This window comes from Devosia chinhatensis (assembly GCF_000969445.1).
In the GTDB taxonomy this organism is placed as follows: domain Bacteria; phylum Pseudomonadota; class Alphaproteobacteria; order Rhizobiales; family Devosiaceae; genus Devosia; species Devosia chinhatensis.
The window spans coordinates 682,338-740,008 of record NZ_JZEY01000054.1 but is presented as its reverse complement, the minus strand read 5'-3'; the positions used below and the strand labels follow the sequence as shown (position 1 = coordinate 740,008).

Annotated in this window: 50 protein-coding genes (2 of these 50 cut by a window edge); 27 read left to right on the top strand and 23 right to left on the bottom strand. The window is 63.1% G+C overall.

The window, feature by feature from the left end:
• Positions 1-181 carry the start of an extracellular solute-binding protein gene (locus tag VE26_RS03615; RefSeq protein WP_046103795.1) on the bottom strand. It extends 1,076 nt beyond the left edge of the window, so the window shows 181 of its 1,257 coding nt (coding positions 1-181); the start codon lies at positions 179-181; its stop codon lies off the left edge, out of view.
• Positions 182-491: 310 nt separating this feature from the next.
• On the opposite strand from VE26_RS03615, the gene VE26_RS03610 reads away from it, so the two are divergent.
• The 11 genes from VE26_RS03610 to VE26_RS03560 all read left to right on the top strand — a co-directional run bounded on the left by VE26_RS03610 (position 492) and on the right by VE26_RS03560 (position 13,272).
• Positions 492-1,709 (top strand): ROK family transcriptional regulator, encoded by a 1,218-nt coding sequence (locus VE26_RS03610; RefSeq protein WP_046103794.1) that lies wholly within the window; start codon positions 492-494, stop codon positions 1,707-1,709.
• Positions 1,710-1,721: 12 nt separating this feature from the next.
• Positions 1,722-2,363: a ThuA domain-containing protein gene (locus VE26_RS03605; protein WP_046103793.1), complete on the top strand. Its 642-nt coding sequence runs from the start codon at positions 1,722-1,724 to the stop codon at positions 2,361-2,363.
• Positions 2,364-2,390: 27 nt separating this feature from the next.
• On the top strand, positions 2,391-3,479 hold the full coding sequence (locus VE26_RS03600) for an ABC transporter ATP-binding protein (protein WP_046103792.1): 1,089 nt from the start codon (positions 2,391-2,393) through the stop codon (positions 3,477-3,479).
• 90 nt (positions 3,480-3,569) lie between these two features.
• Positions 3,570-4,499 (top strand): ArsR/SmtB family transcription factor, encoded by a 930-nt coding sequence (locus VE26_RS03595; RefSeq protein WP_046103791.1) that lies wholly within the window; start codon positions 3,570-3,572, stop codon positions 4,497-4,499.
• A gap of 117 nt (positions 4,500-4,616) precedes the next feature.
• Positions 4,617-6,128, top strand: a complete 1,512-nt coding sequence (gene arfA, locus VE26_RS03590; protein ID WP_046104978.1) for an arabinosylfuranosidase ArfA — start codon at positions 4,617-4,619, stop codon at positions 6,126-6,128.
• Between the two features lie 279 nt (positions 6,129-6,407).
• On the top strand, positions 6,408-8,279 hold the full coding sequence (locus VE26_RS03585) for an ABC transporter substrate-binding protein (RefSeq protein WP_052715816.1): 1,872 nt from the start codon (positions 6,408-6,410) through the stop codon (positions 8,277-8,279).
• A gap of 213 nt (positions 8,280-8,492) precedes the next feature.
• Positions 8,493-9,497 (top strand): ABC transporter permease, encoded by a 1,005-nt coding sequence (locus VE26_RS03580; RefSeq protein WP_046103790.1) that lies wholly within the window; start codon positions 8,493-8,495, stop codon positions 9,495-9,497.
• 3 nt (positions 9,498-9,500) lie between these two features.
• Complete coding sequence (locus tag VE26_RS03575) at positions 9,501-10,358, top strand: ABC transporter permease (protein WP_046103789.1); 858 nt, start codon at positions 9,501-9,503, stop codon at positions 10,356-10,358.
• 3 nt (positions 10,359-10,361) lie between these two features.
• A complete protein-coding gene (locus VE26_RS03570; RefSeq protein ID WP_046103788.1) occupies positions 10,362-11,417 on the top strand; it encodes an ABC transporter ATP-binding protein in 1,056 nt (351 codons plus the stop codon).
• The gene (locus VE26_RS03565; RefSeq protein ID WP_046103787.1) at positions 11,414-12,334 is read left to right on the top strand and encodes an ABC transporter ATP-binding protein; all 921 of its coding nucleotides are present in this window, start codon (positions 11,414-11,416) and stop codon (positions 12,332-12,334) included. Before VE26_RS03570 ends, VE26_RS03565 begins: the two co-directional genes overlap by 4 nt.
• Positions 12,331-13,272, top strand: a complete 942-nt coding sequence (locus VE26_RS03560; protein ID WP_046103786.1) for a family 43 glycosylhydrolase — start codon at positions 12,331-12,333, stop codon at positions 13,270-13,272. The genes VE26_RS03565 and VE26_RS03560 overlap by 4 nt, the downstream gene beginning before the upstream one ends.
• 10 nt (positions 13,273-13,282) lie before the next feature.
• On the opposite strand, the gene VE26_RS16985 is transcribed toward VE26_RS03560, so the two are convergent.
• On the bottom strand, positions 13,283-14,608 hold the full coding sequence (locus tag VE26_RS16985) for a sensor histidine kinase (RefSeq protein WP_342018403.1): 1,326 nt from the start codon (positions 14,606-14,608) through the stop codon (positions 13,283-13,285).
• Between VE26_RS16985 and VE26_RS18680 the strand changes: the two genes are divergently transcribed.
• The gene (locus VE26_RS18680; protein WP_280136884.1) at positions 14,567-14,695 is read left to right on the top strand and encodes a hypothetical protein; all 129 of its coding nucleotides are present in this window, start codon (positions 14,567-14,569) and stop codon (positions 14,693-14,695) included. The genes VE26_RS16985 and VE26_RS18680 overlap by 42 nt on opposite strands.
• A gap of 222 nt (positions 14,696-14,917) precedes the next feature.
• Here the strand turns inward: VE26_RS18680 and VE26_RS03550 are convergent, their stop codons facing one another.
• The gene (locus VE26_RS03550; protein ID WP_244465618.1) at positions 14,918-15,406 is read right to left on the bottom strand and encodes a group III truncated hemoglobin; all 489 of its coding nucleotides are present in this window, start codon (positions 15,404-15,406) and stop codon (positions 14,918-14,920) included.
• The gene (locus VE26_RS03545; protein ID WP_244465617.1) at positions 15,393-16,004 is read right to left on the bottom strand and encodes a helix-turn-helix transcriptional regulator; all 612 of its coding nucleotides are present in this window, start codon (positions 16,002-16,004) and stop codon (positions 15,393-15,395) included. The genes VE26_RS03550 and VE26_RS03545 overlap by 14 nt, the downstream gene beginning before the upstream one ends.
• Before the next feature lie 150 nt (positions 16,005-16,154).
• Here VE26_RS03545 and VE26_RS03540 point away from each other — a divergent pair, with 150 nt between their 5' ends.
• The 12 genes from VE26_RS03540 (at position 16,155) to VE26_RS03485 (ending at position 33,212) form a co-directional block, all read left to right on the top strand.
• Entirely contained in the window at positions 16,155-16,757 is a 603-nt protein-coding gene (locus VE26_RS03540; RefSeq protein WP_046103784.1) for a superoxide dismutase, read from the top strand.
• Between the two features lie 116 nt (positions 16,758-16,873).
• A complete protein-coding gene (locus VE26_RS03535) occupies positions 16,874-17,413 on the top strand; it encodes a flavin reductase family protein (RefSeq protein WP_046103783.1) in 540 nt (179 codons plus the stop codon).
• Between the two features lie 85 nt (positions 17,414-17,498).
• Positions 17,499-17,777, top strand: coding sequence for a DUF6894 family protein (locus VE26_RS03530; protein ID WP_052715642.1), 279 nt, complete (start codon positions 17,499-17,501; stop codon positions 17,775-17,777).
• A gap of 337 nt (positions 17,778-18,114) precedes the next feature.
• Positions 18,115-22,788 (top strand): NAD-glutamate dehydrogenase, encoded by a 4,674-nt coding sequence (locus VE26_RS03525; RefSeq protein ID WP_046103782.1) that lies wholly within the window; start codon positions 18,115-18,117, stop codon positions 22,786-22,788.
• Between the two features lie 98 nt (positions 22,789-22,886).
• Positions 22,887-23,834, top strand: coding sequence for a class 1 fructose-bisphosphatase (locus tag VE26_RS03520; protein WP_046103781.1), 948 nt, complete (start codon positions 22,887-22,889; stop codon positions 23,832-23,834).
• Between the two features lie 103 nt (positions 23,835-23,937).
• The gene (locus tag VE26_RS03515; protein WP_046104973.1) at positions 23,938-25,206 is read left to right on the top strand and encodes an AGE family epimerase/isomerase; all 1,269 of its coding nucleotides are present in this window, start codon (positions 23,938-23,940) and stop codon (positions 25,204-25,206) included.
• Between the two features lie 59 nt (positions 25,207-25,265).
• Positions 25,266-26,051 (top strand): SDR family oxidoreductase, encoded by a 786-nt coding sequence (locus VE26_RS03510; RefSeq protein ID WP_046103780.1) that lies wholly within the window; start codon positions 25,266-25,268, stop codon positions 26,049-26,051.
• 97 nt (positions 26,052-26,148) lie between these two features.
• Positions 26,149-27,018, top strand: a complete 870-nt coding sequence (gene nadC / locus VE26_RS03505) for a carboxylating nicotinate-nucleotide diphosphorylase (protein ID WP_046103779.1) — start codon at positions 26,149-26,151, stop codon at positions 27,016-27,018.
• Positions 27,015-27,845: a 3'(2'),5'-bisphosphate nucleotidase CysQ gene (gene cysQ / locus VE26_RS03500; protein WP_046103778.1), complete on the top strand. Its 831-nt coding sequence runs from the start codon at positions 27,015-27,017 to the stop codon at positions 27,843-27,845. Before nadC ends, cysQ begins: the two co-directional genes overlap by 4 nt.
• A 185-nt stretch (positions 27,846-28,030) precedes the next feature.
• A complete protein-coding gene (locus tag VE26_RS03495; protein WP_046103777.1) occupies positions 28,031-28,579 on the top strand; it encodes a PadR family transcriptional regulator in 549 nt (182 codons plus the stop codon).
• A 13-nt stretch (positions 28,580-28,592) separates the two neighbouring features.
• Positions 28,593-29,855, top strand: a complete 1,263-nt coding sequence (locus tag VE26_RS03490) for an efflux RND transporter periplasmic adaptor subunit (RefSeq protein ID WP_052715641.1) — start codon at positions 28,593-28,595, stop codon at positions 29,853-29,855.
• Positions 29,856-29,867: 12 nt separating this feature from the next.
• Entirely contained in the window at positions 29,868-33,212 is a 3,345-nt protein-coding gene (locus VE26_RS03485; protein ID WP_052715640.1) for an efflux RND transporter permease subunit, read from the top strand.
• A gap of 68 nt (positions 33,213-33,280) precedes the next feature.
• Here the strand turns inward: VE26_RS03485 and VE26_RS03480 are convergent, their stop codons facing one another.
• Positions 33,281-33,829, bottom strand: coding sequence for a methyltransferase family protein (locus VE26_RS03480; protein WP_052715639.1), 549 nt, complete (start codon positions 33,827-33,829; stop codon positions 33,281-33,283).
• Positions 33,830-33,948: 119 nt separating this feature from the next.
• Between VE26_RS03480 and VE26_RS03475 the strand changes: the two genes are divergently transcribed.
• Positions 33,949-34,869, top strand: coding sequence for an alpha/beta fold hydrolase (locus VE26_RS03475; protein ID WP_084619917.1), 921 nt, complete (start codon positions 33,949-33,951; stop codon positions 34,867-34,869).
• Here VE26_RS03475 and VE26_RS03470 read toward each other — a convergent pair.
• From VE26_RS03470 to VE26_RS03420, 11 genes are all read right to left on the bottom strand, one after another.
• Entirely contained in the window at positions 34,808-36,184 is a 1,377-nt protein-coding gene (locus tag VE26_RS03470; RefSeq protein WP_052715637.1) for a cytochrome P450, read from the bottom strand. The genes VE26_RS03475 and VE26_RS03470 overlap by 62 nt on opposite strands.
• Positions 36,185-36,235: 51 nt before the next feature.
• Entirely contained in the window at positions 36,236-36,730 is a 495-nt protein-coding gene (locus tag VE26_RS03465) for a GNAT family N-acetyltransferase (RefSeq protein ID WP_052715636.1), read from the bottom strand.
• Positions 36,731-36,767: 37 nt separating this feature from the next.
• A complete protein-coding gene (locus VE26_RS03460) occupies positions 36,768-38,663 on the bottom strand; it encodes an ABCB family ABC transporter ATP-binding protein/permease (RefSeq protein ID WP_046103776.1) in 1,896 nt (631 codons plus the stop codon).
• The gene (locus tag VE26_RS03455) at positions 38,663-38,980 is read right to left on the bottom strand and encodes an ArsR/SmtB family transcription factor (RefSeq protein WP_046103775.1); all 318 of its coding nucleotides are present in this window, start codon (positions 38,978-38,980) and stop codon (positions 38,663-38,665) included. The genes VE26_RS03460 and VE26_RS03455 overlap by 1 nt, the downstream gene beginning before the upstream one ends.
• Before the next feature lie 139 nt (positions 38,981-39,119).
• Positions 39,120-40,889: a LysM peptidoglycan-binding domain-containing protein gene (locus tag VE26_RS16980; RefSeq protein WP_052715635.1), complete on the bottom strand. Its 1,770-nt coding sequence runs from the start codon at positions 40,887-40,889 to the stop codon at positions 39,120-39,122.
• Between the two features lie 98 nt (positions 40,890-40,987).
• Positions 40,988-42,580, bottom strand: coding sequence for a citramalate synthase (gene cimA, locus VE26_RS03445; RefSeq protein ID WP_046103774.1), 1,593 nt, complete (start codon positions 42,578-42,580; stop codon positions 40,988-40,990).
• Positions 42,581-42,609: 29 nt separating this feature from the next.
• Complete coding sequence (locus VE26_RS03440) at positions 42,610-43,101, bottom strand: GFA family protein (RefSeq protein WP_046103773.1); 492 nt, start codon at positions 43,099-43,101, stop codon at positions 42,610-42,612.
• Positions 43,101-43,571 carry a GFA family protein gene (locus tag VE26_RS03435; protein ID WP_046103772.1) on the bottom strand — a complete coding sequence of 157 codons (471 nt, stop codon included), beginning with the start codon at positions 43,569-43,571 and terminating at the stop codon, positions 43,101-43,103. Before VE26_RS03435 ends, VE26_RS03440 begins: the two co-directional genes overlap by 1 nt.
• Positions 43,568-45,028 carry a cysteine--tRNA ligase gene (gene cysS, locus VE26_RS03430; RefSeq protein ID WP_046103771.1) on the bottom strand — a complete coding sequence of 487 codons (1,461 nt, stop codon included), beginning with the start codon at positions 45,026-45,028 and terminating at the stop codon, positions 43,568-43,570. Before cysS ends, VE26_RS03435 begins: the two co-directional genes overlap by 4 nt.
• A 304-nt stretch (positions 45,029-45,332) precedes the next feature.
• The gene (locus tag VE26_RS16975; protein WP_052715634.1) at positions 45,333-45,776 is read right to left on the bottom strand and encodes a c-type cytochrome; all 444 of its coding nucleotides are present in this window, start codon (positions 45,774-45,776) and stop codon (positions 45,333-45,335) included.
• 109 nt (positions 45,777-45,885) lie between these two features.
• Entirely contained in the window at positions 45,886-46,893 is a 1,008-nt protein-coding gene (locus VE26_RS03420) for a fumarylacetoacetate hydrolase family protein (protein ID WP_046103770.1), read from the bottom strand.
• A gap of 141 nt (positions 46,894-47,034) precedes the next feature.
• Here VE26_RS03420 and VE26_RS16970 point away from each other — a divergent pair, with 141 nt between their 5' ends.
• The gene (locus VE26_RS16970; protein ID WP_052715633.1) at positions 47,035-48,180 is read left to right on the top strand and encodes a DUF2865 domain-containing protein; all 1,146 of its coding nucleotides are present in this window, start codon (positions 47,035-47,037) and stop codon (positions 48,178-48,180) included.
• Here the strand turns inward: VE26_RS16970 and gltX are convergent.
• Entirely contained in the window at positions 48,125-49,453 is a 1,329-nt protein-coding gene (gene gltX, locus VE26_RS03410) for a glutamate--tRNA ligase (protein ID WP_046103769.1), read from the bottom strand. The two genes, VE26_RS16970 and gltX, sit on opposite strands and share 56 nt — an antisense overlap.
• On the bottom strand, positions 49,450-51,117 hold the full coding sequence (locus tag VE26_RS03405) for an NAD+ synthase (RefSeq protein ID WP_046104964.1): 1,668 nt from the start codon (positions 51,115-51,117) through the stop codon (positions 49,450-49,452). Before VE26_RS03405 ends, gltX begins: the two co-directional genes overlap by 4 nt.
• Before the next feature lie 227 nt (positions 51,118-51,344).
• On the opposite strand from VE26_RS03405, the gene VE26_RS03400 reads away from it, so the two are divergent.
• Entirely contained in the window at positions 51,345-51,767 is a 423-nt protein-coding gene (locus tag VE26_RS03400; protein ID WP_046103768.1) for a response regulator, read from the top strand.
• Between the two features lie 3 nt (positions 51,768-51,770).
• Here VE26_RS03400 and VE26_RS16965 read toward each other — a convergent pair whose 3' ends face one another.
• The 5 genes from VE26_RS16965 to rpiA form a co-directional block, all read right to left on the bottom strand.
• On the bottom strand, positions 51,771-53,684 hold the full coding sequence (locus tag VE26_RS16965) for a PAS domain-containing protein (RefSeq protein WP_052715632.1): 1,914 nt from the start codon (positions 53,682-53,684) through the stop codon (positions 51,771-51,773).
• A gap of 107 nt (positions 53,685-53,791) precedes the next feature.
• The gene (locus VE26_RS03390; RefSeq protein WP_046103767.1) at positions 53,792-55,168 is read right to left on the bottom strand and encodes a class II 3-deoxy-7-phosphoheptulonate synthase; all 1,377 of its coding nucleotides are present in this window, start codon (positions 55,166-55,168) and stop codon (positions 53,792-53,794) included.
• 96 nt (positions 55,169-55,264) lie between these two features.
• The gene (gene gor, locus VE26_RS03385) at positions 55,265-56,644 is read right to left on the bottom strand and encodes a glutathione-disulfide reductase (protein ID WP_046103766.1); all 1,380 of its coding nucleotides are present in this window, start codon (positions 56,642-56,644) and stop codon (positions 55,265-55,267) included.
• Between the two features lie 106 nt (positions 56,645-56,750).
• Positions 56,751-57,278 carry a DUF2059 domain-containing protein gene (locus tag VE26_RS03380; protein WP_152658698.1) on the bottom strand — a complete coding sequence of 176 codons (528 nt, stop codon included), beginning with the start codon at positions 57,276-57,278 and terminating at the stop codon, positions 56,751-56,753.
• 22 nt (positions 57,279-57,300) lie between these two features.
• Positions 57,301-57,671, bottom strand: partial view of a ribose-5-phosphate isomerase RpiA gene (gene rpiA, locus VE26_RS03375; RefSeq protein ID WP_084619913.1) — the 3' portion only. The gene runs 331 nt beyond the window's last position; the window shows 371 of its 702 coding nt (coding positions 332-702); its start codon lies off the right edge, out of view; the stop codon is at positions 57,301-57,303.

Here is a 57,671-nt window from a genome sequence, read left to right as displayed (position 1 = left end):
CAAGGAAGGGCAGCTCGACCACGATGTCGGGGTTTTGCGCCATAAAGTCGGCGGCGATGGAATTCATCAATTCCACTTCTGCCGGGATGGACGTGATGTGCAGATGCCTGACCACAGTCTGCGCCTGCGCGGGCAAAAGCGCAGCCAGACTGAGCGTTGCGGCAAGCGCAATTCGCTTCATTTAATCCTCCTGTCCTCATGCGGCCCACAACCACCGGATCGCGGGGTCCTCCCAGGCCGCAGCGGCGCATCGTTTTCCGACCGTCACCACTTGCTACTTTTTACGCATCCCGTATTAAATAAGCAAGAGTGACGTACCTCACTTTTTGAAATGCAAAATGCCTGGCCTATTCTGGATTTTATATATCTGAAATTATTGATTTTATTTTTTGTGGCCGACATCGCATCAGGCAATTTGACGAAGAAGCGCTGGATTTGATCAGGGCACTAAATTAAATAACGGCACAGCCGTTCAAGGAGGAATCGAAGCGTTGGGCGTCAAGGTTGCCGATCCGCTGCTGATGCGGGAAATCAACAAGTACCATGTGCTGGAAACCATCCGGTGCCATGGACAGATTTCGCGCGTCGAGATTTCCGAACGCACCCTGCTTAGCGGCACAACCGTTTCCGCCATTACCGGCGCACTCATCGAAGAGGGGCTGATCCAAGCCATCCACACGCCGATCAACGGTGACAGCTCACGCGGCCGCCCTCGCGTGCTTCTCGGCCTTGTGCAGGACGCCGCCTATGTGCTGGGCGTCAAGATCTCCGAGCTGCTCACCACCGTTACCCTGGTCGACTTCCGCGGCGAGGTCGTATCCTCGTTACAATTGCCGATCCGCATGTCTCGGCAACCTGCGGAAGTCATCGTGGACCTTTTAGAGGATGCGATGGGGGAATGCGTCGCCGGCAGTGGTGTAGATCACAAACGCATCAAAGGCATCGGCATAGGTGTGCCGGGCCTTGTCGATCCTCGCTCGGGCAAAAGCTATTCGAGTTCTGTCTTCGGCGAGCGGGAAATCCCGATCGGCACACTGCTGTCAGAGCGAACGGGACTGCCCGTCAAGCTGGAAAAGCCGGCCAATCTCCTTGCGCTAGCGGAAAGCTGGTTCGGCTATGCACAGAGTGAAAAAACCTTTGCCGTGGTTGCCCTGGACCAGACTGCGAGCCTGGGTCTGTGGCTGGAGGCAGATCTGCATCGCGGCGCGAGCACATTGGGCCCGACTTTTGGTCACGTCAAAGTGGAGATCGAAGGCCTCGCGTGCGATTGCGGGCAGAAGGGGTGCCTCAATGCCTATATCAGCCATTCCGCGCTTCGCACCCAAGCTGCGTCTGCCTTGGGACCTGACTTCCTGACCCAGCCCCTCGCCCGCACGGACATGCCGGCTGCACTGGCTTCAGCGGCGGATGCGGGCGACGAAAACGCCAGGCGCCTCATTGATGAACAAGGCAAGAAGCTCGGTATCGCGATTTCGCACATCATCAATCTGATCAACCCGGAAAAACTCATCATCGCGATGGAATCAGCCCGCTATTGCGAGCTCATTGCGCCAGGCCTCAAGGCCGCGGCCGCCGCACATTCTTTCAGGGCACATTTTGCTAGCACCGAGCTAATCTTCCACACCCTGGACGACCAGCTTTGGGCCCGCGGCGCTGCCGCCCTGATGTTGCGCGACATCTATAGCGCGCCCTGGACACCGGCATATTAGGAGGAATTGCCCATGACCAAGACAGCCCTGATCGTGTGGGGAGGATGGGACGGCCATACGCCCGAACAAAGTGCGCGCATCGTGGCCGACATGCTGGAAAGGCACGACTTTTCGGTCGATATCGAGCCGACCACCGAAGCGTTCGCGGACGAAAAACTTGGCGCCTACGACCTGATCGTACCGGCAATTACCATGTCTCGCATCGAGAAGGAGGAATTGACCAACCTTCTTGCCGCTATTCGGGCAGGCACGGGCCTTGCCGGATTTCACGGCCTCATGTGCGATAGCTTCCGCAACGAACCCGATTACCAGTTCATGACGGGCGGCCAATGGGTCGCGCATCCGGGCAACATCATCGACTACGATGTGAAGATCACCTCGGACGATCCGATCGTCGCCGGAATTGGTGATTTCCCCTATCGCTCTGAGCAGTACTACATGCACTTCGATCCGAGTGTCGACGTGCTGGCGACAACTACGTTCAGCGGCGAATATTTCGACGAGATCGAGGGCGTCGTGATGCCCGTGGTGTGGAAGCGGCGCTTTGGCAAGGGGCGCGTTTTTTACTCGTCTCTCGGTCACGTCGCCGACGAATTCGCGGTGCCGCAAATGCGCACCATATTCGAACGCGGCGCCCTCTGGGCGTCGCGCTGAACGTCAACCATCGGCAAGGAGGAGACGATGGCAGATCTGAAGTTGCGAGGCATCAACAAGAATTTCGGGGCGGTGCAGGTTATCCATGACATTGACCTGGACATCGGCAACGGGGAATTCGTGGTCTTCGTCGGACCGTCCGGCTGCGGAAAGTCCACATTGCTGCGGACGATTTCCGGGCTCGAGGAGCCTAGTTCGGGCCAGGTTCTGATCGGTGGGGAGGACGTGACTGATTACGACCCATCCGAGCGGGGCGTCGCTATGGTGTTTCAGTCCTACGCTCTCTATCCGCATATGAGCGTTGAGCAAAACCTTGGCTTTGGCCTGCGCATGGGCGGCATGCCGCGCGATCAGGTTGCCGCTCGCGTGATGGAGGCGGCGCGCATCCTGGAGCTGACCGAACTGCTCGAGCGCAAGCCCCGGCAGCTCTCCGGCGGACAACGGCAGCGCGTCGCGATCGGCCGTGCCATCGTCCGCCAACCCAAGGCATTCCTTTTCGACGAACCTCTGTCCAACCTTGACGCCGAGTTACGCGTGCAGATGCGCATCGAGATTGCCAAGCTTCATCAACAGCTTGGCGCGACGATGGTGTATGTGACCCATGACCAGGTCGAAGCCATGACGCTGGCCGACCGCATCGTCGTGCTGCGTGCGGGCCGCATCGAGCAACAGGGCAGTCCGATCGAACTCTACGATAATCCGGACAACCTGTTCGTGGCTGGCTTTATCGGTTCTCCCCGGATGAACTTTCTTGCCGGAAAGATCACGGCCATCAACGGGCAGGAGATGACCGTGGCGCTGGATCAGTTCGAGGGTGATGCCCTGTCCGTCACACGTCGCGGTCAGAACGGCGCCGTGGGCCAAAAGGTTAGTGTCGGCATTCGCCCTGAGCATTTTGCCGATGCGACGCTTGGAGGCGCTACCCTCACGGCGAAGGCGCAGGTTGTCGAGCAATTGGGCGGCGTTTCCTTTATCTATGCCACCGGACGAGACGGCGAAAGCAAGGTAACGATCCAGCAAAAGGGGCATTCCCGAATTCCTGATGGCGCGCCAATCACGGTGTCCATCGAACCGGGAATGACGCTGGCCTTCGATGAAAGCGGGCTGAGACTCTAGGGGATTTTATGGCTGAACGGGCCAGGGTTGATTGGTTCAGGTTTCGTGATACACAATCCGGAACCGCTAAATGTCTTTGTGTACCAATCCATGAGCCGTAATTTTCTGGTCATCGACCCCGAGGAGGGGCTCGAGGTCCTCAAGGGCCTTGCGTCTGCCATCCGCGTTAAAATGCTCAAGCTGCTTCATACGGAAGGGCCGCTCAATGGCAATGACATTGCCGAGCGGCTCGGCCTGCCGCAGTCGACCGTGTCTACAAACTTGCAGATCCTTGAAGGCGCGGGCCTGATCCGGACCGAAACCCAGAAGGCGCGCAAGGGCAACCAGAAGATTTGCCACTCCACGTTCGACGAAGTGCTGGTGATGTTCAAGGAAGACATCAAGCCGCTGCGGTCCAACACCATCGAGGTGGCGATGCCCCTGGGGCTTTATACCAGTTGCGAGGTTTCGGCGCCGTGCGGGCTTTGCTCGGTCGACGGGATCATCGGCCTGCTGGATGTGCCCAACACGTTCCTCGACCCCGACCGGATGAAGGCGGGGCTGATCTGGTTCACTCGCGGATTTCTCGAATACCAGTTCCCCAACAATGCCAAGCTGGCGCAGAACACTATAGAGACCATGGAATTCGCGTTGGAACTGAGCTCGGAGGTGCCTGGGACCTCGGCGGATTGGCCCAGCGACATTACGCTTTCGGTCAATGGCACAGAAATCGGCACCTGGATGTCGACTGGCGATTACGGGGACAAGCGCGGCGTCTATACGCCTGATTGGTGGAAGCTCAAGGGCAGCCAGTATGGAAAGCTCAAGAGCTGGCGCGTCACCAATGACGGCACCTATGTGGACGGGATGAAAATCTCGCCAGTTTCGCTGGCTGATCTGGACCTGGCCAACCACCACTCGATCCGCCTGCGGATCGCGGTCAAGGATGACGCCAAGCATCCGGGCGGCATCAATATTTTCGGCCGCGGCTTTGGAAATTACGATCAGGACATCATTCTGCGGCTGGAAACCGCCTCTTGAGGCGATATGGAGCAGCCTGCTCAAAAATCATACAATAAGGCCTTGCGCGTCTCCGAGGGCGCCGCTAAAACACGTTAACTGATACAAATCAGAAAAACGGAATTAGTGGAGGACGCGGTGAAGGCGACCGTTATCGCGAATAAGGACTATACGATTTCCCAAATCGACGACCGTGTCTACGGGGCGTTTCTCGAGCATCTGGGCCGTGCGGTGTATGAGGGCATTTACGAGCCCGATCATCCAAGCGCGGACAAGGACGGAATGCGCGGCGACGTCGTCGAGCTGGTCAAAAAGCTCAATGTACCGGTGGTGCGCTACCCCGGGGGCAATTTCGTTTCGGCCTATAACTGGGAAGACGGCATCGGCCCGCGTGAGGAGCGCCCGACCCGCCTGGATCTTGCCTGGCACACGTCCGAGAGCAATGCCGTGGGCATCCACGAGTTCGCCGATTGGTGCGCCACTGTGGGCACCGAGATGATGCTGGCGGTCAACCTGGGTTCGCGCGGCGTCGACGATGCCCGCAATTTTCTCGAATATGTCAATCATCCGGGCGGCTCCTACTGGAGCGACCTGCGCATCAAGAACGGCCGCAAAGAGCCGTGGAATGTGAAGATGTGGTGCCTGGGCAACGAGATGGACGGCCCCTGGCAGGTTGGCCACAAGGATGCCGACGAATATGGCAAGCTCGCCGCCAACACGGCCCGCGCCATGCGCATGTTCGACAAGTCGCTCGAGCTGATCGTCTGCGGTTCATCACATATGGACATGCCCAGCTTCCCTGACTGGGAACGGATCGTGCTCGAGCATACCTACGAACATGTCGACCACATCAGCCTCCATATGTATTTCGCCAATCGCGACGACAATACACCCAATTACCTGGGCCTCAGCCACAAGCTCGATCGCTACATCGAGACCGTTGCCGCGACGATCAAGCAGGTAAAGGCCAAGAAGAAGTCCAAGAAGGATATCTACATTTCCTTCGACGAATGGAATGTCTGGTACCATTCCAACAAGAAGGATCGCGAGATCCTCGATGGCAATAGTGGCTGGCCGCATGCCCCTGGCCTGCTCGAGGACATCTATAATTTCGAAGACGTGCTGATGGTGGGGCTGATCCTCAACACCTTCATCCGCCGCTCCGACGTGGTGAAGATTGCCTGTATCGCCCAGCTGGTGAACGTCATCGCCCCGATCATGACGGAAAAGGGCGGCCCAGCCTGGGCGCAGACCATCTATTACCCCTACTATTTCGCATCGGTTTTCGGCCGCGGCACGGCCTTGCAGCTGATCACCAGCTCCCCGGGATACGAAACGACTCATGCCGCAGACACCCCGTTCGTCGACGTTTCGGGCGTCCACAACGAAGAGGACGGCACGCTGAGCTTCTTCCTCGTCAATCGCCATACCAGCGAGAGCATCGAGACCGAAGTCAGCCTGCAGGGCTTTGCCGGCGGCACAATCATCGACCACCAGGTCATGACCCATCCGGATCTCAAGGCCGTCAACACGGCCGGCAAGCAGGACGAAGTGGCGCCGCGAAAGGGTGAGGGCGCAAAAATCGCCGAGGGTAAACTCACCGTGACCGCCCCCCCCTATTCCTACCAGATGGTTCGCGTCAAACTGTGACACCGACGTCTCATCAAGGCGCCACACGTTAACAGACTGTTATCGCTGACCTTCGCCTGATGGGCAAAAAGGGCACATCCGCGAGGATGTGCCCTTCTGCATTTCATATCATGTTATTGGATTTACATCATAAAGCACATTGACACCGGGTATTGGGTGGTTAAGTATGACTTATCGCGGGGCATAAGCACCGCAAGATTGAGCGCAGAGCTCATCAATGGGAGGACATCGATGGATAGACGCAGTTTCCTGATTGGCACCAGTGCCGTCGGCGCCATCATGGCAGCCGGCAACGGCCTCGCCATGGCGCAGGACGCCGGAACAGCGCCAGACCTGGCACAGTTTCCGCGTAACGAGACACTCATCATTCACAATCCGGAAGGCGTGATCCGCAATCCGGCCTGGTTCAATAACTGGGTTATCGGCTCGGGCGCCGGCCTGTCGAACGGCCTGCATAACCTGACCACCGATACGTTCTGGTTCATCGATCCCAATGCCGGCATCGAGGGCGCCAGCGAGAACGCCATCTACAATTCTCTCGCCGATGACCTCTGGCAGTATAACGAGGACTTCACGGAAATGACCGTGAAGCTCAAGCAGGGAATCTACTGGAGCGACGGCAACGAGTTCACCGCGGACGACGTGGTCTTCACGGTCGAAAAGCACAAGGCAACGCCGGGTCTCGCTCAGAACGGCGCCTATAATGCCCAGGTCGAAACGGTCGAAGCTGTCGATCCCTACACCGTCCGCTTCACGCTCAAGGGCCCCAATTCCCGCTTCCACACGCTGTTCGCCATCCGCTGGGGCGGCGCCTGGATCATGTCCAAGGCCCATTTCGAGAATGTCGAAGACATCCTGGCTTTCAACAACGACCCCCCGGTCAGCCTTGGGCCCTATACGCTTCACTCCTTCGACCCCAACGGCACCTGGTATATCTGGCAGCGCCGCGAGGACTGGCAGCGCACCGCCCTGGGCATGATCGGCGAACCCAAGCCGAAATTCATCATCTACCGCAACAATATCTCGCCCGATGCGCGCCTCATCGAAATGCGCAACGGCAATCTGGACATGGTGCACGACCTGTCGCCCGAAGCGACATTCTCGGTCCTGCAGCAGGACCCGCAGGTCACCGGCTGGTTCCCGGGCTTCCCCTATGCCCATCCCGATCCGACGCTCGTCATGGCTATCTTCAATCTCAAGAAGCCGCTGTTCGAAGACAAGCGCGTGCGCTGGGCTCTCGCCCTCATGCTCGATGCCCGCGCCATGTCGATGGCGTCCTATCGCGGTGCGGCGACGCTCTCGGCCATCTCGGTTCCGCCCACCGGTACGCATCCGCGCGACTACCATGCGCCGCTGCAGGAATTCCTCACCAATTACGAGATCGACACCGGCTCGCGGACCATCAAGCCATACGATCCCGACGTGGGTATCCAGATCGCGGACATGGTGCGTGGCCAGTTCCCCGATGCGCCGACGGACGAAACCGATATCCGCAACGCCTTCGGCTATGGCTGGTGGAAGCAGGATATCCAGGCGGCGGAAGAACTGCTCACCTCGGCAGGCTTCACCAAGAACGGCAACCAGTGGATGATGCCGGACGGCCAGCCGTTCCGCTTCAGCGTCATGGTGCCCACCGATGGCGTCGTCAACCGCCTGGGCTCGATCATCGCCCAGCTGTGGTCGCAGAACGGCATCGGCGCCGAGCTGGAAGCGGCTTCGGATACCTGGGATCGCCAGCGCGTCGGCAATTACGACGTCAACATCTCCTGGGCCGTGGAATCGTGGGGCGGTCACCCCGACCTCAGCTTCTTCCTCGACAGCTACCATTCGGAATATATCCGGCCGCTGGGCGAGTCCCAGCCGGACCGCAACTGGATGCGCTGGGAAGATCCGCGGCTTGACGAGATCATCGAGAAGGTCCGCGCGAGCGACTTCAACGACCCGGTGGGCATCGAATATGGCCATGAATTCGTGAAGCTGCATCTCGAGGAGATGCCGAACATTCCGATCATGTCCTACAACGTGTTCTCGGTGCAGTCGAACCGCTACTGGACGGGCTGGCCCAGCATCAACAACCCGTATGCGAACCCGGTGACGAACTGGTCGAATGGCCGCTTCATCTTCACCCAGATCACGCCTGTGGAAAGCTAAACCTCTCCTCCCTGGCGGTCCGGCCCACGGGCCGGGCCGCTTGGAGACCATATTCATGCCTGCCCCCCGCCCAAGTCGCGTGCGGAGCTCACGCTCCTCCCGGGGAAGCAGACACAAGGCGGAGCGCGGCCATTCCTGTCGCCGCAGACGCGCCTTGACCGGTTCATTCTCTCGCCGGGCCCCAAACGAGAGAGACGCGCGCTAGGAGCTCTGATGCGGGGTTATCTGTGGTTTGTGGGCAAGCGTTTGCTGCAATTGCTCGCCGTCATCTTTTGCGGGATCTCCGCAACCTTTATCGTGACCCATCTGTCGCCGATCGATCCGGTAGAACAGGTGCTCGGGCGCCTGTCCGGCCGATCGAACCTGCCCCCCGCCGCTATCGAGGCCACGCGACAGGCGCTGACGGAAATGTACGGCACCAATGAGCCGATCCTGCAGCAATATATCAATTTCTGGCTGCGCCTGGTGCGCGGCGACCTGGGCCCGTCGCTGCTGGCCTTCCCGACGCCGGCCATGGAACTGGTATGGCGCGCCATGCCGTGGACGCTGGGCCTTCTGGTCACCTCGACCCTCTTCACCTTCATCATCGGCAATCTCATGGGCGCGCTGGCCGGCTACAATCCGAACAATCGCTTCTTCAAGGCGTTCGGCATCTTCTCCATGAGCATCCAGCCGATCCCCTATTACATCGTCGCCTTCATCCTTCTGATCGTGTTCGCCTATTTCATCCCGATCTTCCCGGCATCGGGCGGGTTTGCCATGGATGTGCGACCGGGCCTCACCTGGCCGTTCATCTCCTCGGTGCTGCAGCATGCCGTGCTGCCGGGCGTGTCGCTGGTGCTGGTCGGGTTCGGCGGCTGGTTCCTGGGCATGCGGGCGCTGGTCAGCAATGTCGTGACCGAGGACTATGTGACCTATGCCGAACTGGCAGGCGTCGACAAAAAGACGATCGTGGGCGGCTATGTGATCCGCAACGCCACCCTGCCCCAGCTGACGGCTCTGGCCATGGCGCTGGGTGGCGTCTTCTCGGGCACCGTGATTACCGAACAGGTCTTCAACTATCCCGGCATCGGCACGCTGCTGATCGACGCGGTGAACTGGGGCGATTATTCGCTGGTGCTGGCGGTCTCCACCGTCTCGATTACGGCCGTGGCCGCCGCGATCTTCATCGTGGACCTGCTCTATCCCCTTCTCGATCCTCGCGTGCGTGCGGAGTAAGCCATGTTTTCCGTCCTGCGCGATCTCATTCGCTACAATATCGAATTCGCCATCGGCCTGGTGCTGGTCACCATCGTCGTCATCTTCGCGGCGCTCAGCCTGTTCTCGCCGGTCGATCCGACGCTGATCTACATGGCGCCACCCGACCAGCCGCCGTCCATGCAATATTGGTTCGGCACCAATTCGCGCGGCCAGGACCTGTTCTGGCAGCTGTCGGCCGCGTTCCGGAACAGCCTGATCTTCGGCATTACCGTGGCCGTCATCAGCCGCGTGATCTCCATCGCCATCGGCCTTGCCTCGGGCTATATCGGGGGCTGGGTCGACCGCGTGCTGATGTTCATCAACGACATCTTCGTGGCGATCCCGATCTTCCCCATCCTGGTGCTGTTCTACTTCGTGCTGCGCAACGATCTCGACAGCTTCCGGCTGGCACTGATCATGGCCTGTTTCGGCTGGCCGTTCGATGCGCGCCTCATCCGCTCGGTGGCGCTTGGGCTCAAGCATCGTGAATTCACCCGCCACGCGGTCTTTGCCGGCATGAGCACCCGCAAGGTGCTGCTCGAAGAACACCTGCCCTATGTCATGCCCATCGTGTTCTCGACCTTCATGAACAACATGCTGTGGTCGATCGGGCTGGAAGTGACGCTGGCGGTGCTGGGCTTCACCAATCTCAACAACCCGACCATCGGCACGGTGCTCTACTGGGCCAATTCACACTCGGCCATGGTGGTGGGCATATGGTGGTGGCTGGCCATACCGGTGGTGCTGATCATCATGACCTTCCTCGGCCTGTTCCTGCTGGCCATTTCGATGAACGAATATATTGACCCGCGCAGCCGCTTGCGCCGCATGGGAGCCTGATCCATGACCCAGGATATCAAGCACGACAACCAGCAGGACGACCTGCTCAGGGTCGAGGGCCTCAAGGCCTATTACCAGATGGCCTATTTCGGCGTGGACCGCGAAGTGCGGGCCGTCGACGGCATCACCATGAGCATCAAGAAGGGCGAGATCTACGGCATTGCCGGGGAGAGCTCGTCGGGCAAGACCAGCTTCATCAAGGTGCTGGCCGCCGCCATGCGGCCACCGCTGCGGATCGTGGACGGTTCGGTGAAGTACAACTTCAAAAACGGGCCGCTCGACATCGCCACGGCCACCGAAAAGCAGATCGAATCGGTCCGCTGGAGCCATCTCAGCTACATCATGCAGGGCTCGATGAGCGTCTTGAACCCGGTGCGCCGGATCGGCAAGACCTTTCACGATTTCGCCTCCAAGCCGATGGGACTGACGGGCAAGGCGTTCGAGGACCGCGTGGTGCAGCATCTGGCGCGGCTGAAACTGCCGGCAGACGTCCTCAAGGCCTATCCGCACGAGCTTTCGGGCGGCATGCGCCAGCGCGTGACCATCGGGCTGGCGACGGTGTGTCACCCCGAATTCGTCATTGCCGACGAGCCGACCACAGCGCTGGACGTCGTGGTGCAGAAGGAAGTTCTGAGCCTCATCCGCGACATCCAGAAGGAAATGAATTCCTCGGTGGTGTTCGTGACCCATGACATGAGCGTGCATGCCAATGTCACCGACCGGGTGGGGATCATCTATGCCGGGCGGCTGGTGGAGGAAGGCCCGACGCGGCAGATGTTTTTCACGCCCAAGCATCCCTATACGGCCCATCTCGTGGCCAGCCTGCCGCGCATCGGGGACACACAGCAGCGCCCTGCCCTCGAGGGACGGCCGCCGAACCTGTCCGATCCGCCGAAAGGGTGCCGGTTCCATCCGCGCTGTCCGCTGGCGGTGGACAAGTGCCGCACGGAGGCGCCGCCCATGGAAGTGGTCGGCCCCGGCCATCGCAGCGCCTGCTGGCGCTGGAAGGACGTTGAGCCCCTGGTCAATTCGGCAGCCCCGGCAGGAGTGATAGCATGAGCACGCTGCTAGACGTTCGCGACGTATCCAAGCGCTTCACCATGGGCGGGCTGTTCGGCCGCAAGGTGGTGGAGGCGGTCTCCAACGCCAGTTTCTCGCTGTCGGCCGAGAAGCCCGAAATCTTCACCATTATCGGGGAATCCGGTTCCGGCAAGACGACGCTGGCGCGGATGATCCTCGGGCTGGAAGATGTGACGGAAGGCGAGATCCTTTTCCGGGGTGAAAAGGTGGATCGCCATGCCGGGCGCGAGGCACGGCTCAAGTTCATGGGCAATGTGCAGCCGGTATTCCAGAACCCGTTCGAAGCCTTCAATCCGCTCAAGAAAATCGAACGCTATCTCGAAAGCACCGCGCGGCGGTTTCTCCATACCAATGACAAGGCCGTCATCGACAAGGCGATGGACGAGGCCCTGCAGAAGGTGGGGCTCAGTCTCAAGGAAGTGCGCGGGCGGTTTCCGCACGAGATGAGCGGCGGGCAATTGCAGCGCTGCGCCATTGCGCGGGCGCTGATCCCCAATCCGCCGCTGCTGATCGCGGACGAGCCGGTATCGATGGTGGATGCGAGCCTGCGCATGAGCATCGTCAATCTGCTCAAGAGCCTGCGCGACGATCTGGGCGTGTCGGTGATCTACATCACCCACGACCTCGCCACGGCCTATTACATCTCCAACCGGCTGATCATCATGCAGCGCGGGCGGATCGTGGAAATGGGCGATGCGCGGACGGTGCTCGACAATCCCGAGCATCCCTATTCGCGCCTGCTCAAGGGCTCGGTCCTGTCCACCGACGATGCCGGCGCGGGCAAGCTGGAAACGCAGCCGGAAATGGTCAAGCTCGCCAACGACATGGTCGGCAAGCCGGGCAAACTCGTTGACCGGCCCGATGGCCGCAGTGTCAGGGTGTATGAAACAGCATGAGCGCGCCGATCTATCGTGATCCCATCCAGGATGGGGCTGCCGATCCCGTGGTCGTCCGCAAGGAAGGCACGGACGAATGGTGGATGTTCTACACCAATCGCCGGGCGCAGATGGACGAGCCGGGCTTTGGCTGGATCCATGGTTCGCCGATCGGGATCGCAGTGTCCAAGGATGGCGGCGGAAGCTGGACCTATCGCGGGACGGTGAAAGGGCTGGATGCACCGGGCGATGAGGGGCTCAACACCCATTGGGCGCCGGAAATCCTCTGGGCGGAGGGGCAATATCACATGTTCCTCAGCTATATCACCGGCACGCCAACCCACTGGAAAGTGGCGCGGACCATCACGCATTTCACCAGTCCAGATCTCGAAAACTGGACGCGCGTCGGCCCGCTCAAGCTTTCGAGCAGCAATTGCATCGACGCTTGCGTGTTCAGAAGCCCGGATGGGACGTGGCGGCTCTGGTACAAGGACGAAGGCCAAGGCTCGAGCACCTGGAGCGCCACCAGCCCCGACATGATGACCTGGACGCTGGAAGGCCTGGTGCTGCCGGGCTCTCCCGATGCGCCGCCGCACGAGGGCCCGAACGTCTTCGAGATGGGCGGCTATTACTGGCTGATCACCGACGAATGGCGCGGCCAGGCGGTCTATCGCTCTGACGACACGATCAACTGGACCCGGCAGGGGCTGGTCGGCGAGGCGCCGGGCAGCGATCCGATGGACAAAAGGTTCGTGCGCCATGCCGACGTCGTGGTCAACGGCGACCATGCCGCGCTGTATTATTTCACCCATTGCGAATGGGACGAACTGGGCCAGCCCGAGGGGCCGCCGGATGTCGCGGCGCGACGGACGGCGATCCACCAGGCGCGGCTGACAGTCGTCGACGGTGTGCTGCTATTCGAGCGCGATGTGCCGGCGGGGCTTGCCCTGCTGAAATGAGCGGGTGACGCTAGGCTTCGGCCGGCAGCTCCTGGGTGCTGTCGGTGCGGGTTTTGCCGCGAAGCTGGTAGCGGACGCCATCGGGGTGATAGTGCGTTTTCCCGGTGCCCTCAAAATATGAAGCGACGATCCTGTCATTCAATTTCGTGCCGAAGCCTGAGGCGGTTGGAAGAGTGACAGGGGGTCCTTTGCTTTCCACCCAGAGAAACTCAAAGCTCTGATCGGGACCGACGCTCCAGCGCAGCGAGATATGGCCATCCCCGGTTTTGAGCGCGCCATATTTCGCCGCGTTGGTCGATAGCTCATAAATGGCCAGAGACAATCCTATTGCCTGCTGAGCAGAGATCGGAATTGTGGGTCCGTCTATGGTCACCCGGCGATCGTCATCGATGTGAGGCGCGATGGCCTCCCGAACCACTTCCGCGAAATCGGTGTCGCCCGTCCCTCCGGTGATCAAGGCTTGCGTTCGTGCCAAGGCCTGAATGCGAGAGGCGGTGATTTCGCGTGCCTGTTCCAATGTCTTTGCATTGCGCAAGCTTGCCGCCACCACAGCATTTATCACCGCCATGATGTTCTTGACGCGGTGCGCCATCTCCATTTGCAGGACGTGCTGCTGTTCTTCGGCACGCTTGCGCTGCGTTACGTCGGTGAAGACCGATGCAATACGGTCGCCGTCCAGCCGCTGGATGCGGTTCTCGAACCACCGCCCGCCTGCGGCCTGGGTGTTGACATGCAATGCAGGCTCGCCGGTGCGGAGCACGTCGCGAATGGCGGGAAGTATCTCGCCGTGCAGACCGGGCAGGAGTTCACCAAGCTGGAGCCCGAGCAACGCATCTGCATCCAGCCCGGTCAGCTGTCCAAAGGCCGGATTGACCTCTTCGAACTGGATATCCGCGACGTCTCCAGAGTTGTCGCGAACTGCCTGGGCAACATAATAGCCTTCCTGCATATCGGCGAAGAGGCGACGGTACTTGAGTTCCGAAACCCCCACGGAAATCTCGCGCTCGACGACAAGAGCGAGGCTTTCGAGCACCTTGCGATCGTGCTGGGTCCAGATGCGCGGCCTGGTGTCGATGGCAGCCAAGGCACCGACAAGTTCCCCTGTCGGCAGTCTGATCGGCACGCCCAGATAGGCCTGGACGCCCAGATCGGCGATCGCGTGATTTCGGCTGACAAGTTCATGGACACTGGCATCAGTGACCTCGAGCGCCTCGCCGCGCTGCACGACGTATTGGCAGAACGAATGAGACATGGGCGTTTCGCCCAGGCTGTCCCAGGGAGCGGGAAGCCCGCAATGACCGGCGAATACCTGCCGGTCCTCATCGACAATGGAGATGATCGCGACAGGTACGCGCAGCGCAACGCGCACGTGCTCGGTCAGGTGGTTAAACTGCTCACGCCCCGACCCGTCAAGCAGGCCTGATTTTCTTATAGCGGAGATCCTGTCGGACCCCCTCCGTGGTGCCTTATCCAACTCGCAGTGACTGGCTCAAGCGCCAGCCCTCCCTGGATACAGCAACGCTGTTCACCCGCAACATTCGCTCTCGCATTCCTTGACGCTGAACGGGAACGGCCGGGGGAAGGATTGGATGCAAATTTTACTGATGAAATTTCCCTATGCTTCCAAAAGGATGCCGGCGCTGGCCTATTCCGGTTTCCAGATCGGGTCGGCCTCTCGCTTGAGCGGGCCCATTTGGGTGATGTCGTCGCCCCGCCGCATATAGATGTTCATGCGGAAGGAATTGCCGATCCGCTCGGAGCGCTCGATGAACAGCGCGGCGATGTCGGGCGGACAGAGCTCGGTGACGGTCTCGCGGAAGAGGCGCAGCCAGCGCATGAAATGGGCGTCTGAGAGCTCAGGAATGCCCATATGCTTGGGCATGGGACGACCATCGTAGCGCCGGGTACCGAGCAGCATGGAGCTCCAGAAATCGGCAATCTTCGTGAGATGGGCAGGCCATTCCGCATCAGGGATGACACGGTTGAAGACCGGGCCGACGATGTCGTCGCGCCGCGCCGCGTCGTAGAAGGCGGCGACGACCGACCCGATCAGGGCCTCGTCGAGGCCCGCAGGGGTTTCCCAGCCGATGCGGGTGAGACGGGTGCCGACTTGCGGGCGATCAGGCTGGGACATTGTCGAGCGCTCGAATGGAATAGGTGCAGCGGCGACCGCCGCTGACGATGTGGTCCTGCCGCTCCACCGCCACATCAGGGCCCAGAACGGCGCGAAACACGTCCAGCTCGGCACGGCAGAAGCCCTGGCAGGCGGTTGCGGCCGCGCAGATCGGACAGTGATTTTCGATCAGCAGCAGCGAGCCGTCTTCCTGCTCGGTGAAGGCGGCCATGTACCCTTCCTGGCAGCGCAAATCGGCGAGGGCAGCCACGCGGGCGCGCAGATCGGGCGCCGGAGCGACAGCAGCCTCGTAGGCCCGGCGGGTTTCGGCCTCGCGCACGGCGATGATGCGATCAAGCGCGGCTTCGCCCAATTGGCTGCGCACGATGTCGAGCAGCTGCACGGTAAGCGCTGCATGGGTATCGGGGAAGCGGGCCTGGGCCCTCTCGGTCAGGCTCCAGCGCTGGGTGGGGCGGCCAACGCCAGCGGACTGGCTTTGCGACTGAACCAGGCCCTCCTCGGCCAGGCGCACCAATTGCTGGCGCGCCGCCTCGCCCGACGTACCCAGCTTTTCGCCCAAAGCCGCCGAGGACAAGGCACCATGCATCTTGAGCGCCATGAGAATGCGCTCCGCCGGGTTGCGAGGCGACCAGGCGAGGTTTTCCAAGCCGGAACTTGACATATCTGCCGAAAGGGTTTTCAAAGTCATCACTTGGAAATTAAACAATCCGGTCTCCCCTGTCCACCCCGTCCCGAAAGGAGCGACATCATGACCTTCACCCTTCCCGCCCTGCCCTATTCCGCCGCAGCACTTGCCGATCGCGGCATGAGCCAGGAAACGCTCGAGCTGCATCACGACAAGCATCACCAGGCCTATGTGACCGCGCTCAACGGGTTCGTGGACAAGAATGCCGACCTGCAGGGCAAGTCGCTCGAAGAGATCGTGGCCTTCGCCAATGGCAAGCCGGATCTGGCGCCGGTGTTCAACAATGCCGGGCAGCATTGGAACCACGTGCATTTCTGGCAGGCCCTGTCGCCCGAAGGCGGCAAGCTGCCGGGTCGGCTGGAAGCCAAGATCATCGAGGATTTCGGCTCGGTCGACGCGTTCAAGGACAGCTTCAAGACCGCCGCGACCACGCAGTTCGGCTCCGGCTGGGCCTGGCTGGTGCTGGGTGATGACGGCAAGCTGAAGACCACCAAGACCCCGAACGGCTCGAACCCGCTGGCGACCGGCGAGGGCAAGGTGCTGCTGGGCCTCGATGTGTGGGAGCATTCCTATTATGTCGACTTCCGCAATCGCCGCCCGGACTATGTCAGCAACTTCCTCGACAAGCTGGCCAATTACGAATTTGCCGAAGCCAATCTCGGCTGATTTTGCTCGAGGCGGGGGCATCCAGCGCCCTCGCCTCACGCTTTCCAGACGTCTTTTTCAAAAAATCCGCGCAAAGCCGTTTGCGCGAGAAGCCACGATACGCGATGACTTTGCCTATGCCTGAATTCGATCTTCCCGACAGCATGGCCATGCGGCCGCTGCGCCACCCCACGGTGAGCGACGCGGAATTTCGCGCGGCCATGGCGGGGTTCGCGTCGAGCGTGCATGTGGTCACCGCCCAGCGCGGCGCTGAACGGATCGGGCGCACCGCGACGTCAGTGCTGTCGCTTTCCGCGCAGCCGCCGGCGATCCTGGTGTCGATCGACATCGTCAGCCGGCTGGCCGACATCATCGCCAAGACCGGCTGCTTTTCGCTCGCGACCCTGGCCGATGACCAGCAGGCCATCGGCGATGCCTTTGCCGGCAAGGTGGACCCGCGCGAGCGCTTCGACATCGGCAAGTGGGACGCCTGGCCCTCCGGCCAACCGCATCTGCGCGGCGCCGTGACCGTGCTCGATTGCGAGGTGATCGGAGCGATGGAAACCGGCAGCCATGTGCTGTTTGCCGGCGCCATCATCGAGGCGGAAACCGATACGTCGCGCCGGCCGTTGCTCTGGCATCGCCATGCCTATGCCGGCCTCAACGGGGTCGACTAACGCCCTGCCCGGTGCCACACTGAAACGATTGAGGCGGCAGCTTTTGCGGCCCTGCGACGTTTCACCCGGCCCACGGGACAGTCTGATGCCACGCTACTTCTTTCACTATCGCACCGATGATGGCCTGATCCGCGACGAAACCGGCAGCGATCTCGCCAACCTCGACGCCGCCGAACAAAAGGCCGCCGAGCTGGGGCGCGCGATCATTGACCGTGTCGCCGGCGAAGGGGGCGAAATGAACGCTCCGCGCTCCATCGAAATCACCGACGCGAGCGGGCATGACCTGTTGTATGTGGTGTTCTGGGCCGGACCGAAAGTGGGCGATGGCGGCGCAACGCCGATCGAACCGGCGCGCCTGCACTAGGGTGCGGCGCAACCACCAAGACGCTAGAAGAAAGACCCCGCATGTGTCGTCACCACGAAGCCCAGGACGAGGGCTGCGGCGAGAGCGGCATAGGACGCGTATTGGGACAGCTTCGGCATAAATGCACCTGCGTTTGAACCTCGCTAAAGACTACCACGTCACTAGAGTTTAACAAGAGGTAAACGCCCCACGGATGGGCTGGTCCGGAAACGCTTTGCCCAATTGTGACGATTTCATGAAATGGTGTGCTGCTATCCCAAGACCAAAGTCGGTAGGAGTCGGTGGGAAAGCGTCACCTTCCCGGCCTAAAGTGGGGAGCGAGTCGAAGGAGCCCCGAATGGCCGAAATACTGGATCAACGCTTTGCACACGAAGTCGCGCGGGCAGCGGAGGGCAAGGCGAGCCTGGAGCGGTTCCTGAAAGCAGCGATTGCCGCCATCGACCCCGATGACCTGGTCCGGCAGGCTCCCCAGACGCTGGTCAGCGCGCTGTGCCGCAGCCATGAGCGCCTGCTGGAGGGGCCTCTCGACCAGACCCGCATCTATGCCAGCCCGGCGCAGGCGCCGGGCGAAGCGCTGGTGCTCGACATCATCTGCCCGGACATGCCGTTCATCGTCGACAGCGCCCTCGCCGCACTCCGCAGCATGGGCGGGGCGATCCGCCTCTTCGCCCATCCGGTGCTGCACGTTTCGGGTGGCGAAGTGCGCCATGAGGACGGGGCGGCGATCAGCGTGCTGCATATCCACAGCGATCCGGTGGGCGACATCGCAGCGCTCGAAGCCGAATTGCAGGCGACGCTGACCGCGGTGGCGCAGGCCACGCAGGACTGGCAGCCGATGCTCGAACGGGTCGGCCGCGCCATGGAAGGGCTCCAAACGCTGCCCGCCCGGAGCGGGGGCGAGGCGCTGGCCTTTCTCGAATGGCTCCTGGCGCACAATTTCACATTTCTGGGCCTGCGCGACTATGTGCTGGAAAACGGCGCGCTCAGCCCGGTTGCCGGGTCGGGTCTCGGCATCCTGCGCGACGACAGCGTGCGCGTGCTGCGCAGCGGTCCCGATTTCGTCGAGAGCACGCCGCAATTGGTGGCCTTCACCGAAGGCAACGAGCCGCTCCTCGTGACCAAGGCCAATATGCGGGCGCGCGTCCATCGCCGCACCCATATGGATTATGTGGGCATCAAGCTGTTCAGCGCCGACGGGATCGCCAAGGGCGAGTTGCGGGTCGTGGGACTTTATACGGCACAGGCGCAGGCCGCGCCGCATACGGACGTGCCGATCATCCGCCGCAAGATCGCCGAGGTGATGCGGGGTTCGGGCGTCGATCCCTTGGGGCATGCCGGCCGGACGCTGCTGGGCGCGCTCGATGCCTATCCGCGCGACGAGCTGTTCCAGATCGGCACGCCCCAGCTGGCCGAATTTGCCGAAGCCATTGCGGGCCTCTACGACCGGCCGCGCGTCCGCGTGCTGCCGCGCATCGACCGGTTCGACAATTTCGTCTCCATTCTCGTCTATGTGCCGCGCGAGCGTTATGACGGAGCGGTACGGGCGCGGATCACGCGCTATCTGGCAGACGCCTATGATGGGCGCGTCTCGGCGTTCTACCCGAATTTCCCCGAAGGCGAGCTGGTGCGCCTGCACGTCATTATCGGGCGCAATGGCGGGCCAACGCCGCAGCCCGAACGGCGGGTGCTGGAGGCCGATGTCGAGGCGCTGACGCGCGATTTCTCCGACATGCTGGTGGCGGCGGCCCCCGAGCCGGGCGCGATCAGCGACTGGCGTGCGGCGTTTTCTCCGGCCTATCAGAGCCGCAATTCGGTTGCCGAAGCGCTGCGGGACATCGACGTATTCCGCGAATTGTCGGCCGGCGAGGTGGGGCTGCGCCTGGGCCTGCCGCGCGATGCGGGCGGCGGGGTGAGCCTCAAGGTCTATCACCATGGCAGCGCCATTCCGCTCAGCGACCGGGTGCCGGTGCTGGAGGATTTCGGCTTCCGCGTCATCGACGAGCAGACCTATACGGTGGTGCCGCGCGACGGGGCCGAACGCTATCTGCATGACATGGTGCTCGACCTCAACGGGCTGAGCCAGGACGAGGTGCTGTCGCGCGCCGCCAGTATCGAGGCGGGCCTATTGGCCGTGTGGCAGAGCCGCGCGGAAACCGACCAGCTCAACAGCCTCGTCACCATTGCCGGGCTCGACTGGCACCAGGCGAGCTTTCTGCGGGCGCTGTCGCGCTATCTGCGGCAGGTGGGCATTTCCTATTCCCAGCGCTATGTAGCGCGGGTGCTGGTGACCCAGAACGCCGCCGCCAAGGCGCTGGTGGCGCTGTTCGACGCGCTGCACGATCCGGCACTAGCCGACATTCCCGAGCGGGCCGAGGCGGCACGAGCCGCCATTGCGGCCGAGCTGGAGCGGATCACCTCGCTCGATGAAGACACGATCGTGCGGCGGTTCCAGAACCTGATCGAGGCGGCGCTGCGCACCAATGCCTTCCAGCGCGATGCGGATGGCGAGCGGCGCCCGGCGCTGGCCATCAAGTTCGACAGCGCGCGGATCGAGGGCATGGCCGAGCCCCGGCCCTATCGCGAGATTTCGGTTTATGCACCGCGCGTCGAGGGCATCCATCTGCGGTTCGGCGCCATTGCCCGTGGGGGCATCAGGTGGTCGGACCGGCCCGAGGATTTCCGCACCGAAGTGCTGGGGCTGGTCAAGGCGCAGCAGGTCAAGAATGCGGTGATCGTGCCGGTCGGGGCCAAGGGCGGTTTCGTCCCCAAGCGGCTGAGCGCCGGCATGCCGCGCGACGCGTTCATGGAGGAAGGCACCGAGAGCTACAAGATTTTCATCGGCGCGCTGCTGGACGTTACTGACAACCTGGTTGAGGGCATTGTGGTGCCGCCGGCGCAGGTGGTGCGGCGCGATGGCGACGACCCCTATCTCGTGGTGGCGGCGGACAAGGGCACGGCGCGCTTTTCCGATATCGCGAATGCTATTGCCACCGGTCGCGGTTTCTGGCTGGGCGACGCCTTCGCCTCGGGCGGATCGGCGGGATATGACCACAAGCAGATGGGCATTACCGCGCGCGGTGGCTGGGAAGCGGTCAAGCGGCATTTCCGCGAGATGGATCGCCACATCCAGCGCGAGCCCGTGAGCGTCGTGGGCGTAGGCGACATGAGCGGGGACGTGTTCGGCAATGGCATGCTGTTGTCCGAGCAGATCCGGCTGGTGGCGGCCTTTGACCACCGCGACATCTTCATCGACCCCGAGCCCGATGCGGCCAAGAGCTTTACCGAGCGGCAGCGTCTCTTCGCCTTGCCCCGCTCGAGCTGGCAGGATTATGACAGGAGCCTGATCTCGCGCGGTGGCGGAGTGTTTTCGCGGGCGGCGAAATCGGTATCGCTGTCGCCCGAAATGCGGGCGGCTTTGCAGCTCGACAAGGAGGTGGCCACGCCCAACGAGATCATGCGCGCCATCCTGGCCGCGCCGGTGGACCTGCTCTGGTTCGGCGGCATCGGCACCTATATCCGCGCGGCCGAGGAAGAGGACAGCGCCGTGGGCGACCGTGCCAACGACGCCATCCGCATCCGTGCCGGCGATGTGCGGGCCAAGGTGATCGGGGAAGGCGCCAATCTGGGCGTAACGCAAAAGGGCCGCATCGCCTTTGCACTGCAAGGCGGGCGCATCAACAGCGACGCCATCGACAACTCGGCCGGGGTCAATTCCTCCGACCTCGAGGTCAACATCAAGATCGCGCTGTCGCCGCTGGTCTTATCGGGCGCGCTGGGAGAGGAAGAGCGAAATGCGTTCCTTGCAGGCATGACGCCGGAAGTGGCGGCACTCTGCCTGCGCAACAATTACCTCCAGACGCTGGCCCTGTCGCTGGCCGAGCGGGCAGGCCTTGCCGAACTGCCGGATCATAGGGCGCTGATCGAGGCGCTGGAAGATCGCGGGCTTTTGGACCGGAAAGTCGAATTCCTGCCCAGCAACGCCGTGCTGGAGGCGCGTGCCGCCGAGGGCAAGGCGCTGACGCGGCCGGAACTGGCGGTGATCCTGGCCTATGCCAAGCTGACGGTGTTCGACGATCTGCTGGCGGGCACGGCCATCGACGATCCCTATCTGGGGGGCGAATTATTCCGCTATTTCCCCGAGACGCTGCACGAAACCTATCCCGACGCCGTTGAGCAGCACCGTCTCCGGCGGGAAATCATCGCGACCGTCCTGGCCAATGCCATGATCAATTCGGGTGGACCGGCCTATGTCAGCGAATTGACGGCGGCGACCAGCGCCAGTGCGGGTGAAGTCGCGCTGGCCTATGCGGCCGTGCGTGACGCATATGGTCTGGCGCCGATGCTGGACGGGCTCGACGCGCTGGACGGCAAAGTGCCTGGAGCGGCACAGCTGGCGCTTTATGGGCAGGTCGAGGCGCTGCTACGCCAGGAAACATTGTGGTTCCTGCGCAATACCGCCATTCGCGAGGGGCTGGGGGAGCTGGTGGCGCGGCACCGGAGCGGCGTCGAGCAATTGCGCCTGGCCGACGACCTGCTGCCAATCGAGCAGAAGGCGGAATTGCAGGCCCGCATCGACGATCTGGAACGGATGGGGCTGTCGCGCGCCCTGGCGGAGAGGATCGGCGAGTTGCCCTTCATTGGTCATAGCAGCGACATTGTGCTGGTGGCCGAGCGCGCCGCGACCAGTGTGGAGGCGGCAGCCCGGGCCTATTTCGGCATTGCCGGGCTGTTCGACCTGTTCCGCGTGATCGAGGGCGGACGCAGCATCGTGCTGAGCGACCGGTTCGACCGCATGGCGCTCGACCGGGCCATGGCCAATGTCATGCGGGCGCTGCGCGACCTGGCAGCGGATGCGCTGGCAGCCGGTTCCGTCGACGCCTTCGTGGCGCAACGGGATATCGAGGTCAGCCGGACGGTGGCGTCGGTGCGCGACCTCACCGAAGGCGGGCTCAGCCTGTCGCGGCTCAACGTCGCTGCGGGGCTGTTATCGGACCTGGCGCGGGAGACCTGAGGCAGAACCCGTTTCTGCGCGCCGGACCTCACCCGAAAGTCGGCCTTGTGTGGCGGCGCTGCTCTGGGACACTGAAGGGCATTCGCAAGGAGCCTTCCATGACCGATCTCGCCCAATGGCTTGCCGCCGAAACCGACACTGAAGGGCTGGCCGGCGTGATCACGGCCATGGCGGCGGCGGGCGCGGAGATTGCGGCCGTGCTGCGCGCCGCGCCGATTGCCGGACAGACGGGGCTGGCGGGCGCCACCAATGTGCAGGGCGAGGCGCAAAAGGCGCTCGACGTGATCTCAAACGACATTGTTTTGAATCACTTGCGGGCCAATCCGGCTACATCGATTCTGGTGTCTGAGGAGCTGGATGAAGCGGTTCATCTCGCGCCTGAGGGCAGCCTGATGGTGGCGACGGACCCGCTGGACGGGTCCTCGAACCTCGACGTCAATGTCACGGTGGGAACGATCTTTTCCGTGCTGGCAGCATCGGGCGGCATGTTGCAGAAGGGCCGGGCGCAATTGGCGGCGGGCTATATCGCCTATGGCCCGGCCACCAGCCTCGTCGTGCGCCTTACGGGCCGAACCAGCGTCTTCTGCCTCGACGACAAGGGTCATTGGGTGCAGGTCGTCGCGGCGGCTGCAGTTCCGGCCAGCTCGGGGGAATTTGCCATCAACACGGCGCGCGAGCGCTTCTGGGACGAAGCGACACGGCGCTATGTGGCGGAAAACGTGGCGGGGGAAACCGGTCCGGCCGGCAAGCGCTACAATATGCGCTGGGTGGGGTCGATGGTGGCCGACATCCACCGTATCCTGATGCGCGGCGGCATCTTCCTTTATCCGCTCGACAGCGAGACCCTTGCAAACGGCGGACGGCTGCGCCTGCTCTATGAGGCCAATCCCATGGCATGGCTGATCGAGGGCGCGGGAGGTCTCTCCACCACGGGTCACGAAAACATTCTCGATGTCGAGCCGACCCACATTCACCAGCGCATCCCGGTGATCCTGGGCTCGGCGGACGAGGTGCACAGGGTCGAGCGCTGGTATCGGCAAGGCTGAGGGCGCCAGGGCCCGCAGGCCATGCGGGGCATTTGCAACGTTCTTATCCATTGGGTAGAAGGCAGGCACGATTGAGCCGGGGCCGTCCCCGGAGGGAGCCATGATGAGCGACGCTGAATTTGCCCTGCCCGTAACCAATGCCGCACCCTGGCAAAACCGGCCGTTTCACCGGCAATACCTGATGCGGCAAGCGAATAATCTGTTCGACTTCTTCGAGGCGGCCTCGATCAATCCCAAGGGTGGATTTTACGAGCTGAGCGACGATGGCGAGCCGCTCAATCCCGAGAACAGTATTCGCCAGATCCATGTCACGACGCGCATGATCCATTGCGCGGTGATCGGCAGCCTGCTGGGGCGCCCCGGCTCGGACGAACTGATCGATCACGGCATGCGCTATCTGTGGGAGAAGCATCGCGATGCCCGCCATGGCGGCTATGTGTGGTCGCTTGACGATAACGGCACGACCGATGGCAGCAAGCAGGCCTATGGCCATGCCTTCGTGCTGCTGGCTGCCTCGAGCGCAAAGCTCGTGAACCACCCGCTGGCCGACAAGGTTATCGCCGACGCCACCGAGGTGATCGAGACCCGCTTCTGGGACAAGAAGGTGGGCGCGGTCCGCGAAGAATTCGGCAATGACTGGAGCCAGATCAGTACCTATCGCGGGCAGAATTCGAACATGCACCTCACCGAGGCGCTGATGGCGGCCTTTGAGGCGACCGGCAACCAGGACTACGTGGTCAAGGCCTCGCGCATCGCGGACCTGATCATCCGGCGCAATGCGGTGGGCCTCGACCACCGGGTGGCCGAGCATTTCCACGAGGACTGGAGCCTCGACAAGGGCTTCAAGGGCTCGGAAATGTTCCGCCCCTCCGGCACCACGCCGGGCCATGCGCTTGAATGGTCGCGGCTTTTGTTCCAGCTGTTCGTTCTGGGCCGCAAGGAACATGGCTGGATGACCGAGGCGGCGCGGGGCCTGTTCCGCAATGCAATCGAGCTGGGCTGGGACAAGACCCATGGCGGCTTCTTCTATACGCTGGACTGGGACAACCAGCCGATCATGCGCGAGAAGCTGTGGTGGCCGGTGGCCGAGGCGATTGGGGCGGCGGCCTTTATCGGCGCCTATGACAACAATCCCTATTACCAGCACTGGTATAGAAAGCTCTGGGACTTTGCCGAGAACCACGTCATCGACCATGCGCGGGGCGGCTGGACCAGCGAGCTCAAGGAAGACCTGACGCCGACCTCGCGCCTGTTCGTGGGCAAGCCGGACATCTACCACGCGCTGCAGGCCTGCCTTATCCCGCTCTATCCGCCCAGCGGCAGCCTGACGCGTGCGATCATCGACGGCGACAAACTGACCCCGCAATACTGAAGCACTCAACCATTGCCCGTTTGCCGCGTTGCGTCCTGCAACAGCAAGGAGAATGGGCAATGGCTGCATTGAACGGCAAGGTGGCGCTGGTGACTGGCGCCGGATCGGGAATCGGCAAGGCGACGGCAACGGCACTGGCGCGCGAAGGCGCCGCCGTGGTGGTGATGAGCCGCACCCAGAAGGAAGTGGATGCCACCGCTGCCGAGATCGAAAAGGCGGGCGGCAAGGCCTGGGCCACCACTGCCGACATCTCCGATGACGCCGCCATGAAGAAGCTGGTGGCCGATAGCGTGGAACGCTTCGGCCAGCTGGACATCGTGGTCGCCAATGCCGGGATCAATGGTGTCTGGGCCCCGATTGAAACACTGACGCCCGAGGAATGGGACCAGACGATCAACATCAACCTCAAGGGTACGTACCTGACCATCCACCACGCCGTGCCCGAATTGGAAAAGGCCGGCGGTGGGGCGATCGTGGTCGTGTCCTCGATCAATGGCACACGTACCTTCACCTCACCGGGCGCCAGCGCCTATTCCGCGACCAAGGCGGCGCAGGTTGCCATGACCCAGCAATTGGCGCTGGAACTGGGCCAGCGCAAGATCCGCATCAACGCGGTTTGCCCCGGCGCCATCGAAAGCCAGATCGACGACAATACCGAAGAGCGCGACAGCGACAAATCGGGCATTCCGGTGGAGTTTCCCGAGGGCGACATTCCCCTGACCGGGGGCGAGCCGGGCAAGGCCGAGGACGTGGCGGACGTGATCCTGTTCCTGTGCTCGGACGCATCGCGCCATGTTACCGGCACGCCGGTGTGGATCGACGGGGGGCAGAGTTTGTTGCGATAGGCCCCCTCGCCGCAAAAGCATGCCCCGGCGGGCGGTTGCCAGTGGCGGGAGCGGAGCGTAAAGCACCCGCATCATCCCTCCTGCCGCCGAGCCCGCCATGAATGCCCTGCCCGCTCACTTGCCGCGCCTCACGATAGAGCGGGCCGTCGCCGCCGCGCTCGAGGAAGACCTGGGCCTGGCCGGCGATCTGACCAGCCAGGCGACACTGTCGCCAGAGGCATGGGCCAAAGCGAGCCTTTCGGCGCGCGAGCCGGGCGTCATTGCCGGGCTCGATCTCGCCGCGGCCGCCTTTCGGCTGGTAGGCGATGGCGTGCGCTTTACCCCAAAGGTCGCCGATGGCGAGCGGATCGCCGCCGGGGGTATCGTCGCCGAGGTCGAGGGCCCGGCCCGGCTGGTGATGTCAGCCGAGCGCGTGGCGCTGAACTTTCTCAATCATCTGAGCGGCATCGCCACCCTGACGCGGATTTATGCGGATGCCGTCGAAGGCACTGGGGCGCGCATCTGCGATACGCGCAAGACGACGCCGGGCCTCAGGGCGTTCGAGAAATATGCCGTCCGCTGCGGCGGGGGCGCCAATCATCGCTATGCGCTCAACGACGCGATCCTGATCAAGGACAACCACATTGCCGTCGCGGGGAGCGTGACCGCGGCCTATGCCGCGGCCGAGGCCTTTGCCGGGCATCTCGTGGCCATCGAAATCGAGGTGACCACGCTGGCCGAGCTTGAGGAAGCTCTGGCCGCAGGCGCACGGATCGTGCTGCTCGACAACATGGACAATGACACTTTGCGGCAGGCAGTGGCGATCAATGCCGGGCGGGCGCGTCTCGAAGCCTCCGGCGGGGTGAAGCTCGACCGGGTGCGCTCGATCGGGGAAACCGGCGTCGATTATATTTCGACCAGCCAGATCACCATGGGCGCCAAGCCGCTGGATCTGGGGCTGGACGTGGTGATCGGCGCGGCGCGATGAGCCAGGCGATGGAGACGGCCCCTGCCCTGTCCCTGACGGCGCTGGCAATCGAGGCTGCCATCGAAGCGGCGGCGGTGATCTGCGCCGTCTATCACCGGCCCATCGACGTCCAGACCAAGAGCGACGGCTCTCCCGTGACCGAGGCCGATGCGGCTGCCGAGGCGGTGATCATTGCCCGGCTGGCGCCCAGCGGCCTGCCTGTGCTGGGCGAGGAAAGCGTGGCCGCCGGCATCGTGCCGGAACTGGGGAGGCGTTATTTCATCGTCGACCCGCTCGATGGCACCAAGGAATTCATCAAGCGCAATGGCGAATTCACCGTCAATATCGGGCTCGTCGAGAATGGCCGGCCGATCATGGGGGTCGTGCTGGCGCCGGCTACGGGCGAGGTGTTCGTCGGTGATGCCGAGGGTGCCTGGAGCACCATTGTGACCGATGGCGTCGTTGGTCCGCGCCAGCCGATCCGGGTGGGGTCGCGCGAGCGCCTGCGCATCGTCGCAAGCCGCTCGCATGGCCATGAGGCACTCGAACGGCTCTGCCGGACGCTGGACGTCGAGAGCGACGTATCGGTGGGCTCCTCGCTCAAGTTCTGCCTGCTGGCGCGTGGCGAAGCGCAGCTTTACCCCCGCTTTACCCCGACCTGCGAATGGGATACCGCAGCCGGCCAAGCCGTGCTTGAAGCGGCCGGCGGCGCCGTGGTGACGCTGGATGGCGCGAGCATGGGCTATGGCAAGGGCACGCAGGGCTTCCTCAACCCTTATTTCGTGGCCGCGGCCAGTCTGGAGCTGGCGCAGCAGGCCGCGACAGAGATGCGCCTTCTGCTCGACTAGGAGCATTTGTCGCAGCAGCCATGCGCGGCGACGGCTCCCTCGCCGCTTTTGCATCACTTAAGGTGCATCCGTGCAATCAGCGCTTAACTGACTTGCGGCGTCCCGCGCAGCTTTGACTTGCGATATTCTCGCCCGGCATATATAGCCCCGACATATATCGGACAATCATATGTCGGACGATGCCAATGAACGTGAGAACGCTCTGCCTTTCGATCCTCTATAATGGGGAAGCGAGCGGCTACGACATCCGCAAGATGTGCACCGAGGAAGAATTCGCCTATTTCGTCGAGGCGAGCTACGGCTCGATCTATCCGGCGCTGGCCAAGCTTGAAGCCGATGGACTGGTGACCAGCCGCACCGAGCAGCAGGACGGCAAGCCTGCGCGCAAGGTCTACGCCATTACGGAAGCGGGCCGTCGGGCATTCGCCGACCATCTGTCCGAACCGCTGGGGCAAGACATGTTCCGCAGCCCCTTCCTGCTGTTTGCACGCTTTGCGCATATCCTGCCGCGCGAGCTGGTGGAGCAGCGCTGCACCGAATTTCTCAATCGCCAGGTCGAGGGCCGCAAGCGGCTGGATGAGGCGGCGCGAGAATATGAAACCACCCCCGGAGATCGATGGGTCATCGAATATGGGCGGGTGGTGCTCGAGCTTGCGGAGCAACATTTCCGCACCCATATGCATGAGCTGATCACAATGGCGCGAGCCGAGCCGCGTCAGGACGCGGCGGAATAAGGGGCATATTTCAATGCGTGTATTGTTTTCCTACGGTCTGGCTTTCGGAATCCTGCTTCTGGCAGGTGCCTGGTTCATGACGGGAACCCTGGTTCAGGGCGGTCAGGGTCCCGGCAATGGCGAGCGACCGCTGATTTCGGTTGTCGAGGGCCAGGAGCATGGCCCGATTGCCAGTGCTCTCGAAAATTCCGGCCTGATGGCCGAGCACCATGCCCCCGAGGTCGACCCGGCACTGACCATTGCCCAGCGCAATGAAGCCACGACCGGCGCCAATGCGCCCCTGCAGAGTGTCCGCACGCAGCTCTTTACCGCCCAGCCAATGCCCATCGAGGTGCCTCTGCGCGGCCGCACCGAGGCCAAGGCCAGCGTGCCGGCCGTCGCCGAAACCGCCGGCACTGTCGATGTGGTTCACGTCACCAAGGGCCAGCGCGTTGCCGCAGGCGACCTTCTGTGCACCCTCGACCAGGGTACCCGCGCTGCTGCCGTTGCCCAGGCGGAAGCCGGCGTTGCCCAGGCAGAAGCCGGCCTTGCCCAGGCACAGCTGAGCTTTGACACGAATGTGGACCTGCGCAATCGCGGCCTCGCCCCGGCCAATTCCGCACAGGCCAGCGATGCAGCCCTGGCCCAGGCCCGCGCCGGGCTCAGCCAGGCGCAGGTCGGCCTCGACAATGCCCGGGCGGAACTGGCCCGCACTGAAATCAAGGCCAAGGTTGCCGGCCTCGTCCAGGATCCGCTGGCCATTGCCGGCTCCATGCTGAATGCCGGCTCGCCCTGCGCCACCATCGTCCAGCTCAATCCGATCGTCTTTACCGGCATGGTGCCCGAGGCCCATATCGGGCTGGCCCGCACCGGGCTCGAGGCCAATATCAAAACCGTGACCGGCCAGACGGTCGAGGGCAAGGTGACGTACATCTCCTCGGTCGCCGACAATGCCACCCGCGCTTTCCGCGCCGAGATCGAGATTCCCAACGACGATTACGCGATCCGAGATGGCGTGACTGCCGAAGCCGTGGTGAGCATCGGGACCGCCCCGGGCCACCTGCTGCCGCAATCGGTGCTGACGCTCGACGACGAGGGTGTGCTGGGCGTGCGCACGGTCGAGGACGGCGTCGTTGCCTTCCACGCGATCACCATCGTCAGCGACACCCGCCAGGGTGTCTGGGTCACCGGCCTGCCGATCAGCGCCAATGTGATTACGGTGGGCCAGGAAAACGTCACCGCCGGTCAGCGCGTGGAGGCCAGCCCTGCTGCCACCGCTGAAGCCACAGCCAGCTAAGGATCATTCGCGATGCTCGACTTCATCGAACGAATCCTCAGGATGCCGCGTGTCGTCATGACGATCATGGCGATCATCCTGGTGGCTGGCGCCGGCGCCTATACGGCCATGCCCAAGGAAAGCTTCCCGGCGATCGACGTACCATATCTCTACGTCTCGATCAGCCAGACGGGGGTATCGCCGCGCGACGCGGAAAACCTTTTGGCAAAGCCGGCCGAGGAAGAACTGGCCAACCTGCCGGGCCTGCAGAACATCAGCTCGACCTCGACCACCGGCCACGCCTCGGTCTTCCTCGAATTCGACATCAATACCGACAAGGATCAGGCGCTGCAGGACACGCGCGCCCGCATGGACGCGGTCAAGGCGAAGCTGCCCACCGACGCCAACGATCCGACCGTCAATGAAATCGATCTCGTCGGCATGCCGATCATCTCGGTGGCCGTCTATGGATCGGCGCCCGAAAAGGAACTCGTCCGTCGCGCCGAGCAATTGCAGGATGCCCTGGAAGGCATCGGCGAGGTGCGCGAAGCCGCTCTTTCGGGCGCACGTCAGGAACAGCTCGAAGTGCGGGTCGACCTGCTGCGCCTCGAAGCCTATGGCCTCACCGCCAACCAGCTTTTCGATGCGCTGTCGCGCAACAACATGGTGGTCCCCGGCGGTACGCTCAATACCGGACAGGGCTCATTCAACATCGAAGTGCCCGGCCTCATCACGACGGCCGAGGACATCTACAACCTGCCGCTCAAGACCGATGGCAATACCATCGTCACCTTCGGCCAGGTCGCCACCATTACCCGGACGCTGGCCGATGCCACCGAATATACCCAGGTCAACGGCTCGCCGGCGCTGATCCTCAGTGTCTCCAAGAAGCTGGGCACCAATATAATCGACGTGTCGGACAAGGTGCGGGCCGTGACCGAAGAGGCCGCCCAGGACTGGCCGACAGGGGTGACCTATTCGTTCTTCCTCGACCAGGCCGAAACCACGACCGCCCTCTTCCGCTCGCTGGAAGCGGCAGTGCTGACCGCGGTGGCGCTGGTGCTGATCACCTGTATCGCGACGCTGGGCGTGCGCCCGGCCCTGATGATCGGCCTTTCCATTCCGCTGTCCTTCATGATGGCGTTCCTCGTCGCCAGCGCCTTGGGCATGACCATCAACATGATGGTGATGTTCGGCCTCGTGATCGCGGTGGGCGTGCTGGTGGACGACCCCGTCGTGGTGGTCGAATATGCCGAGCGAAAGCTGCAGGAAGGTGTGCCCAAGCGGGAAGCCTTCATCATGGCCATGCGCAAGATGTTCGTGCCCGTGGTGGGTGCGACGGCCACGACGCTGGGTGCCTTCGTGCCCCTGCTGTTCTGGCCGGGCATCATCGGCAAGTTCATGAGCTACCTACCGATGATCGTGATCATCGTCATGATTGCCTCGTTCATCTCCGCATTGATCTTCATGCCGGTGATCGGCTCGATCATCGCCTCCACCCATGTGGACCAGAAGGCCAAGGAAAAGGCCGACGTGGTGATGTATCCGGACAAGTTCGCGGTCAACAAGGTGACCGGTCTGACCGGCATCTATGTGCGGATCATGGACAAGCTGCTGCACTGGCCGCTGCCGACTTTGGCGGTGGGGTTCGGGCTGATCGTTGCGATCTTCACGACCTATGCGGCCAATCCCACCGGCACCGAGGCCTTCCCCGCTTCCGAGCCGGAATTCGCCACGGTGGCCGTGGTGGGTCGCGGCAATTATTCGCCGGAAGAAATCCGCGACATGATGGTGGAGATCGAAAGCGAATTGCTGCAGGTGCATGGCATCCAGGACGTGATCATGCAGTTCGGCTCGACCGGCGCCTTCGGCACGACACCGCCGGACACGATCGGCAATTTCCAGCTGCAATTCACCAACTGGAACCATCGCGTTCCGGCAGAGCAGATCTTTGCCGACATCCGTGGCCGCGTCGCCGGTTTTGCCGGCCTCGATATCCAGCTCCTGGCGGCCGAAAACGGCCCCCCGGCCGGCAAGGACATCAACCTGCGGGTGGAAAGCACCAATTACGACGATCTGGTTCCGGTGGTGACGGCGATCCGCAACGAGCTGGAGAGCTGGCCGGAAGCGGTGGACATCGAAGACGGGCGCCCCTCCCCCGGCATCGACTGGCAGGTCACCATCGACCGTGCCGAAGCGGGCACCTATGGCATCGGTGTGCGTGAGCTGGCGCCCTATGTGCAGCTGATCACCTCCGGGGTGAAGCTGGGCACCTATCGCGATGCCGAGACCGGCGACGAACTCGACATCCGGGTCCGCCTGCCCCAGGAAGAGCGCACGTTCGACGCGCTGGATTCCATGCGCATCGCCACCGCGCAGGGACTGGTTCCGGTGTCGAACTTCATCGAACGCAGGGCCGTGCCCAAGGTCGCCAATATCCAGCGTCGCAACCAGGTCTACACGATGCCGGTGGCTGCCGGGCTGACCAACCTGCCCGAAGGCGTCTTTGCCGCCAACAAGGTGCAGGAATTGCAGTCCTGGATCGCCGATCAGAATTTCCCCGAGACGGTGACGGTGGCCTTTGGCGGCGCCGAGGAGCAGATGGGCGACGCCAATGCCTTTATCGGGCAGGCCATGCTGATGGCCATGGCGCTGATCTTCTTCATCCTGCTTTTGGAGTACAACAGCTTCTACCAGGTAATGGTGACGCTCTCGACGGTCATCATGTCGGTAGCGGGCGTGCTTCTGGGCATGCTGATCACCGGGATGAGCTTTTCGGCGATCATGACCGGCCTGGGCATCGTGGCGCTGGCGGGTATCGTGGTGAAGAACGGCATCGTGCTGATCGACACCTATAACGATTATTACCGCCACCAGAACGTGGAAGCGGTGACCGCCATGTTGCTCACCGTCAGCCAGCGTGTCCGTCCGGTGCTGCTCACCGCCTTCCTCACGGCCCTGGGCGTGATCCCGATGTGGGCCAATGTGGAGTTCGACTTCATCCGCCGCGAAATCGTGGTGGGCGGCCTGGCCGGATCCTGGTTCATCCACCTGTCGGCAGCGCTGGTGTCGGGACTCTTCTTCTCCACCGCCCTGACCCTGGTCATGGTGCCAGTGATGATCACGGCCCCGGCCGTGATGTGGAAGCAGATGAAGTGGCTGGGCGGCCTGTTCGGCGCGATGGGTGGCTGGGTTTCCAGCCCGTTCCGCCGTCGCCCGGAAATGGCGGCGCCGGCAGGCTTCGACGGCATGGCCGTGGAAGTGCCCGAGGATGCCGACAGCGCCAAGCGCTACATCGTCTCCAAGGATGCGGGCCTCAAGGAAACCAAGGAAGCCAATGGCGTGACGGTGGTCAGCCGGCGCGACGCAGCCGAGTAGAACCCGCCCTCCGCAAAAAGAAAAGGCCCGCAGCGATGCGGGCCTTTTCTATTGGGCGGACGCCCCAATCAGCCCAGGCGCGGCAGGAAAAAGCCGGTGCGGCTGCGATAGGCCCGATATTGTTCGGAAAGCGGGGAGGCCGCGAAGTTCTGCTCCTCCTGCCGGGCTGCGGCGATATAGAGCCAGAGCAGGATCACAACGCTGGGGACGGCCCAGATGGACCAGGTGGCCACGGCCCAGCCGAACCAGAATATGGAATAGGACACGTAGAACGGGTGGCGCACCAGCCGGTAGGGCCCCTGCTCCACCAGCGAATGGGGGTGCTCGGGATCGAAGACGAAGCGCAGCCGCGCCTTGCGCGAGGCCTGAATGGCGGCAACGAAGATCCAGACGCTGAACAGCTGGATCACCAGACCCACCACCTGCGCCAGCTGAGGCTGCGTGGTGAACCAGGTGAGCACCAGCATGAGGATGGTGGAAGTAGTGACCCCGGCAGCAATCACCCGCGCTCCGGGCGGCATGATGTCGGATTTGAAGTGATTGCGGACCGACCAGATATAGGCGCCGACAACGGCGCCTCCGACCAGCGTCACCAGGATATCAAAGACCAGTTCCATGCGATAATTCCCCCACGATTTCACCTGTTCCCATAAAATCCACTACATCTTAACCGAGCGTGGAAACCGCTCCTACAGAGTTAAGGTGCATCATGGCCTTCTGATAAAGGAGCCATGCCATGACTGTCGCTTGCGAAACGATGCGCCTTGCCAGCGGCGTGATCGGCTATCGGGACAGCGGCGGCCCCGGCCTTCCCATCGTCATGGTTCACGGCGTGGGCGGCAGCAAGGAAGTGTTCGAGCATCAGTTCTCTCCCGAGCTGACGAGCCGGTTTCGAATGATCGCCTTCGACCTGCCCGGACATGGCGCATCCGACGACGCCACCGACCCCAAGGCGCAATACTCGGTGCGCGCGCTGACCAATACCACGCTCGACGTGATGAATTTCCTGCGCCTGCCCAAGGCGCTCGTCGTCGGCTGGTCGCTGGGCGGGCATATCGCCATAGAGATGATGGAACGCTTTCCCGAGCGGCTGGCCGGGGTGGTCGATATCGGCGCGCCGCCGGTCTCGCGCGGTCCGCTGGCGCTGCTTCGGGCTTTCCAGGCCCATCCCGACATGCTTCTGGCCAAGAAGGCGGTGTTCACCACGCGCGATGCGCTCAAATGGCAGGAATTGTGTTTCGGCCCGAATCCGGACGGCCTGCACTTCGCGGCCATCCTGCGCGCCGATGGGCGGATGCGCCCGGAAACCAGCAATAGCCTGCTCCACGGCGGCATCAGCAACCAGCGGCGTGTGGTGGAAACCTCCCCGGTGCCCATTGCCATGATCAATGGCAGCCATGACCGGGTGATGCGGCTCAATTATCTCGACACCATCGCCTATGCCAATCTCTGGAGCGGTCGCCAGCACGTTATCGAGGGCGCGGGGCACACGGGTTTCCTGTCGCATCCGGAGCTGTTCAACGCGGTGCTGGTTCGCTTTGCCGGAGAAATGGCGACGCTTGTGCCGGGCCCCTATGTCTCAGAGCGCCTGCCGCCTAGCGCGACGGATTTCGGCGATGCAGACGAACCCAGATCCCCCCGACGGGCCGCAAGGTAATCGAGGGCAGAAAACTCACCGGCCGGTCGGACAGCCATTCGACATCGAAGCGGCGGGCAATCGTGGCCAGGAGCAGCATCGCTTCCATCATGGCGAAGCGATTGCCGATGCAGATCCTGGGGCCGCCGCCAAACGGGAAATAGGCAAAGCGCGGTAGCTGGCGGCGGAAATCGCCTGCCCACCGATCCGGCCGGAAAGCGAGCGGGTCCTCGAAATAGCGCGGATCGCGCTGGGTGATCCAGGGGCTGAGGATCACGGTCGTGCCCTTTGCAATGGCATAGTCGCCGATGCGCACATCGCGCCGGGCCTCGCGGCCGATGGCCCAGCCGGGCGGCAGGAGGCGCAGCATTTCGATGACCGCCCGCTCGGTATGCTTGAGATGGGGCAGATCGTCCGGGGTGACGGCGCGGCCGGGAGCAACGGCTTCGACTTCGGCGGCAATTTCGGCCTGGATATCGCGATGCTGGCCGAGCAGGTGAAAGCCATAGGCCATGCTGAGCGCGGAGGTTTCGTAGCCCGCCAGCAGCATGTTGCAGATCTGGTCGCGCAGGGCCTTGTCAGTCATGGGGCGGCCTTGCTCGTCGCGCGCCGCCATCAGCAGAGACAGGAAGCCTGCCGACGCATTCTTGCCTGTCCGATTGTCCGCAATGACGCGATAGACCATGCGTTCGAGATGGGCGATGCCCTTGAGATAGCGCCGATGACCGGGCAAGGGCACCCAGTCGGGCACGACCAGGGGCCTGGAAAAACGGGCCGCCACCTCGTCGATCACCCAATAGGCGGCCTGTTCCATGGCTTCGAGATCGTCGGTGACGTCGGCGTCGAGCAGGGTACGCGCAGCGATCTGCAGGCCCAGGGCCATCATCTCGCGATGCATGTCGACGACCTGGCCATCCTGCCAGGCGTCCAGCTTGCGCTCGGTCAGCGCCACCATGTGCGGACCATAGGAGCCCAAGGGTATGGTGGCGAAAGCAGGTGCCGCAAGCTTGCGCTGGCGCTGCCATTCGGCATCCTCGGCCACGAACAGGCCATTGCCCATCAGCGCTTCGAGCTGGCGCCAGAACACCCGGTTCTTGGTGAAATGTTCGTTCTGCTTGACCAGAACCTGCTCGATGAGGTCGGGATGATTGACGATGACAGCGGGAAAGCCGCCGACGCTGATCGCGGTCATGTCGCCATGGTCACGGGCGCTGCGCTCGAAAAAGCCCAGCGTGTCCCGGCTCATTTCCAGAAGATGCCCGATTACCGGCAGGCCTTTGGGCCCGCTCGGGCGGCGCAATGGTTGATCCTGGCTGGAAAGTTCGGCGCTGGTCACATCTCACCGCTCAAAAGCCTCCCGCCCCCGCAGGATGTCAGCGCGATTTGATCACAGCGCGGTGGGGGAAGAAAGGGCGTGAAAAGCAAATAGGGTCCAGTCATCCCCGTCGAAATGAATGTCCCGCGGCGTCGTGCAGGCATTGCCAAGGGCTTTTGCCCAGAAGCCCTGCCCGGTCCGATTGGCAAGCGGCACGGCGATATGCCAGGGCCCCGGATGGGCGGCCAGGACCTGTTCCAGCGCGGCCCGGCCGACGCCATGGCGCCGATAGGCCTTGAGCACGAAGAACTCGGCCATGAAGAAACAGGGGCTGCGCCCGGTCAGCGGGCATTGATCGACGACGAGCGCAAAGCCGGCAATCTCGCCGTCGACGAGGATGAGATAGGGAAAGCGCCAGAACCGGTCGAGAAAGCCGTATTCGAACCGTCCGTCCGGCCCTACCGGAAACGGCATGAACTCGGTCATGTCGTAGAGGTAAAGCTGAATCAGATTGGCGATGAGCGGCCTGTGGGCCGCTTGGGCGGGGAGAAGGCTGGTCTGGATCATGTCTCCAGACTAGCCGCCCCGCCCGCCAAAGCCATACTTATTCGGCCGCCGGGGTGCCGCGCTTGACGAAGCCATCAGGATCTTCCTGCGTGCGGGCCAGCAATTCGGCCGCCTCGCTGGCTTCGCGCTGACGGTTCCACATCTGCGCATATAGGCCCGATTGCTGCAGCAGCGCCATGTGATTGCCGCGCTCTGCCACCTGACCATCACGCAGGACGAGGATCTCGTCGGCATTGACGACGGTCGAGAGACGGTGGGCGATGACCACGGTGGTGCGGTTGCGCGACACCACGTCGAGCGCCGCCTGAATGTCGCGCTCGGTCTTGGTGTCGAGGGCGGAGGTCGCCTCGTCGAGGATGAGGATCGAGGGCGACTTGAGGATGGTGCGGGCAATGGCGACGCGCTGCTTTTCGCCGCCGGAAAGCTTGAGCCCCCGTTCGCCAACGGGCGTCTCATAGCCCTTGGGCAGAGCTTCGATGAAGCCGCCGACCTGCGCCATCTTCGCAGCCTCGCGAATTTCCGCCTCGGACGCGCCGGGACGGCCATATTCGATATTGTAGCCGATCGTATCGTTGAAGAGCACCGTATCCTGGGGAACCATGCCGATCGCGGAGCGCAGGCTTTCCTGGGTTACCTCGCGCAGGTCCTGGCCATCGATGGTGATGCGGCCGCCCGTCACGTCATAGAAACGGAACAGCAGGCGCGAAATGGTGGACTTGCCCGCTCCTGTCGGACCCACAATGGCGACGGTCTTGCCGGCGGGCACTTCGAAGCTGACGCCTTTGAGGATCGGCCGGTCGGCGTCGTAATGGAAGGTCACGTCCTCGAAGCGGATGACCGGGCCGGTGACCGAAAGCGGCTTGGCGCCCGGCTTGTCGGTGATTTCCGGGTCCTGATCGAGCAGCTTGAACATTTCCTCGATGTCGGTCAGGCCCTGGCGCAGTTCGCGATAGACGAAGCCGATGAAGTTGAGCGGCCGGTAGATCTGCATGAGGAAGGTGTTGAGCAGGACGAAATCGCCCAGCGTCAGGGTGCCATCCATCACGCCCAGAATCGACATGATCGAGATGATGAGGAAGCCGCCATAGAAAATGATGGCCTGGCCGAAATTGAGGAAACCCAGCGAGGTCCAGATGCGGATGGCGGAGCGCTCATAGCCGGCCATCGCGGCGTCGAAGCGCGTCGCCTCCATGTTTTCGTTGGCGAAATACTTCACCGTCTCGAAATTGAGCAGGCTGTCGATGGCCTTGCCATTGGCATCGGTATCGCTCTCGTTCATCTGGCGGCGAATGGAAATGCGCCAGTTCGAGGCCTTGATGGTGAAGTAGAGATAGGCCCAGATCATCACCACCAGCACGCCCAGATAGGACACACCGAACAGCCAGACGAAAATGATCGCCACCACCACGAACTCGACGATTGTCGGGGCGATGTTGAGCATGGCGAAGCGCACCACTGTCTCGATGCCCTTGGTGCCGCGCTCGATGACGCGGGACAGCCCGCCGGTGCGCCGCTGAAGATGAAAGCGGAGCGACAGCCGATGCATGTGGTGGAAGGTCTGCAGCGCCAGCTTGCGCACCGCATGCTGGCCGACGCTGGCAAACAGCACGTCGCGCAATTGCTGGAAGCCGGCATCGATGATGTTGCCGAGCACATAGGCGATGACCAGCGCCACCGGCACCGCAAGACCCAGGATCAGCGCGCTGTCCGGCGTCGAGCCGTCGAGACTGTCGATGATGCCCTTATAGGCGAAGGGCACCAGGGTCGTGGCCACCTTGCTGGCCAGAAGCGCGGCAATGGCGAGAACGACCCGCATACGCAGGTCGGGCCGGTCATCGGGCCACATATAGGCCCACAAATTGCGGATGGTAGAAAATATCGAGCCTTCGTCCGCGCTGACGGACGGCTTCTTCTCAGCGTTCTGGGATGGCATCAGGCCGGTTCCGCTTCCTTGCTGGCGGTGGGATTGAGCCCCTGCAGGAGCCCGCCGAAGGCGGAACTCAGCTCGACCAGCTTGTCCTGGCGGATGCAATAGCGGTTGCGCGTACCATGGGGCTTGCGTTCGATCAGCCCGGCATCGAGCAGCACCTTGATGTGCTGGGAGACGGTGGACTGCGCCAGCGTCAAGCTTTCGGTGACATCGGCACAGCAACACTGACCCTGCTGCTGGGTCGCCAGAATGCGCAGGATTTCCAGGCGCACCGGATGGCCAAGGGCCCGCATCGTGTTGGCAATGTCGTCGTCACGCATGGCATCGCTCGCTGGGGAAAGGCGACGGACGACGTCCGCCGGATCGATCTTGATCGGTCATTTGCGATGGAAGATGGGCGGTCTCACCGCGAAAATCAATAGGCGCGGAGAAACGGCGCCCGGAGGCGCCGTTCCCGTCCTATTCGGTCGGCAGATCGAAGACCTGACCGGGATAGATGCGGTCTGGATCGCGAATCTGGCCGGTATTGGCCTGATAGATGGCGGTGTATTTGACGCCCTCGCCATAAACGCGACGGGCAATGGTCCACAGATTGTCGCCACGCCGGATGATGGCCTTGCCGGAGGCAAAGCGCTGCGCTTCGGCATCGCCCAGCGAGACCGCCACCATGGTGGGCACGGCCGGTTCGGCCGGAGCAGGGTCGGCCTCGACTAAGGCCGGCGTTGCGGCCGGCGGCGGGGCAACGGGCTGAGCGGGAGCCGTCGGCTCGGCCGGGCTGCTGGCAACAGACGATGCGGAAGAAACTGCCTCGGCAGGCTCCGTTTCCGGGGTTGGCGTCGGAGCGGAAGAGGCCGCAGGCGCCTCGGCAGCCGGTAGCGGAGCGGGCTGGGCCGCCGGTGCGGGCGTCGAGATGGCCGGCGCGTCGGCAACGACAATCTCATTGGCTGCATCGGCGGGAACGTCGACGACGAAGTCGACTTCCGCACGGGCCAGCACGGCGCCTTCCGGGGGCTGGATCAGATCGACGCGCACCCGCTGGCTGGGCTTGTCGAGAACCGGCCCGGCTTCGACCAGCCAGCGCCCGCCATCGACCTCGGCATCGGCGACGAAGGCATCGTCGACGTAAAGCCGGATCACGCCCTCGTCCGGACCGCTGCCGGCAAAGAAGGTGGTCTGGCCATCGACTTCGATGGCATCGATGGTCGGCTGCACGGCCGCAACGGCAGCCGGCGCCACGGCAGGAGGGGTCGCCGGTTGCGGTTCGCTGGCAAGAGCCGTCTGCGTGTCGGCCGACGCAGGAGCCGGCTCTTCCGGTCGAGCCAGCGGGGTCGCGGCGGGAGCGGAAGCGGGTTGCGGAACGTCGGCGACGGCGGTTGCCGGGGCGTCTGCGGGTAGAGGCGCTGTAGTTGGGGCCGGTTCGGCGCCTGGCGTCGGGACGGCTTCCGGCTGGGCGGGTGCAGTCGGCTCAGGCGTCTGTTCGGTGGCTGTGGGTTCGGTGGAAGCGGGCTCGGTGGCAGCGGGCTCGGCCATGGCCGTTTCCATGGGTGCTTCGGCCGTGTCCGGCGCGGCTTCCGGCGCATCGGCAACGACGGCATCTGGCGCCTCCAGACCCTGGAGCACTTCACTGGCCTGGCCGGGCGTGCTGGCCACGACGAGCGGCTGGGTGGTGCGATCCTCGTTGAGCACGACGATGAAGGATTGCTCGGCCGTGCCGGTCTTGCCTTCCTCGCCCAGGGTGATTTCGAGATCGCCGGGCTCTAGCCCTTCATCGGGCACCAGCACCCAGTCGCCACTTGGCTCAACCTCGACGGACCCCAGCAGGTCGCCATTGGCAAAGACTTCAACTTGGCTGCCGGGGGTGCCGCTGCCGGCAATCACGACCGAGCCATCAGGCTCGGCACGCAGCAGGCCAAACGTGGCATCGACCATGGCGCCGGCTTCATCGTCGGCCACGGCTTCATCATCGGAGATGGCTTCGGCCGGTGCCGGCGGAGTGACATCGAGTTCAGGCGCTGCCGAAACAGCTTCATCGGTGGCGGCCACACCGACGGCGGCGGCAGAAGCCTCCTCGGTGGCCGGAGCGGCTTCGGTTTCAGCCACGGCCGGCGCGGGCAATGGCGGGGCCAGGCCCAGATCGGCCATCTTGCCGCGCAGGCAAACGCCCATGCCATCCGCGCTGTTGAAGCAGGAGACGAGGGCCGGACCGGACAGGACGCCGAGGATGATCACAAGAGTGGCTGCCGCTGCTCCGATAGTCAGAGCGAGAGGACGGTTCGGAGCGGTGTCGGCCAGTTTGCCCTCCACGGGGATGAGACGGGAGCCGGCCCTCAGGCCGCCTCGGTTATCAACAGCTTGTACGTGATCGATTCATACAGAGCTTCAAACGAGGCATCAATGATATTGGGCGACACGCCGATCGTGCCCCAGCGCTCGCCGCTGCCGTCGCGGCTTTCGACCAGTACACGGGTGACCGCGCCCGTGCCGCCGTCCAGGATACGCACTTTGAAGTCGACCAGTTCGAGATCTTCGATTCGGCTGGAATAGACGCCCAGATCCTTGCGCAGGGCCAGATCGAGGGCGTTGACCGGGCCATTGCCCTCGGCCACCGACATCAGAAGCTCTCCTTCGACGCGGATCTTGACTACGGCCTCGGTGACCGTCACCTCCTCGCCCATGGCATTGTGCCGGCGCTCGACCATGGCGCGATAATTTTCCACCTGGAAGAAGTCGGGCAAGGTGCCGAGCGTATGGCGGGCAAGAACGGCGAACGAGGCATCGGCTCCATCGTAGGAATAGCCGCGCGCTTCACGATCCTTGACGGTGGCCAGAAGCTTTTCAAGCCGTGGATCGTCCTTTTCGATGGCGATGCCGTGACGCGCGAGGGCCGTCAGCAGGTTGGACCTGCCGGCCTGCTGGCTGACCATGATCGAGCGTTCATTGCCGACGCTTTCGGGCGGCACGTGCTCATAGGTGGAAAAATCCTTGAGCAGGGCGGAGGCATGGATGCCGGCCTTGGTGGCAAAGGCCGAGGCGCCCACATAGGGCGCCTGGCGCGCCGGAGCGCGATTGAGTCGGTCGTCGAAGGCACGCGAAATCTGTGTCAGCCGTGCCAGGCGCGGCGCGTCGATGCCGGTTTCGTAGCGCTCGGCATAGAAGGGCTTGAGCACGAGCGTGGGGATCAGCGTCACCAGATTGGCGTTGCCGCAGCGCTCGCCGAGCCCGTTGAGCGTGCCCTGGACCTGGCGCACGCCGGCCTCGATGGCGGCAAGGGCATTGGCGACGGCCTGGCCGGTATCGTCATGGGGATGGATGCCGAGCTTGTCGCCCGGGGCGACTTCGAGCACGTCACCGACGATCTGGCGCACTTCGGCCGGCATGGTGCCGCCATTGGTGTCGCAGAGCACAACCCAGCGCGCACCAGCCTCCAGCGCCGTGGTGACGCAGGCCAGGGCGTATGCGCGATTGGCCTTGTAGCCATCGAAGAAATGCTCGAGGTCGATCAAAGCTTCCTTGCCGGCGGCGACGGCGGTGCGCACGGTGTCGGCAATGCCTTCGAGATGCTCGTCGGTGGTGGAGCCGAGCGCCAGCTCGACCTGGTAATCCCAGGCCTTGGCGACGAAGCACGCGGCATCGGCGGCAGAATTGACGATGCCCATGACCCCCGGATCATTGGCGGCGGAGCGCCCTGCCCGCTTGGTCATGCCAAAGGCGGTAAACGTGGCTTTCCTGGTGCGCTTCTTTTCGAAAAAGCCGGTATCCACCGGATTGGCGCCGGGATAGCCACCCTCAACATAGTCCACGCCCAGGTCTTCCAGCAGGCCGGCAATGGCGATCTTGTCTTCGAGCGAGAATTCGATGCCCGCGGTCTGGGCACCGTCGCGCAGGGTCGTGTCGAAGAGGTAGAGGCGGTCGCGGGACATGGGAGAGCCTGTGTAGAAAAGTGTGACGCTTACTTGGGCGGCCAGGTGGCCGTGTCGTGGTCGGGATGCTGGTGATTGGTCGCCCTGATGCCGCTCCACCAGTCTTCGCGACCGGGCTGCTCGGTGACGCCGCCATTTTCGATGGTCAGGAGCGTTTGGAACCAGGGCACCATGCCTTCGGTGCCAGTGTTGGCGCCGGGTGGGAAAAGCTCGGGATGATCGAGCGAGCCGATGGTGAAATTGACGCGATCGGTGCTGAGGTCCTCATAGAAGAGCGGCGTGCCGCATTGCGCACAAAAACCCCGGTCGACATGGCCGGAGGAGCGGAAGCGTGTTGGGGCGCCACGCGTCCAGGTGATGGCCTCGCGCGGCGCAGCGACCAGGGCGGCAAAGATATTGCCCACCGCCTTCTGGCACATGCGGCAATGGCAGATGTGCGAATTGTCCAGCATTTCGGTGGCGTGATAGCGCACGGCGCCGCATTGGCAACCGCCGCTGACCTCGATCTTGCGGCGTTCCATCAGCTTTGCTCCTTTGGCGGCCAATCGGTCGTGTCGTGGTCGGGATGCTGGTTCGAGTGGATGCCCGCCATGAAGTCGCGCCATTCGTCGCTGACTTCATGGCGCTCGGGCAGGCCGCTGAGATCGCCGAAGAAGGGTTGGCGATCGGTCAGGTTCACCTGGATTTCGGGCGCCGCCACCTTGGGATCGTCAAAGGTACCGATGGCCAGCTCGAGCCCGAAGCGCGTTTCATAGGCAAGCGGGGTGCCGCATTCGCCGCAAAAGGCGCGGCGAGCGGCGTTGGAGCTTTGAAACCATTTCGGCTCGCCGCGCGTCCAGATCGCGTTATGGGCCGTGACCAGCGGGCCGAAAAACCCGCCGAACGCCTTCTGACACATGCGACAATGGCAAATGGAGGGGCGACCCAGGCGCGTCACGCGGAACCGCACCGCGCCGCACTGGCATCCGCCGGCATGGGCTTCCGTCGTCATCGTTTGACCTCCCACTTGGTCGCGCGCTGGCCGGCCTCGTCCTTGTAATCCATCAGCGCGATGCCCTGTTCGGCCAGGTCACTGCGGATGCGGTCGGCTTCGGCAAAGTTTTTGGAGTTTAGGGCAGCGAGGCGGGCGGCGACACTGTCTTCAATAAGCTCTTTTGCGTCTTGTCTGGCTTTCGGATGTTCAAGACTTATACCAAGCAATAATGCGGACTGGACAAGCGCCGCTCCATAATTTTGAGGGCTTTCAAATACCGCTGTTGCCAAGGCTTGAATTGTTTGTATTGCAGCGACTGTGTTGAGATCTTCTCCCAAAGATCTTACCACCGCGTCGTATCCCGACGCTCCATCACCAGCTATTGGTCGATCAGCAGCGAAAGGAGGGACATCCTCGCCCCCCATGGCGTGCATGGCCATGTTTCTTGCTCTTCTCAGCCGGATCAGTATGTGTTCCGCCTCCTCCAGCCGCTTGACCGTAAAATCGATGGGCTCGCGATAATGCGTCATCAGCATCGCCAGGCGCAGCACTTCGCCGGGCCATTTGCGGCCGCCGAAATCGGTGGTTTCGAGCAGCTGGTGGATGGTGAAGAAATTGCCCAGCGACTTGCTCATCTTCTGGCCTTCGACCTGAAGGAAGCCGTTATGCATCCAGACATTGGCCATGGCGTGGGAGCCATGGGCGCAGCGGGACTGGGCGATCTCGTTTTCATGATGGGGGAAGATGAGGTCGAGCCCGCCGCCATGGATGTCGAAGGTCTGGCCCAGATAGCGTTCGGACATGGCCGAGCATTCGATGTGCCAGCCCGGCCGGCCGCGCCCCCAGGGGCTGTCCCAGCCCGGCTCTTCGGGCGAGGACAGCTTCCAGAGCACGAAATCGGCCGGATCTTCCTTGTGGGCATCGACTGCAATGCGGGCGCCCGCGAGATTGTCCTCGAGATTGCGGCCAGAGAGCTGGCCGTAATCGGGCATGGACCGGGTGCGGAACAGCACTTCGCCATTGGTCTCGTAGGCGTTGCCGCGGGCGAGCAGGCGCGCGATCATGGCTTGCATCTCGGCGATATTCTCGGTGGCCCGCGGCTGGATATTGGGCTCGAGACAGCCCAGGGCGGCGACGTCCTTCTGATATTGCGCGGCAGTGGTTTCGGTGACCTTGCGGATCGCCTCGTTCAGCGGCAGGTCGGGATAGTCACGCAGGGCGCGGGCGTTGATCTTGTCGTCCACGTCGGTGATGTTGCGAACATAGGTGACGTGCTCGGCACCATAGACGTGGCGCAGCAGGCGAAAGAGTAGATCGAAGACGATGGCGGCGCGACCATTGCCGATATGGGCGAAATCGTAGACCGTGGGGCCGCAGGCATAAAGACGCACATTGGTCTCGTCCATGGGCACGAAGGGCGCCTTGGAGCGGGTGAGCGTGTTGTGGAACTGCAGCTGCGGCTTTGCCGTATTCATCGAGGCTTCCTATCGGCCAGACATGTTCGTGCCCTGGCGGGGAGCCTCTATCCGTTATGAAGTATCAGGATGAAGAAGACCGCTCCGCCACGCAATGCGTTAGCAGGTAATAATGCAGGCGGTAATGGTGCACGTGGTCTTCATGGGCGAGAGATTGGCCGGGCAAGGCCAAGAAATCAAGCCCTCATGTCGGAGTGTGGTTACTGCCAGTGACGGAAATCAATCTAAGCAGCCCGCGACAAAAAAAGAGGGCGGCCCGAAGGCCGCCCAATCGCTTTGGAGGCGATGGTAGAAAGCGTGGCTCTTACGAGCGGAACTGCTGGTGGCATTGGCCACAAGTGCCCATGACGGCCTGGATGCCGGCGGCATAGGCAGTGGCGTCACCGGCTTCGGCGCCGGCGAGCGCGGCTTCCGCGCCGGCCCGGCCGGTTTCGATGATGGCCGTGAAGGCTTCCCAATTTTCCCAGATGGCGGGCAGCGCATCGCCGCCTTCCGACCCTTCGGGGAACAGAGCGGGCATCTGCGTGTAATTGTCGAGCAGCGTCTGGGCGGCGGCAACGGCTTCGGCGCCGGTCAGATTGGCAGCACCGCGCAGGACGCCGCCGTTTTCCTTCATCAGGGCCTCGCGCATGGCGATAGCGTCCTGGGGATTTTCCGGCGGCGTAAATGCGTCCTGGGCGAACACGGCAAGAGTGCCGGCTGCCATGAGCGCGACGATAGCGGCAGTTTGCGTTTTGCGGATCAGCATCACTTGAGCCCCTCGATCTTGAACCTTGCCTCTATCGGCGTCCCTTCCGACAGACACACACTTACACGGCTTCGTGACGACCCCAACGGGCACACGCGAATGTTATCAGTCATTTGCCGAGGAGCTTGACGCCCTGCTCGATGCTACCCAGCGGGAAAGTGCCACTGGCGCCCAAAGCCTGGATGCGCACAACGTCGCCCGGCTTGAGGAATGGGGTGCGGGCCTTGCCGAACTTGGCCTTTTCGGCCGTTCGGGCCTCGGCGATGCAGGCAAAGCCGATCCCGTCCTTCCTGAGCGGCAGGGTTTCCTCGTGGGGATTGGACACCGTGCCACCCCCAATAATCGTGCCGGCACCCAGCGCCCTGGTGCGCGCCGCCTCCACGATCAGGTCGGCAAAATCGAAATGCATGCCGATGCCGGCATTGGGCTGGCCATAGAGCCCGCCGTTGACCTCGATCCGCAGGGGCAGGTGCAGGCGATTGTCCTGCCAGGCCGCGCCCAGGCTGGCGGGCGTGACCGCGATGGGTGCGAAGGCGGTGGCGGGCTTGGCGTGGAAAAATCCGAAGCCGTTCTGGAGGTCATCGGCAACGAGGCGGCGCAGCGACACGTCGTTCAGAAAGGTCACCAGCCGGATCGAGGCGGCCGCCTGCTCGCGCGTGGCGCGCATGGGCAGGGCACCGATAATGACCGCCACTTCTGCCTCGAAGTCGAGCGCCAGATCCTCTTCGGGGACGATGATGGCGTCGGTCGGCGCACAAAACGAATCGGAGGCGCCCTGATACATCAGCGGCCGCACCGATTGCAGCTCGTCGTCCTTGCTGCCCTTGAGCGAGCGGACGCGCTCGAGATGGGTGAGATAGCCCGACCCGTCGATCCACTGATAGGCGCGCGGCAGCGGTGCATGCGCCGTGGCCGGATCGAAGGGCTGGCCGGCAATGGCGCCGGCTTCGAGCTCGGCGGACAGCGCGGCCAGGGCCGGCGCGGCCTGATCCCAGTCATCGAGCGCCGCCTGCATGGTCGCCGCGATTCGGCCGGCCGAGACGCACCGGGCCAGATCGGACGAGACAATGACGAGCTGGCCGTCGGGACGCGCATTGCGCAAGGTGGCGAGTTTCATGACGCCTCGGCTCTCCGGTTTGTGTGGCTCTGTCGCGCTATCACGAAGCAGCCTGCACCGTTATAATGTTGCCATTGCCCCTAGCGATATCTTAAGGCGCTGGGGAATGAAGCGGTTGCGGCCCGCATATAAGGATTTCTGGTGACGTTCTCCACTACGGGCCTGCGTGCCCTGGCTCTGCTGATTCTGGCGATGACCGTGCTGGCGCTCGACATCGAGACTGCTCATGCCCAGGCCAATCAATGTTCGCGCCTGCAGGGCGCCCTCGCCCAGTTCGACCGCAATGGCGATTTCCGCGCGGTCAACAGCAACAACAATTCGGCCCGCCAGCTGGCGCGCCAGGTACAGGATGCCGAAAGCCAGTATATCCGCCAGGGCTGCAATGACGATGCGCGCGCCGGGCGAACGCTGACGCGCGAATGCCAGCTGATCGCCCGCGACGTGATTGCCCTGCGCAATCAGTATTCGGCCCTGTCGCAGGCGGTCGAGACCGGCAATGCCGTTGCCCAGCAGCGCGAGGCGATCCTGCAGGAAATGGTGCGTTTCGGCTGCAATGCCGGCTCCAGCGCCACCTTCTCGCAGGACCGTCAATCGGTGTTCGACCGGGTCTTCGGCAGCACGACGGGTGGCGACTTCACCGATGGCGACTTCGTCGATGGCGGCGATTATTGGGGCTACCAGGGCTATAACACGGTCCGCACCGTCTGCGTCCGTCTCTCGGACGGCTATTTCTGGCCCATCAGCTATGCCACCACGCTCGATTACGTGGGCGGCGATTCCACCACCTGCCAGACGATGTGCCCCAACGCGGCGGTGGAGCTTTATTACTACGACAATCCCGGCCAGGAGCCCGAGCAGATGCGCAATCTCTCCGGCTCGCCCTATACGGCCCTGCCCAATGCCTTTGCCTATCGTACCAAGTTCGACGAGACCGCCAGTTGCCAGGCGCCGGTCAATAGCGATGGCGCCGTGCGTGTCGCCAGCGCCGAGGGCGGCAATGGGCGCGCGGTGCTCGACATCAATGGGATGAGCATTCCCATGCCCCTGCGCGATCCGCGGGGCGTGGTGCCGGTGCCGGCGGCTGCGGCGCCGCAGGAGGCCGCCTCGGCCGTCGCCATGGCCGATGTCCCCCTGCCCCGTCCGCGCCCCTCAGGCCCGGGCGAAATCGCCCGACGCCCGGAGGCGCCGGCTCCCACCGAATTGCGGATCGTTCAGTTCGGCGACAAGGCCGTCAGGGTAGTCGGTCCAGACACGCCTTACGCCCAAGCAGGACGAGCAGGGACTTGAGCTCTGGGCCGTCGTGGCGGCCCGTCAGCGCCAGCCGCAGCGGCAGAAACAGGGCCTTGCCCTTGCGGCCGGTGGCACCCTTGAGTGCGTCGGTCCACTGCCCCCAAGTGTCTTGATCCCATGGCTCGGGGGGCAGCAGCGCCTTGGCGAGCTTGAGGAAGTCCTCGTCTTCGGGCGACACGACCGGCTCGACCGGGCCGGTGACCAGCTTCGCCCATTCGGCGATGTCGTCGAAGCGCGTCAGGTTTTCGCGCAGCAGCATCCACATCGCCTCGCCTTCAAGGCCCATGGCGGACAGACGCGGGGCGGCATCGGCATAGGGCATGGCGTGCAGCAGCCGCGCATTGAGCGCGTTCAGCTCCGCCGGATCGAACCGGGCAGAGCCATGCGAGATCATCGAGAAGTCCAGCCGCTCGGCAATCGCGTCGAGGCTGTCATAGGGCTCCACCGAAAGGCTGGTGCCGGTCAGGGTTGCGACGATGGCAATGGCCAGGGGCTCATAGCCCTCGGCACGGAAATCGGCGATGGACTGGCTGCCCAGGCGCTTGGAAAAGCCCTGCCCGGCCGCATCGGTCAGCAGGTTGTGGTGACCGAAGGCCGGTACCGCGCCGCCCAGCGCCTCGAAGATCTCGATCTGCGTGCCGGTATTGGAAACGTGGTCCTCGCCGCGGATCACATGGGTAATGCCCAGGTCGATGTCGTCGACCACGGAAGGCAGCGTGTAGAGGTAAGACCCATCGGCGCGGATGAGCACCGGGTCGGACATCGAGGCCGTGTTGACCGTCTGGGCGCCCTTGATGACGTCCACGAACTGCACGGGGCGTCCGTCGAGCCGGAAGCGCCAGTGCGGGCGACGGCCCTTGGCTTCGAGCCGAGCCTTGTCGTCTTCGGTGAGGCTGAGCGCGGCACGATCATAGATCGGCGGCTTGCCGAGAAGCCGGGCCCGGGCCCGCTTGCGGTCGAGCTCGTCCTCGGTTTCGTAGCAGGGGTAGAGCCGACCGTCGGCAATGAGGCTGTCGCGCGCCGCATCATAAAGCGCGGTGCGCTCGGACTGGCGGACCAGCAGGTCCGGCGTGACGCCCAGCCAGTGCAGGTCTTCCTCGATGCCGTCGGCGAAGGCGCGGGTGGAGCGCGCCAGATCCGTATCGTCCATGCGCAGGACATATTTGCCGGCATGGCGGCGGGCGAAGAACCAGTTGAGCAGCGCGGGACGCGCATTGCCCAGATGGATGCGGCCGGTCGGCGAAGGCGCCCAGCGTACGATGACACTCATCCGACAGTGACGTCCTTGTAGCCATTGGTAATGGGATAGCGGCGGCCCAGGCCAAAGGCGCGCGGCGTCAGCTTGGGACCCGGCGCCGACTGGCGGCGCTTGTATTCGGCGATATTGACCAGCCGCTCGATGCGCTTGACCAGCGCGGGCTCATGGCCCCGCGCGACAATGTCGCCCAGCGCCATTTCCTCTTCGACCATGCAGGTCAGGATATCGTCGAGCACCGGATAGGGCGGCAGGCTGTCCTGGTCCTTCTGGTCGGGACGCAGTTCCGCACTGGGCGACTTGTCGATGATGGCCTGGGGAATGACCGGGCCGGCAGGCCCCAGACAATCGCCCGGCATATGCTTGTTGCGCCAGTCGGCTAGCGCATAGACGGACATCTTGAACATGTCCTTGAGCGGATTGTAGCCGCCATTCATGTCGCCATAGATGGTGGCGTAACCGACGCCCATCTCGCTCTTGTTGCCGGTTGTCAGCAGCATCGAGCCCAGCTTGTTGCTGACGGCCATAAGAATGGTGCCACGCATGCGCGACTGGATGTTTTCTTCGGCCAGGTCGAGCGGGCGATCGCCGAAGATCGGCGCCAGTTCGTGCAGCGCCTGATCCACGGGCCCGCCAATGGCCACCACGTCGTAGCGCACGCCCAACAGTTTGGCGCAATCCTCGGCGTCGCGCAGGCTCTCGGGCGAGGTGTAGCGATAGGGCAGCATGATGCAATGTACCTTATCGGCACCAAGCGCATCGACGGCGAGCGCGGCGACGACGGCGCTGTCGATGCCGCCGGAAAGGCCGAGCACCACATGCTTGAAGCCGTTCTTGTGCACATAATCGCGCAGGCCCAGCACCGCGGCGCGCCAGGGCGCCTCCTCCACTGAGGGGAGGTCGTCGATGCGTCCATTGGTGCAGGTCCAGCCGTCCGGCCCGCGGGTCCAGTCCGAGACGATGAAATCGGTTTCGAAGGACTTGCCCTGCAGCACCAGCCTGTCACCCGGCTCCATGGCAAAGGAGGCGCCGTCAAAAACCAGTTCGTCCTGGCCGCCAACCTGATTGAGGTAGATCATCGGCACGCCGTCCTCCGCAACGCGGGCGCGGACCAGATCCTTGCGCACATGCTGCTTGTCGGTCCAGTAGGGCGAGCCATTGGGGCACAGCATGATCTCCGCCCCCCGCATGGCCAGATGCTCGCACACGGCGCTGTGCCAGATATCCTCGCAGATCGGGATGCCCACTGGGACGCCCTTGATCTCCACCGGCATGGCCAGCGGTCCGGGCGTGAAATAGCGCTTCTCGTAGAAGACGTCGGCATTCGGCAATTCGCGCTTATAGCGCGTGGCGATCACCTGTCCGTTCTCGGCCACCAGCACGGCATTGTAGAGCCGACCCTGCTCCGCCCAGATTGTGGGCAGGATCAGCACCGTACTGGAGCCGGCTGTTTCGGCCACGAGGTCCCTGGCAGCCTGAATGGCATCGGCGAGGAATTGCGGCTTGAACAGCAGGTCGTCCGGAAAGTAACCGGTGATAAAAAGCTCGGAAAGCATCAGGATATCGGCCCCGACATCCTGCGCCTGGTGCAGCGCGGCCCGGCCCAGCTCCAGATTGCCTGGAAGATCGCCGACCTTGGGGTTGAGCTGGGCGAGCGCAATACGAAGCTGGTCGGTCACGATGATGCTGGCCTGATGCGAGAAAGAGTTTGCCACTGCGGGGCAGGATGGCGGCAGACTTAGCCGCTCGCCCTGCCAAGGGCAAGCCGAAGGCGTTTGTCGGTTTGGTAACAGGTGCAATGCATCTTAGGAGCATCACCCCTGAAACTCTTGCGGCAACCGAATGATCGGTTAAAGAGTTCCTGCAGACAATCTGAGTAAAATGCGCCATTAACGACGCCGTGATTATGTCCTATCGAGTCCTCATCGTCGAAGACGAATTCATCGCTGCCACGGAGATCGAGTATGTCGTGGCCGAGATGGGTCACAACCCGATCGCAATTGCGGCCGATCAGAAATCGGCGCTTGCCCATGCGGGTGACGTCGATATCGCGTTGGTGGACCTCAACCTGAGGGATGGTCCGACGGGCATTCATATCGGGGAAATCCTGGCTCAGACCCATGGCGTGACGGTGGTCTTCCTCACCGCCAATCCCTCACAGCTGGGTGATGGCGTCCCCGGCACGATAGGTGTCATGCCCAAGCCTGCCACCGATTACGACATTCGCGAGGCCATCGATTTCGCCGTCGCGCGCCGTGTCGCCAGTGATGCCAAGCCGCCGCGTCGGCTGAAGCTTTTCAACTGGGGCGGCAATCCCCTTCCGAATTAGAGCTCAGGTGTTGGGGCCGGCCCTCAAGCGGGTCGAACGGCTCAGCGCATCCAGCGGCAACTCGATATCCACGTTCAGGCCATCTTCATTCCACTGACGCGTAAGCTTGCCGCGCATCTGGCCTTCCACCGACAATTGAACCAGTCGCGTCCCAAAGCCGCCGAGAGTTTCCGGCTGGGTGACCTTGGGACCACCGATTTCGCTCCATTGGAGGTGATAGGCGTCTTCCCCCTTGCGTCCGGTGATCGAGACGCGCCCACCCTGCTGCGATAGCGCCCCGTATTTTGCAGAATTGGTCGCTAGCTCGTGCACCAGCAAGGCCATTGGCGTGGCCGCAGCATCGTCGACGCGGGCATCGTCGCCACTGAAGCTGACGCGCGGCTGCTCGTCGCCATTATAGGGGCGCAACAGGCGCTCGATAAGGGCCGAAAGATTGCCCTGCCCGGCTGTCGTGCTATCGAAATAACCCTGCGGCCGCACGAAATCATGCGCTTCGCCAAGGGCATAGATCCGCTGGCGCAACTGATCGGCGAAGGTCTTGGATTCAGGGTAGCTGCGTGCCGACAGGCTGATAATGCCGTTGAGCACCGCGAAGATGTTCTTGATGCGGTGGCTCAGTTCCTGCGCCACGAGCTCGCGCTCCTCGGCGATGAGACGCGATTCGTGGATGTCGGTGCAGGTGCCGATCCAGCGCACGATCTGCCCATTGGCATCGCGGATTGGCAGGGCGCGACCCAAGGTCCAGCGGTATTCGCCGCTGTGATGGCGCAGGCGATACTCGATTTGGTAGGGCTCGCCCGTCGCCAGCGAGTGCCGCCAGACGCCCCACGCACGCTCCTGATCCTCAGGATGGAAGACATCGTTCCAGCCTTCGCCGTCTGTCGTGCCGGCAGGCACGCCGGTAAAATCGTACCAGCGGGCATTATAATAATCGTGGAAGCCGTCCGGACGGGTCGACCAGACCATTTGCGGCATGGCATCGGCCAGGGTGCGGAAGCGCAGTTCGCTTTCCGTCAAGGCTTCGGCGGCGCGGTGCTGCTCGCTGACGTCGATGGCAACACCTGGGAAGCGATGTACGCGCCCATCGGCATCGACGCGGGGACGACCGGACGCGACCACCCAGGTCACCCTGCCCTCGGCATCCTGCAGGCGATATTCCGACTTGTAAAACGAGCCATGCTTGAGGGCTTCGGCGATTTCCTGACCCACGCGTTCGACATCGTCGGGATGGATCGCCTGGAGGAAGGCACTGATCGGCACGCCCAGCCCGGCCCGCAGGGAATCGAGGTTGAACAGCGCGGCAAACTTGTCGTCGGCCGTTACCCGGTCATTGAGCACATCCCAGTCCCAGGTGCCCACGAGGTCGGTGCCATTGATGGCAAGGGACATGCGCTCTTCGCTGCGCGCCAGGGCCCGCTCGGCCAGGACGCGATCGGTGGTCTCGTGCACGACGCAGAGCGTGCCCATGGACAGGCCGTCATCGCCCATGATGGGGCTGTAATGGAGATCCATCCAAACCGATTCCGGCTCGCCATGCCGGTTCAGCACCAATTCCTGATTGTTGAAGGTCCAGGATTCGCTGAGCAGTCCGCGCTCGATGTTCTGCCGGTTGAATTCGGCGATCTCGGGCCAGGCCTCCAGGGTGCGCATGCCGAAGATCTCTGGATGCCGCTGACCGGCAAACACGGCATAACCTGAGTTATAGAGCAGGATGCCCTCCTCCCCAACCATCATGGCCATGGGGGTGGACGCAGCCATCATCAGGCGCGCCGCGCCCTTGAGGCTTTCCGGCCAGTCGGGAATTGGCCCCAGGGGCGTTGTCGACCAGTCGAAAGTATTGAAAAGCTTGAGGGTAAAGTCCTGTTCGAGCCGATCCCGCGTTTCAGGAGCTGCATGGGGATATAGGGACTTCGGCATTGCCTACTCTTGATGGATGTCGTGCAGCAGCAGGCTATCTGAATCGAGGACGCCGCGCATCGGGACCTGAACGCGCGGCATCACAAACAGTTCAACGGCGTATCGGATTACTCGCCGGCAGCGCTGAAGCGATAAGGCGGCTTTTGCGCATGCACTTCCTCGGCCACGAGGAAGGCCAGTTCCAGGGCCTGGCTGGCATTGAGCCGGGGATCGCAATAGGTGTGGTAACGGTCGGAGAGCGAAGCCTCGGTGACCGCCGACATGCCGCCGACGCATTCGGTGACATCGTCTCCGGTCATTTCGATATGCACGCCGCCGGCATAGGTGCCCATGTCGCGGTGCACCTCGAAGAAGTTGCGCACCTCTGCCAGCACCCGGTCGAAGGGGCGCGTCTTGTAGCCGGTCGAGGCCTTGATCGTGTTGCCATGCATGGGGTCGCAGCACCAGACGACGGTGCGGCCGGCCTTCTGCACCGTCTCGATCAGGCGCGGCAGGTGCTCGTGCACCTTGTCGGTGCCAAACCGCGAGATCAGGGTGATGCGGCCGGCTTCGTCGGTGGGATTGAGCCGGTCGAGCAGGCGCAGCAGGTCGTCGCTGGACAGGCTCGGGCCACACTTGACGCCGATGGGATTGTGAATGCCGGCGAAATACTCGACATGCGCCTCGTCGGGATCGCGGGTGCGGTCGCCGATCCAGAGCATGTGGCCCGAGGTGGCATACCAATTGTTGCTGATCGAGTCCCGGCGCGTCAGCGCTTCCTCATAGCCCAGCAGCAGAGCCTCATGGCTGGTATAAAAGCTGGTCTGCCTGAGCGCGGGGGTATTTTCCGGGTTGAGGCCCAGCGCGCCCATGAAGGTGATGGCATCGTCGATCTTGCGCGCCACTTCCTCGTAGCGAACGTTCCAGTTCGAGCCCTTCATGAAGCCCATTGTCCATTCGTGGATGCGCGTCAGTTCGGCATAGCCGCCCATCGAAAAGGCGCGCAAAAGGTTCAGCGTCGCCGCCGATTGCCGATAGGCCTGCAAGAGGCGGTCCGGATTGGGGACGCGCGCGCCCTCGTTGAAGGCGATGTCGTTGATGATGTCGCCGCGATAGGACGGCAGCTCGACCCCGTCGATCACCTCGGTATCGGCCGAGCGGGGCTTGGCGAACTGGCCGGCGACGCGGCCGACCTTGACCACGGGCTTGGATGCGCCATGGGTCAGCACCAGCGCCATCTGCAGGAAGACGCGGAAGAAGTCGCGGATATGGTCGGCACCATGCTCGGCAAAGCTTTCGGCGCAGTCACCGCCCTGTAGCAGGAACGCATCGCCACGGGCCACGGCGGCCAGGCGTGCCTTGAGTTCGCGCGCTTCGCCGGCAAAGACGAGCGGTGGGAAGCTGCCCAGCTGGCGCTCCGCATCGGCCAGTGCAGCCGGGTCGGGATAGGCGGGCACCTGCCGAACGGGCTTGCTGCGCCAGGAGCTAGGGGTCCAGGTGGTCATGTCCAGGTCTCGCGCCAGGGTAAAATTGCTGCTGGCGCAATACCAAGCCAATCCGGCCGTGCCAAGCAAATTGCGGCCCGGCCGACGCTTCGGTCTTTAGCCTACGACCTTCTTGCCGTCGCGATAGACATAGGTGGGCCCCTTGAACGTCACCAGCTCCTCGGCGGCGGAGGGGTGGAGTGCAATGGTCCGGTCGAAATCGGCCTTGCTGGCGCCCATGCCCACCGCGATGGCCGCGAGCTGGATCATTTCGGCGGCGCCCGGCCCCAGGATATGGACGCCGAGCACCTTGCCGCCATGCTTTGCGGTGATCAGCTTGAGCACCATGCGTTCGGTGCGCGTCGAGAGCGTGTTCTGCATCGGGCGGAAACGGGCAAGATAGACGTCGATGTCGCCATGGGTCGCCGCCTCTTCCTCGGTCAGGCCGACCACGCCGATCTCCGGCTCGGCGAAGACAGCCGTGGGGATCAGCGAATGATCGACGGTCAGCGGATTGTCGTTGAACACCGTCTCGGCGAAATACCAGCCCTCGCGGATGGCGACCGGGGTCAGCTGGGCACGACCGGTGACGTCGCCCACCGCATAGATCGAGGGCACGGACGTCTGCGAATAGGCATCGACGGCGATGACGCCGTTGGGCGCCAGGGCAACGCCCGCCGATTCAAGGCCGAGACTATCGATATTGGGGCGCCGACCGGTGGCAAACATCACCGCACCATAGGGAGCCGTCACCCCGTCGCTGAAGGTGGCAAGGATGTCTTCGTCCGGCTTGGACAACGATGCGATGGTGGTCTGGTAGATGATGCGGATGCCGCGCTCGGTCAGCCCGGCTTCGAGGCCCCGCTTCATATCCTCGTCGAAACCGCGCAGGATGCAGTCACCGCGGTAGATGATGGTGGTGTCCACCCCCAACCCGGCAAAGATGGTGGCGAATTCGACCGCGATATAGCCACCGCCCTCGATCAGGATCGAGCGCGGCAGCGCAGGCAGGTCGAAGGCCTCGTTGGAGGTGATCCCCAGTTCCGCTCCCGGAATGTCGGGCACGAAGGGACGCCCGCCGGTGGCAATCAGCAGATATTTGGCGCTGAGCTCGCGGTCCTGGCTTACAAGGCGCACCGAGTGGGCGCCCGTCACAACGGCACGATCGCGGATGATTTCGACGCCCGGCTTTTCGAGATTGCTCGAATAGGCATGTTCGAGGCGGCTGATTTCCTTTTCCTTGGCCGCCACCAGGGTGGGCCAGTCGAAACTGGCATCGACCTGCCAGCCGAAGCTCTCGGCGACGTCGAACTGATCCTTGAAGCGGGCCGCATAGACATAGAGCTTCTTGGGCACGCAGCCGCGGATCACGCAGGTGCCGCCGACGCGGAACTCTTCGACGATCGCCACCTTGGCACCGTAGGTCGCGGCCATGCGCGCCGCACGCACGCCGCCCGAGCCGGCGCCAATGACCACAAGGTCATAATCATAAGTCATCTTTGCCCCCGCTTATCATCGTCATTTGCCGATGAATATGGTCACGCGTGTCGCATAAAAAAAGACCCCGCTCAAGGCGGGGTCAATGGCGGAACAATCCGTCCGGTCAGATTTCGACGCCCTTGGTGCGCAGGCTGGCGCGCACCTTGGAGAAAAATTCGGTGCGCAGATTGTTGGTATAGACCTGCAGCACGCGACGAATGTCGGCATTCACTTCCGAATTGGCGGTGGCCAGCTTCTGGCCGGTGGGCGATTCATAGAAGGCCACGATCTCGGTCAGCTCTTCGCGGGTGAAGCGAATGGCATAGACCCGCGCGAACTGGTCGAGCAGCTCGCCCTTGCGGCCATTATATTCCTGGATGACTTCACCGATCGTCTCGTTGGTCTGATCGATGATTTCAGGGTTCTGCGTCACGATCTGGCGCATGGTGTCGATGCCGATCTCCACCACGGTGGTCTCGAAGACCGCACCACGATCGGTCAGGTCCACATATTTGCGGGCCAGCGCCAGCTGCTCGGGCGCCACTTCCTGCGCGATCGCGGGGGCCGACATGGCGATGACGCCCGCCGTCAGCACTGCGCCCAGCACGGCCTTGGCGCCGCGCATCATGTTCCCGTTCGTCCAGAATGCCATCTTGTCCCGATCCACGCTCAGTCTATTGCCGTTCCAAAACTTCTACGCCATTGGGCGTCGCCACATAAGCCTTGCTGCACATTCCCAGGAACAGCCCGTGCTGGACCACGCCGGGAATGGACAAAAGCTCTCTCGAAAGCGCTTCTGGCTGCGAAATGCGGCCAAAACAAGCATCGAGTATGAGGTGGCCGCCATCCGTCAGATAGACGGCGCCCTTATCTTCTCCGCGCAGCGTCAGCGCCTTGTCCGCCCCATAGGCGGCCAGCACCCGGGCCACGGCATTGCGCGTCGCGCCCAGCCCGAAGCGATTGACCTCGATGGGCAGCGGAAAGCGCCCCAGTTCGGCGACGCGCTTGGACTGGTCGGCAATGACGATCATCCGGTCAGACGAGG

What these genes read in the sequence shown, in the direction of transcription:
- VE26_RS03390 (WP_046103767.1), bottom strand. Translation starts at nt 55,168, where the DNA reads ATGACCACCTGGACCCCTAGCTCCTGGCGCAGCAAGCCCGTTCGGCAG.
- VE26_RS03475 (WP_084619917.1), top strand. Translation starts at nt 33,949, where the DNA reads ATGACTGTCGCTTGCGAAACGATGCGCCTTGCCAGCGGCGTGATCGGC.
- VE26_RS16975 (WP_052715634.1), bottom strand. Translation starts at nt 45,776, where the DNA reads ATGCTGATCCGCAAAACGCAAACTGCCGCTATCGTCGCGCTCATGGCA.
- VE26_RS03435 (WP_046103772.1), bottom strand. Translation starts at nt 43,571, where the DNA reads ATGACGACGGAAGCCCATGCCGGCGGATGCCAGTGCGGCGCGGTGCGG.
- VE26_RS03420 (WP_046103770.1), bottom strand. Translation starts at nt 46,893, where the DNA reads ATGAAACTCGCCACCTTGCGCAATGCGCGTCCCGACGGCCAGCTCGTC.
- VE26_RS03400 (WP_046103768.1), top strand. Translation starts at nt 51,345, where the DNA reads ATGTCCTATCGAGTCCTCATCGTCGAAGACGAATTCATCGCTGCCACG.
- VE26_RS18680 (WP_280136884.1), top strand. Translation starts at nt 14,567, where the DNA reads ATGACCGGCGAATACCTGCCGGTCCTCATCGACAATGGAGATGATCGC.
- VE26_RS03480 (WP_052715639.1), bottom strand. Translation starts at nt 33,829, where the DNA reads ATGGAACTGGTCTTTGATATCCTGGTGACGCTGGTCGGAGGCGCCGTT.
- VE26_RS03465 (WP_052715636.1), bottom strand. Translation starts at nt 36,730, where the DNA reads ATGATCCAGACCAGCCTTCTCCCCGCCCAAGCGGCCCACAGGCCGCTC.
- VE26_RS03490 (WP_052715641.1), top strand. Translation starts at nt 28,593, where the DNA reads ATGCGTGTATTGTTTTCCTACGGTCTGGCTTTCGGAATCCTGCTTCTG.
- nadC (WP_046103779.1), top strand. Translation starts at nt 26,149, where the DNA reads ATGAATGCCCTGCCCGCTCACTTGCCGCGCCTCACGATAGAGCGGGCC.
- VE26_RS03535 (WP_046103783.1), top strand. Translation starts at nt 16,874, where the DNA reads ATGCCTGAATTCGATCTTCCCGACAGCATGGCCATGCGGCCGCTGCGC.
- VE26_RS03580 (WP_046103790.1), top strand. Translation starts at nt 8,493, where the DNA reads ATGCGGGGTTATCTGTGGTTTGTGGGCAAGCGTTTGCTGCAATTGCTC.
- gltX (WP_046103769.1), bottom strand. Translation starts at nt 49,453, where the DNA reads ATGAGTGTCATCGTACGCTGGGCGCCTTCGCCGACCGGCCGCATCCAT.
- cysS (WP_046103771.1), bottom strand. Translation starts at nt 45,028, where the DNA reads ATGAATACGGCAAAGCCGCAGCTGCAGTTCCACAACACGCTCACCCGC.
- VE26_RS03530 (WP_052715642.1), top strand. Translation starts at nt 17,499, where the DNA reads ATGCCACGCTACTTCTTTCACTATCGCACCGATGATGGCCTGATCCGC.
- VE26_RS03485 (WP_052715640.1), top strand. Translation starts at nt 29,868, where the DNA reads ATGCTCGACTTCATCGAACGAATCCTCAGGATGCCGCGTGTCGTCATG.
- cysQ (WP_046103778.1), top strand. Translation starts at nt 27,015, where the DNA reads ATGAGCCAGGCGATGGAGACGGCCCCTGCCCTGTCCCTGACGGCGCTG.
- VE26_RS03605 (WP_046103793.1), top strand. Translation starts at nt 1,722, where the DNA reads ATGACCAAGACAGCCCTGATCGTGTGGGGAGGATGGGACGGCCATACG.
- VE26_RS03600 (WP_046103792.1), top strand. Translation starts at nt 2,391, where the DNA reads ATGGCAGATCTGAAGTTGCGAGGCATCAACAAGAATTTCGGGGCGGTG.
- VE26_RS03515 (WP_046104973.1), top strand. Translation starts at nt 23,938, where the DNA reads ATGAGCGACGCTGAATTTGCCCTGCCCGTAACCAATGCCGCACCCTGG.
- gor (WP_046103766.1), bottom strand. Translation starts at nt 56,644, where the DNA reads ATGACTTATGATTATGACCTTGTGGTCATTGGCGCCGGCTCGGGCGGC.
- VE26_RS03520 (WP_046103781.1), top strand. Translation starts at nt 22,887, where the DNA reads ATGACCGATCTCGCCCAATGGCTTGCCGCCGAAACCGACACTGAAGGG.
- VE26_RS03440 (WP_046103773.1), bottom strand. Translation starts at nt 43,101, where the DNA reads ATGGAACGCCGCAAGATCGAGGTCAGCGGCGGTTGCCAATGCGGCGCC.
- VE26_RS03560 (WP_046103786.1), top strand. Translation starts at nt 12,331, where the DNA reads ATGAGCGCGCCGATCTATCGTGATCCCATCCAGGATGGGGCTGCCGAT.
- VE26_RS03565 (WP_046103787.1), top strand. Translation starts at nt 11,414, where the DNA reads ATGAGCACGCTGCTAGACGTTCGCGACGTATCCAAGCGCTTCACCATG.
- VE26_RS03495 (WP_046103777.1), top strand. Translation starts at nt 28,031, where the DNA reads ATGAACGTGAGAACGCTCTGCCTTTCGATCCTCTATAATGGGGAAGCG.
- VE26_RS03570 (WP_046103788.1), top strand. Translation starts at nt 10,362, where the DNA reads ATGACCCAGGATATCAAGCACGACAACCAGCAGGACGACCTGCTCAGG.
- VE26_RS03380 (WP_152658698.1), bottom strand. Translation starts at nt 57,278, where the DNA reads ATGGCATTCTGGACGAACGGGAACATGATGCGCGGCGCCAAGGCCGTG.
- cimA (WP_046103774.1), bottom strand. Translation starts at nt 42,580, where the DNA reads ATGTCCCGCGACCGCCTCTACCTCTTCGACACGACCCTGCGCGACGGT.
- VE26_RS03460 (WP_046103776.1), bottom strand. Translation starts at nt 38,663, where the DNA reads ATGCCATCCCAGAACGCTGAGAAGAAGCCGTCCGTCAGCGCGGACGAA.
- VE26_RS03575 (WP_046103789.1), top strand. Translation starts at nt 9,501, where the DNA reads ATGTTTTCCGTCCTGCGCGATCTCATTCGCTACAATATCGAATTCGCC.
- VE26_RS03540 (WP_046103784.1), top strand. Translation starts at nt 16,155, where the DNA reads ATGACCTTCACCCTTCCCGCCCTGCCCTATTCCGCCGCAGCACTTGCC.
- VE26_RS03595 (WP_046103791.1), top strand. Translation starts at nt 3,570, where the DNA reads ATGAGCCGTAATTTTCTGGTCATCGACCCCGAGGAGGGGCTCGAGGTC.
- VE26_RS03550 (WP_244465618.1), bottom strand. Translation starts at nt 15,406, where the DNA reads ATGTCCCAGCCTGATCGCCCGCAAGTCGGCACCCGTCTCACCCGCATC.
- VE26_RS03455 (WP_046103775.1), bottom strand. Translation starts at nt 38,980, where the DNA reads ATGCGTGACGACGACATTGCCAACACGATGCGGGCCCTTGGCCATCCG.
- VE26_RS03510 (WP_046103780.1), top strand. Translation starts at nt 25,266, where the DNA reads ATGGCTGCATTGAACGGCAAGGTGGCGCTGGTGACTGGCGCCGGATCG.
- VE26_RS03525 (WP_046103782.1), top strand. Translation starts at nt 18,115, where the DNA reads ATGGCCGAAATACTGGATCAACGCTTTGCACACGAAGTCGCGCGGGCA.
- VE26_RS03585 (WP_052715816.1), top strand. Translation starts at nt 6,408, where the DNA reads ATGGCAGCCGGCAACGGCCTCGCCATGGCGCAGGACGCCGGAACAGCG.
- VE26_RS03545 (WP_244465617.1), bottom strand. Translation starts at nt 16,004, where the DNA reads ATGGCGCTCAAGATGCATGGTGCCTTGTCCTCGGCGGCTTTGGGCGAA.
- VE26_RS16965 (WP_052715632.1), bottom strand. Translation starts at nt 53,684, where the DNA reads ATGCCGAAGTCCCTATATCCCCATGCAGCTCCTGAAACGCGGGATCGG.